General features: G+C 72.8%; 56 protein-coding genes, 1 other RNA gene and 1 pseudogene (2 of these 58 running past the window's edge). 29 read left to right on the top strand and 29 right to left on the bottom strand.

Annotation, left to right across the window (positions count from 1 at the left end; genetic code table 11):
* Together ACWZEH_RS09140 and ACWZEH_RS09135 are read right to left on the bottom strand one after the other, a co-directional pair.
* Positions 1-601: the 5' portion of a class I SAM-dependent methyltransferase gene (locus ACWZEH_RS09140; RefSeq protein ID WP_456197279.1), read on the bottom strand. 62 nt of this gene lie to the left of the window's left edge; only the first 601 of its 663 coding nucleotides appear in the window; the start codon lies at positions 599-601; its stop codon lies off the left edge, out of view.
* Positions 602-753: 152 nt separating this feature from the next.
* Positions 754-2,244 (bottom strand): MFS transporter, encoded by a 1,491-nt coding sequence (locus ACWZEH_RS09135; RefSeq protein WP_456197276.1) that lies wholly within the window; start codon positions 2,242-2,244, stop codon positions 754-756.
* Positions 2,245-2,427: 183 nt separating this feature from the next.
* Here ACWZEH_RS09135 and ACWZEH_RS09130 point away from each other — a divergent pair, with 183 nt between their 5' ends.
* The gene (locus ACWZEH_RS09130) at positions 2,428-3,864 is read left to right on the top strand and encodes an MFS transporter (RefSeq protein ID WP_456197274.1); all 1,437 of its coding nucleotides are present in this window, start codon (positions 2,428-2,430) and stop codon (positions 3,862-3,864) included.
* Between the two features lie 128 nt (positions 3,865-3,992).
* Here ACWZEH_RS09130 and ACWZEH_RS09125 read toward each other — a convergent pair whose 3' ends face one another.
* Positions 3,993-4,160, bottom strand: coding sequence for a hypothetical protein (locus ACWZEH_RS09125; protein WP_456197272.1), 168 nt, complete (start codon positions 4,158-4,160; stop codon positions 3,993-3,995).
* 97 nt (positions 4,161-4,257) lie between these two features.
* Positions 4,258-5,472, bottom strand: coding sequence for a hypothetical protein (locus ACWZEH_RS09120; protein ID WP_456197270.1), 1,215 nt, complete (start codon positions 5,470-5,472; stop codon positions 4,258-4,260).
* Between the two features lie 195 nt (positions 5,473-5,667).
* On the opposite strand from ACWZEH_RS09120, the gene ACWZEH_RS09115 reads away from it, so the two are divergent.
* Genes ACWZEH_RS09115 through ACWZEH_RS09105 form a run of 3 tightly spaced genes read left to right on the top strand, consistent with a single transcriptional unit; the run spans position 5,668 to position 8,647 of the window.
* The gene (locus ACWZEH_RS09115) at positions 5,668-6,537 is read left to right on the top strand and encodes a Nif3-like dinuclear metal center hexameric protein (RefSeq protein WP_456197269.1); all 870 of its coding nucleotides are present in this window, start codon (positions 5,668-5,670) and stop codon (positions 6,535-6,537) included.
* Positions 6,534-7,277 carry a zinc ribbon domain-containing protein gene (locus ACWZEH_RS09110; protein ID WP_456199514.1) on the top strand — a complete coding sequence of 248 codons (744 nt, stop codon included), beginning with the start codon at positions 6,534-6,536 and terminating at the stop codon, positions 7,275-7,277. Before ACWZEH_RS09115 ends, ACWZEH_RS09110 begins: the two co-directional genes overlap by 4 nt.
* Positions 7,278-7,330: 53 nt before the next feature.
* Positions 7,331-8,647, top strand: a complete 1,317-nt coding sequence (locus tag ACWZEH_RS09105) for a bifunctional RNase H/acid phosphatase (RefSeq protein ID WP_456197267.1) — start codon at positions 7,331-7,333, stop codon at positions 8,645-8,647.
* On the opposite strand, the gene eda is transcribed toward ACWZEH_RS09105, so the two are convergent.
* The 4 genes from eda to ACWZEH_RS09085 form a co-directional block, all read right to left on the bottom strand.
* Positions 8,622-9,296 carry a bifunctional 4-hydroxy-2-oxoglutarate aldolase/2-dehydro-3-deoxy-phosphogluconate aldolase gene (gene eda / locus ACWZEH_RS09100; protein WP_456197265.1) on the bottom strand — a complete coding sequence of 225 codons (675 nt, stop codon included), beginning with the start codon at positions 9,294-9,296 and terminating at the stop codon, positions 8,622-8,624. The genes ACWZEH_RS09105 and eda overlap by 26 nt on opposite strands.
* Before the next feature lie 78 nt (positions 9,297-9,374).
* The gene (yaaA, locus tag ACWZEH_RS09095; protein ID WP_456197263.1) at positions 9,375-10,157 is read right to left on the bottom strand and encodes a peroxide stress protein YaaA; all 783 of its coding nucleotides are present in this window, start codon (positions 10,155-10,157) and stop codon (positions 9,375-9,377) included.
* A 22-nt stretch (positions 10,158-10,179) separates the two neighbouring features.
* Complete coding sequence (locus ACWZEH_RS09090; protein WP_456197261.1) at positions 10,180-10,809, bottom strand: hypothetical protein; 630 nt, start codon at positions 10,807-10,809, stop codon at positions 10,180-10,182.
* Complete coding sequence (locus tag ACWZEH_RS09085; protein WP_456197260.1) at positions 10,806-11,603, bottom strand: MerR family transcriptional regulator; 798 nt, start codon at positions 11,601-11,603, stop codon at positions 10,806-10,808. Before ACWZEH_RS09085 ends, ACWZEH_RS09090 begins: the two co-directional genes overlap by 4 nt.
* Before the next feature lie 164 nt (positions 11,604-11,767).
* Between ACWZEH_RS09085 and ACWZEH_RS09080 the strand changes: the two genes are divergently transcribed.
* Positions 11,768-12,358 (top strand): Uma2 family endonuclease, encoded by a 591-nt coding sequence (locus ACWZEH_RS09080; protein ID WP_456197259.1) that lies wholly within the window; start codon positions 11,768-11,770, stop codon positions 12,356-12,358.
* 429 nt (positions 12,359-12,787) lie between these two features.
* An RNA gene (gene rnpB, locus ACWZEH_RS09075) (RNase P RNA component class A) lies at positions 12,788-13,189 on the top strand.
* Positions 13,190-13,333: 144 nt separating this feature from the next.
* Here the strand turns inward: rnpB and ACWZEH_RS09070 are convergent.
* The 4 genes and pseudogenes from ACWZEH_RS09070 to ACWZEH_RS09055 all read right to left on the bottom strand — a co-directional run.
* A pseudogene (locus tag ACWZEH_RS09070) lies at positions 13,334-14,504 on the bottom strand (BREX-2 system ATPase PglY); the annotation flags it as partial.
* A 275-nt stretch (positions 14,505-14,779) separates the two neighbouring features.
* Positions 14,780-15,337, bottom strand: a complete 558-nt coding sequence (locus tag ACWZEH_RS09065; RefSeq protein WP_456197257.1) for a PIN domain-containing protein — start codon at positions 15,335-15,337, stop codon at positions 14,780-14,782.
* Positions 15,334-16,434: a helix-turn-helix domain-containing protein gene (locus ACWZEH_RS09060; RefSeq protein WP_456197256.1), complete on the bottom strand. Its 1,101-nt coding sequence runs from the start codon at positions 16,432-16,434 to the stop codon at positions 15,334-15,336. The genes ACWZEH_RS09065 and ACWZEH_RS09060 overlap by 4 nt, the downstream gene beginning before the upstream one ends.
* A 124-nt stretch (positions 16,435-16,558) precedes the next feature.
* Positions 16,559-16,780 (bottom strand): DUF397 domain-containing protein, encoded by a 222-nt coding sequence (locus ACWZEH_RS09055; RefSeq protein WP_456197254.1) that lies wholly within the window; start codon positions 16,778-16,780, stop codon positions 16,559-16,561.
* A gap of 219 nt (positions 16,781-16,999) precedes the next feature.
* On the opposite strand from ACWZEH_RS09055, the gene ACWZEH_RS09050 reads away from it, so the two are divergent.
* A complete protein-coding gene (locus ACWZEH_RS09050; RefSeq protein ID WP_456197252.1) occupies positions 17,000-18,739 on the top strand; it encodes a serine/threonine-protein kinase in 1,740 nt (579 codons plus the stop codon).
* 152 nt (positions 18,740-18,891) lie between these two features.
* Here the strand turns inward: ACWZEH_RS09050 and ACWZEH_RS09045 are convergent, their stop codons facing one another.
* The 4 genes from ACWZEH_RS09045 to ACWZEH_RS09030 all read right to left on the bottom strand — a co-directional run bounded on the left by ACWZEH_RS09045 (position 18,892) and on the right by ACWZEH_RS09030 (position 22,151).
* Complete coding sequence (locus ACWZEH_RS09045) at positions 18,892-19,449, bottom strand: TetR/AcrR family transcriptional regulator (RefSeq protein WP_456199512.1); 558 nt, start codon at positions 19,447-19,449, stop codon at positions 18,892-18,894.
* Between the two features lie 5 nt (positions 19,450-19,454).
* On the bottom strand, positions 19,455-19,817 hold the full coding sequence (locus ACWZEH_RS09040; protein WP_384016738.1) for a DUF1304 domain-containing protein: 363 nt from the start codon (positions 19,815-19,817) through the stop codon (positions 19,455-19,457).
* 465 nt (positions 19,818-20,282) lie between these two features.
* Positions 20,283-20,969 (bottom strand): response regulator transcription factor, encoded by a 687-nt coding sequence (locus ACWZEH_RS09035; RefSeq protein ID WP_456197250.1) that lies wholly within the window; start codon positions 20,967-20,969, stop codon positions 20,283-20,285.
* Positions 20,970-22,151 (bottom strand): sensor histidine kinase, encoded by a 1,182-nt coding sequence (locus ACWZEH_RS09030; RefSeq protein WP_456197248.1) that lies wholly within the window; start codon positions 22,149-22,151, stop codon positions 20,970-20,972.
* Positions 22,152-22,340: 189 nt separating this feature from the next.
* Between ACWZEH_RS09030 and ACWZEH_RS09025 the strand changes: the two genes are divergently transcribed.
* The 3 genes from ACWZEH_RS09025 to ACWZEH_RS09015 all read left to right on the top strand — a co-directional run bounded on the left by ACWZEH_RS09025 (position 22,341) and on the right by ACWZEH_RS09015 (position 23,778).
* Positions 22,341-22,616, top strand: a complete 276-nt coding sequence (locus ACWZEH_RS09025; RefSeq protein ID WP_456197246.1) for a hypothetical protein — start codon at positions 22,341-22,343, stop codon at positions 22,614-22,616.
* 226 nt (positions 22,617-22,842) lie between these two features.
* Complete coding sequence (locus tag ACWZEH_RS09020) at positions 22,843-23,112, top strand: hypothetical protein (RefSeq protein ID WP_456197244.1); 270 nt, start codon at positions 22,843-22,845, stop codon at positions 23,110-23,112.
* A gap of 12 nt (positions 23,113-23,124) precedes the next feature.
* Positions 23,125-23,778 (top strand): hypothetical protein, encoded by a 654-nt coding sequence (locus ACWZEH_RS09015; RefSeq protein ID WP_456197242.1) that lies wholly within the window; start codon positions 23,125-23,127, stop codon positions 23,776-23,778.
* 142 nt (positions 23,779-23,920) lie between these two features.
* On the opposite strand, the gene ACWZEH_RS09010 is transcribed toward ACWZEH_RS09015, so the two are convergent.
* The gene (locus ACWZEH_RS09010; RefSeq protein WP_456197240.1) at positions 23,921-24,064 is read right to left on the bottom strand and encodes a hypothetical protein; all 144 of its coding nucleotides are present in this window, start codon (positions 24,062-24,064) and stop codon (positions 23,921-23,923) included.
* A 489-nt stretch (positions 24,065-24,553) separates the two neighbouring features.
* On the opposite strand from ACWZEH_RS09010, the gene ACWZEH_RS09005 reads away from it, so the two are divergent.
* The 6 genes from ACWZEH_RS09005 to ACWZEH_RS08980 all read left to right on the top strand — a co-directional run bounded on the left by ACWZEH_RS09005 (position 24,554) and on the right by ACWZEH_RS08980 (position 32,818).
* The gene (locus ACWZEH_RS09005) at positions 24,554-25,285 is read left to right on the top strand and encodes a DUF7873 family protein (protein ID WP_456197239.1); all 732 of its coding nucleotides are present in this window, start codon (positions 24,554-24,556) and stop codon (positions 25,283-25,285) included.
* A gap of 949 nt (positions 25,286-26,234) precedes the next feature.
* Positions 26,235-26,717, top strand: a complete 483-nt coding sequence (locus tag ACWZEH_RS09000) for a GNAT family N-acetyltransferase (RefSeq protein WP_456197237.1) — start codon at positions 26,235-26,237, stop codon at positions 26,715-26,717.
* Positions 26,718-27,214: 497 nt separating this feature from the next.
* On the top strand, positions 27,215-28,051 hold the full coding sequence (locus ACWZEH_RS08995; protein ID WP_456197235.1) for an ABC transporter ATP-binding protein: 837 nt from the start codon (positions 27,215-27,217) through the stop codon (positions 28,049-28,051).
* Between the two features lie 3 nt (positions 28,052-28,054).
* Positions 28,055-30,592 carry an FtsX-like permease family protein gene (locus tag ACWZEH_RS08990; protein WP_456197233.1) on the top strand — a complete coding sequence of 846 codons (2,538 nt, stop codon included), beginning with the start codon at positions 28,055-28,057 and terminating at the stop codon, positions 30,590-30,592.
* A 253-nt stretch (positions 30,593-30,845) separates the two neighbouring features.
* Positions 30,846-32,168, top strand: coding sequence for a sensor histidine kinase (locus tag ACWZEH_RS08985; RefSeq protein ID WP_456197231.1), 1,323 nt, complete (start codon positions 30,846-30,848; stop codon positions 32,166-32,168).
* Positions 32,156-32,818 carry a response regulator gene (locus ACWZEH_RS08980; protein WP_456197229.1) on the top strand — a complete coding sequence of 221 codons (663 nt, stop codon included), beginning with the start codon at positions 32,156-32,158 and terminating at the stop codon, positions 32,816-32,818. The genes ACWZEH_RS08985 and ACWZEH_RS08980 overlap by 13 nt, the downstream gene beginning before the upstream one ends.
* Here the strand turns inward: ACWZEH_RS08980 and ACWZEH_RS08975 are convergent.
* From ACWZEH_RS08975 to ACWZEH_RS08965, 3 genes are all read right to left on the bottom strand, one after another.
* Positions 32,785-33,240 carry a MazG-like family protein gene (locus ACWZEH_RS08975; RefSeq protein WP_456199510.1) on the bottom strand — a complete coding sequence of 152 codons (456 nt, stop codon included), beginning with the start codon at positions 33,238-33,240 and terminating at the stop codon, positions 32,785-32,787. The genes ACWZEH_RS08980 and ACWZEH_RS08975 overlap by 34 nt on opposite strands.
* A 128-nt stretch (positions 33,241-33,368) precedes the next feature.
* Entirely contained in the window at positions 33,369-33,911 is a 543-nt protein-coding gene (locus ACWZEH_RS08970) for a DoxX family protein (protein ID WP_456197228.1), read from the bottom strand.
* A 411-nt stretch (positions 33,912-34,322) separates the two neighbouring features.
* A complete protein-coding gene (locus ACWZEH_RS08965) occupies positions 34,323-35,324 on the bottom strand; it encodes a Gfo/Idh/MocA family protein (protein ID WP_456197226.1) in 1,002 nt (333 codons plus the stop codon).
* Positions 35,325-35,508: 184 nt separating this feature from the next.
* Here ACWZEH_RS08965 and ACWZEH_RS08960 point away from each other — a divergent pair, with 184 nt between their 5' ends.
* From ACWZEH_RS08960 to ACWZEH_RS08950, 3 genes are all read left to right on the top strand, one after another.
* Positions 35,509-36,951, top strand: a complete 1,443-nt coding sequence (locus tag ACWZEH_RS08960) for a multidrug effflux MFS transporter (RefSeq protein WP_456197225.1) — start codon at positions 35,509-35,511, stop codon at positions 36,949-36,951.
* Positions 36,952-36,962: 11 nt separating this feature from the next.
* Positions 36,963-38,081, top strand: a complete 1,119-nt coding sequence (locus ACWZEH_RS08955) for a serine hydrolase domain-containing protein (protein ID WP_456199509.1) — start codon at positions 36,963-36,965, stop codon at positions 38,079-38,081.
* A 238-nt stretch (positions 38,082-38,319) separates the two neighbouring features.
* A complete protein-coding gene (locus tag ACWZEH_RS08950) occupies positions 38,320-39,336 on the top strand; it encodes a small ribosomal subunit Rsm22 family protein (protein ID WP_456197223.1) in 1,017 nt (338 codons plus the stop codon).
* Positions 39,337-39,507: 171 nt separating this feature from the next.
* Here ACWZEH_RS08950 and ACWZEH_RS08945 read toward each other — a convergent pair whose 3' ends face one another.
* Positions 39,508-39,738 carry a DUF6243 family protein gene (locus ACWZEH_RS08945; protein WP_456197221.1) on the bottom strand — a complete coding sequence of 77 codons (231 nt, stop codon included), beginning with the start codon at positions 39,736-39,738 and terminating at the stop codon, positions 39,508-39,510.
* A 105-nt stretch (positions 39,739-39,843) separates the two neighbouring features.
* On the opposite strand from ACWZEH_RS08945, the gene ACWZEH_RS08940 reads away from it, so the two are divergent.
* Positions 39,844-40,500 carry a TetR/AcrR family transcriptional regulator gene (locus ACWZEH_RS08940; RefSeq protein WP_456197219.1) on the top strand — a complete coding sequence of 219 codons (657 nt, stop codon included), beginning with the start codon at positions 39,844-39,846 and terminating at the stop codon, positions 40,498-40,500.
* Positions 40,501-40,684: 184 nt separating this feature from the next.
* Complete coding sequence (locus ACWZEH_RS08935; protein ID WP_456197217.1) at positions 40,685-41,422, top strand: bifunctional DNA primase/polymerase; 738 nt, start codon at positions 40,685-40,687, stop codon at positions 41,420-41,422.
* A gap of 65 nt (positions 41,423-41,487) precedes the next feature.
* Here the strand turns inward: ACWZEH_RS08935 and ACWZEH_RS08930 are convergent, their stop codons facing one another.
* Both ACWZEH_RS08930 and ACWZEH_RS08925 read right to left on the bottom strand, forming a co-directional pair.
* Complete coding sequence (locus tag ACWZEH_RS08930) at positions 41,488-42,534, bottom strand: SCO2278 family lipoprotein (protein WP_456197215.1); 1,047 nt, start codon at positions 42,532-42,534, stop codon at positions 41,488-41,490.
* Positions 42,535-42,734: 200 nt separating this feature from the next.
* Complete coding sequence (locus ACWZEH_RS08925) at positions 42,735-43,904, bottom strand: serine hydrolase domain-containing protein (RefSeq protein WP_456197214.1); 1,170 nt, start codon at positions 43,902-43,904, stop codon at positions 42,735-42,737.
* 213 nt (positions 43,905-44,117) lie between these two features.
* Between ACWZEH_RS08925 and ACWZEH_RS08920 the strand changes: the two genes are divergently transcribed.
* Positions 44,118-44,579, top strand: coding sequence for a DNA-binding protein (locus tag ACWZEH_RS08920; protein WP_456197212.1), 462 nt, complete (start codon positions 44,118-44,120; stop codon positions 44,577-44,579).
* A 67-nt stretch (positions 44,580-44,646) separates the two neighbouring features.
* Here the strand turns inward: ACWZEH_RS08920 and ACWZEH_RS08915 are convergent, their stop codons facing one another.
* Together ACWZEH_RS08915 and ACWZEH_RS08910 are read right to left on the bottom strand one after the other, a co-directional pair.
* On the bottom strand, positions 44,647-45,069 hold the full coding sequence (locus ACWZEH_RS08915; protein ID WP_456197210.1) for a hypothetical protein: 423 nt from the start codon (positions 45,067-45,069) through the stop codon (positions 44,647-44,649).
* Positions 45,070-45,153: 84 nt separating this feature from the next.
* Positions 45,154-45,906 carry an SCO4225 family membrane protein gene (locus tag ACWZEH_RS08910; protein ID WP_456197208.1) on the bottom strand — a complete coding sequence of 251 codons (753 nt, stop codon included), beginning with the start codon at positions 45,904-45,906 and terminating at the stop codon, positions 45,154-45,156.
* Between the two features lie 156 nt (positions 45,907-46,062).
* Here ACWZEH_RS08910 and ACWZEH_RS08905 point away from each other — a divergent pair, with 156 nt between their 5' ends.
* From ACWZEH_RS08905 to ACWZEH_RS08895, 3 genes are all read left to right on the top strand, one after another.
* The gene (locus ACWZEH_RS08905; protein ID WP_456197207.1) at positions 46,063-46,326 is read left to right on the top strand and encodes a hypothetical protein; all 264 of its coding nucleotides are present in this window, start codon (positions 46,063-46,065) and stop codon (positions 46,324-46,326) included.
* A gap of 642 nt (positions 46,327-46,968) precedes the next feature.
* Complete coding sequence (locus tag ACWZEH_RS08900; RefSeq protein ID WP_456197205.1) at positions 46,969-47,613, top strand: PhzF family phenazine biosynthesis protein; 645 nt, start codon at positions 46,969-46,971, stop codon at positions 47,611-47,613.
* 289 nt (positions 47,614-47,902) lie between these two features.
* Positions 47,903-48,271, top strand: coding sequence for a hypothetical protein (locus tag ACWZEH_RS08895; RefSeq protein WP_456197203.1), 369 nt, complete (start codon positions 47,903-47,905; stop codon positions 48,269-48,271).
* 15 nt (positions 48,272-48,286) lie between these two features.
* On the opposite strand, the gene ACWZEH_RS08890 is transcribed toward ACWZEH_RS08895, so the two are convergent.
* Together ACWZEH_RS08890 and map are read right to left on the bottom strand one after the other, a co-directional pair.
* Positions 48,287-48,934 (bottom strand): biliverdin-producing heme oxygenase, encoded by a 648-nt coding sequence (locus ACWZEH_RS08890; RefSeq protein ID WP_456197201.1) that lies wholly within the window; start codon positions 48,932-48,934, stop codon positions 48,287-48,289.
* A gap of 153 nt (positions 48,935-49,087) precedes the next feature.
* On the bottom strand, positions 49,088-49,945 hold the full coding sequence (gene map / locus ACWZEH_RS08885; RefSeq protein WP_456197199.1) for a type I methionyl aminopeptidase: 858 nt from the start codon (positions 49,943-49,945) through the stop codon (positions 49,088-49,090).
* Positions 49,946-50,005: 60 nt separating this feature from the next.
* Between map and ACWZEH_RS08880 the strand changes: the two genes are divergently transcribed.
* Positions 50,006-50,242, top strand: coding sequence for a hypothetical protein (locus ACWZEH_RS08880; RefSeq protein ID WP_257849387.1), 237 nt, complete (start codon positions 50,006-50,008; stop codon positions 50,240-50,242).
* Positions 50,243-50,273: 31 nt separating this feature from the next.
* On the opposite strand, the gene ACWZEH_RS08875 is transcribed toward ACWZEH_RS08880, so the two are convergent.
* Positions 50,274-50,876: a hypothetical protein gene (locus ACWZEH_RS08875; RefSeq protein ID WP_456197197.1), complete on the bottom strand. Its 603-nt coding sequence runs from the start codon at positions 50,874-50,876 to the stop codon at positions 50,274-50,276.
* Between the two features lie 147 nt (positions 50,877-51,023).
* Here ACWZEH_RS08875 and npdG point away from each other — a divergent pair, with 147 nt between their 5' ends.
* Together npdG and ACWZEH_RS08865 are read left to right on the top strand one after the other, a co-directional pair.
* Positions 51,024-51,758: an NADPH-dependent F420 reductase gene (npdG, locus tag ACWZEH_RS08870; protein ID WP_456197195.1), complete on the top strand. Its 735-nt coding sequence runs from the start codon at positions 51,024-51,026 to the stop codon at positions 51,756-51,758.
* 56 nt (positions 51,759-51,814) lie between these two features.
* Complete coding sequence (locus tag ACWZEH_RS08865) at positions 51,815-52,033, top strand: hypothetical protein (RefSeq protein WP_456197193.1); 219 nt, start codon at positions 51,815-51,817, stop codon at positions 52,031-52,033.
* 24 nt (positions 52,034-52,057) lie between these two features.
* Here ACWZEH_RS08865 and ACWZEH_RS08860 read toward each other — a convergent pair whose 3' ends face one another.
* The gene (locus ACWZEH_RS08860) at positions 52,058-52,858 is read right to left on the bottom strand and encodes a site-2 protease family protein (RefSeq protein WP_456197191.1); all 801 of its coding nucleotides are present in this window, start codon (positions 52,856-52,858) and stop codon (positions 52,058-52,060) included.
* A gap of 256 nt (positions 52,859-53,114) precedes the next feature.
* Between ACWZEH_RS08860 and ACWZEH_RS08855 the strand changes: the two genes are divergently transcribed.
* Positions 53,115-54,875 carry the 5' portion of an ATP-binding protein gene (locus ACWZEH_RS08855; RefSeq protein ID WP_456197189.1) on the top strand. It continues 1,623 nt past the right edge of the window, so 1,761 of the gene's 3,384 nt are visible here — the first part of the coding sequence; it begins with the start codon at positions 53,115-53,117; its stop codon lies beyond the right edge, outside the window.

Here is a 54,875-nt window from a genome sequence, read left to right as displayed (position 1 = left end):
AGGCGCCGGAGGCCAGGGCACGCAGGTAGACGCGGTACGGGGCCTGGCCGGTGAACTCGTCGGCCGGGTCGGGGAAGACGTCGTGGACGAGGAGGAGACCGCCCTCGGCGACGTGCGGGGCCCAGCCCTCGTAGTCGGCCGTGGCGTGCTCGTCCGTGTGGCCGCCGTCGATGAAGACCAGGGCGAGGGGGGAGTTCCACAGGGCCGCGACCCTGGGGGAGCGGCCGACCAGGGCGACCACGTGGTCCTCCAGGCCCGCCCGGTGGAGCGTGCGGCGGAAGGCGGGGAGGGTGTCCATCACGCCCAGCTCGGGGTCGACCGTCTCCGGGTCGTGGTACTCCCAGCCCGGCTGCTGCTCCTCGCTGCCCCGGTGGTGGTCCACGGTGAGCGCGGTGACCCCGGCCTCGCGGGCGGCACCGGCGAGCAGGACCGTGGAGCGGCCGCAGTAGGTGCCGACCTCCAGCAGGGGGAGACCCAGCCGTCCCGCGTCGGCCGCCGCCGCGTACAGGGCCAGACCCTCGCCGACGGGCATGAAGCCCTTCGCCGCCTGGAACGCGGCCAGGACCTCGGGCTCGGGGGCCGGGGAGTTCGGCGTCGGCATCGGTTCCGGCGTCCTCTCGGTCGAACGCGCCTCGGGGACACGTGTCGGGTGTCCATGGTGCCGTACCCCCTGCCGTGCGGCCCGGCAGGGGGTACGGCAGAGGGGGCGGCGGCCACCGCGGAGTGACCCCGGCCCCGGCACCGGCCCGGTGGTCAGGCCGTGACCGGTCCGCGCAGAGTCCGCTCCGCGCGCTCCGGGCCCGCGTCCTTCTCGCCGCTCGCGCGCAGCCGCAGGGTGCTCGACGGGCGCCGGCCGGGGATGAGCAGGGCCAGGACCAGGCCCACGGTCACCGCCGCCGTCGCGATCAGGAAGGAGAGGCGGAAGCCGTGCATGCTCGGGATCTCCGTCCCGCCCACCGTGTTGGCCGTACTGGCCAGCACCATCCCGACGACCGCGCTCGAGACCGACGTACCGATCGAGCGCATCAGGGTGTTGAGGCCGTTGGCCGCGCCCGTCTCCGAGGCCGGGACCGCTCCGACGATCAGCGCGGGCAGGGAGGAGTAGGCGAGCCCGATGCCCGCGCCGACGACGACCGAGATGACCACGGGCCCCCAGACCGCGTGCAGCAGTCCCAGGCCGCCGGCGTAACCGGCGCCGATGATCAGCAGGCCCAGGACGAGGGTGACCTTGGGACCGTAGCGGGCGGACAGACGGGCGTAGACGGGCGCCGTGAACATCATCGTCACGCCCAGCGGTGCCACGCACAGTCCCGCCACCACCATCGACTGGCCGAGGCCGTACCCGGTGGAGGCGGGGAGCTGGAGCAGCTGGGGCAGCACCAGGGAGATGACGAAGAAGGAGACGCCGATCATGATCGACGCGAGGTTGGTGAGGAGGACCTCGCGGCGGGCGGTGGTGCGCAGGTCCACCAGGGGCGCGGGCACCCGCAGTTCCATCAGGCCCCAGAGCAGGAGCACCACGACCGCCGCCCCGAGCAGGCCGAGCGTGGTCCCGGACGTCCAGCCCCAGTCGCTGCCCTTGGTGAGGGGCAGGAGGAAGAGGAGGAGACCGGCGGACAGGCCCAGCGCGCCCGGCAGGTCGAAGGTGCCGGGCGCGCGGGCCGGGGACTCCGGTACGAGGGTCAGGGTGAGGGTGACGGCGAGGACGCCGAGGCCGGCGGCGCCGAAGTAGAGGGCGTGCCAGTCGGAGTTCTGGGCCACCAGCGCGGCGGCGGGCAGCGCGAGACCGCCGCCGACGCCTATCGAGGAACTCATCAGCGCCATCGCGGAGCCCAGCCGCTCCGGCGGCAGCATGTCGCGCATCAGCCCGATGCCCAGGGGGATCGCGCCCATCGCGACGCCCTGGAGCGTACGGCCGGCGATCATCAGCAGCAGGTCGCTGGTGAGCGCGCTGACGAGCGCGCCGGCCACCATGACCGAGAGGCTGACGACCAGCATGCGCCGCTTGCCGTAGAGGTCGCCGAGGCGGCCCATGATGGGGGTGGCGACGGCACCGGACAGCAGCGTCGAGGTCAGGACCCACGTGGCGTCGCCGGGTGTGGTGTCCAGCAGGCGCGGCAGATCCTTGATCACCGGGACGAGCAGGGTCTGCATCACCGCGACCACGATGCCCGCGAAGGCGAGCACCGGGACCACGGCCCTCCCCGCTCCGCCCGCGGGGCGGCCGTTCGTCGACTGCGTCATGTGAAGGGGCCTCCAGGCCGGGAACGTGAGGCCGGCACGGGACAGGGCGTGCCGGATACGTGGGTACGAAACCTGTGTGCCGGGGCAACTATTCCGATGCTTTGGCATACTAACGATTTCTTGACCAACCCTTGGGTCCGCCCGGCGAAACCCCGGTGCGAGAGGTGCCGGGTGATTGAGACCATGACACGCATGCTCAGAGTTCCGGACGCCGCCACCGCCCGCGCGCCCCGCCGCCGTACGCCGCCCCCGTGGCTGGCGGTGGCGCTCGCGTGCGTCGGGCAGTTCCTCGTCGTGCTCGACATCTCCGTGGTCAATGTCGCGCTGCCGTCGATGCGGGCCGGCCTCGGGCTCGGCGAGCAGGGCCTGCAGTGGGTGGTGAACGCGTACACCATCGCCTTCGCCGGGTTCATGCTGCTCGGCGGACGCGCCGGTGACCTCTACGGGCGCAAGCGGATGTTCCTCGTCGGCCTCGGCCTGTTCACGCTGGCCAGCCTGGCGGGCGGGCTGGCCCAGGACGACTGGCAGCTGCTGCTGGCGCGGGCCGTGCAGGGGCTCGGGGCCGCGGTCCTGGCGCCGTCCACCCTCACCCTCGTGACCTCGGCGGTCCCGGAGGGCCCCGCGCGGGCCCGCGCCATCGCGACCTGGACCGCCGTCGGCGCAGGCGGCGGCGCGGCCGGCGGTTTCGTCGGCGGGGTCCTCGTGGACACCCTGTCGTGGCGGTGGGTGCTGCTGATCAACGTGCCGATCGGGGTGCTGGTGCTGGCCGGTGCCGCCTGGTGGCTGGCGGAGAGCCGGGCCGGTGACGGACGGCGGCTCGACCTGCCCGGCGCGCTGCTCGTGACGGCCGGCCTCGCCACCCTGGCCTTCGGCATCTCCCAGACCGAGGCCGAGGGATGGACGGCGCCGCCCACCCTGGTGCCGCTCGGCGCCGGACTCGCCCTCATCGCCCTGTTCCTCCTCGCCGAGACGCGGGCCAGGGCCCCGCTGATGCCGCTGGGACTGTTCCGGGTGCGGTCGGTGTCGTCGGCGAACGTGGCGATGTTCCTGAGCGGCGCCGCCATGTTCTGCATGTGGTTCTTCATGACCCTCTACGCCCAGAACGTCCTCGGCTACACCCCGCTCGAGGCAGGCTTCGCCCTGGTGCCCAGCTCGCTCGCGGTGATCGTCGGTTCCAAGACCGCGCCGCGGCTGATGCGTGCCGCCGGGGCACGGGCCGTGGCCGTGCTCGGCACGCTCGTCGCTCTGTCCGGCTTCGCCTGGCAGTCGACGATGACGGCCGACGGCGCGTATCCGACGGCGATCCTGTTCCCCGGCATCCTGATGATGCTGGGCGCGGGCCTCGCCGGGACCCCGCTCGCCGCGCTCGCGACCTCCGGCGCCGCGCCGGAGGAGGCCGGCCTGGTCTCCGGCCTGATCAACACCTCGCGCACGATGGGCGGTTCGCTCGGCCTCGCGGTCCTCTCGACGATCGCGGCGGCCCGTACGGGAGACAGCGCCACCCCTCAGGCCCTGACCGAGGGCTACGCCCTCGCCTTCCGCACCGGAACGGCGATCCTGGCGGTCGGCGTGGTCCTGATGTGGCTGTGGCTGCCCCGGAAGGCCGCGGCGGTCCACTGAGTTCGCCGGCGGAGGTGCCGGGACCCGGAGGCGCGTGGGGCACGGACAGGTGAGCGGCCCCGCTCGTCACACGACGAGCGGGGCCGCTCACCTGTCCGCCGGCGCCCGTGGAGCTTTCTGACGTGACGTCAGAAAGCTGCCTCCACAGGCTCGTTCTCCTTGGCCGGCCTGCGGTGGCGGCCGCGAGGGGCCGCCATGGCGTCCTGCTGGGACACCGGTCCGCGGTGCCTGCCGTGCCCGGTGGCGGTCTGCCCGCCCTCGGCGGACTGCGGCCGGTTCGTGCTCGCGTCGTTCATCGGAAGGAACTCACCCCGTAAACATGATCTTTCCTGCAGCCGGGCGATCTTAACCGGCGGGCCGGGGGGTGGATCCAGGCGGCCGCGCGGACCGCCGCTACTTCGTTACAAGCCGTCCCAGGGGCGCCTGTTGAAGGGGTACGGGGCGGTGTGCGGCCGGTGCGGCCGGTGCGGCCGGAGGCAGGGGCTCCCCTTCCGGGAAGGGCTGTTCAGGCTTCGCGGAGAACCCCTCTCCGGTCTCCCTCCGCGCTTGCTCCGACCGCCGTCGCGGCCCGGGCGGGTGCAGCACGGCCACCGCGCAGGGCATGGCCGGGGTGGCGCACGGCAGGCGCAGTTCCCCGTCCGCCGTCCACCGTCCGGTCCCGGCCAGCCACCCTTCGGGCGCCGGGAGGTGATCGATCCGCCGCCGGGCGGGCCGCCACACCCCGACCCAGCTGCCGAGCGCCCCGTCGACGCGCAGCGCCACCGCGCAGCCCTCCGGCGTCAGCGCCTGACCGGGCTGGATCGCGAACGGCGTGACCGCGCAGTCCGGCAGCCGCAGGCACTGGGGGAAGCGCACCGGCAGCGTGCTGCCCAGCACGCCCCAGCCCAGCCGGCCCTGCCCCGGCGAGGGCGCGTCCGAGCGGATCAGCAGCAGGCCGCTGTCCGGGTCGGCGAGCAGGACCCTGTCGTCGCTCTCCTCGGTGATCTGCAGCAGTGGCGACACCTCGCCCCCGCGCCCCAGGTCCACGACGACCGCCTTGGTGCGTCCGCCGGCCTCCCGGTCCAGGGCGAGCATCCGGCCGGTGCGGTCCAGCCACGCCCCGCCCGAGCAGCGGCCCGGGATCTCGGCGACGCGCCCGGGCCCCGAGGCGCCGCCCGCCACCAGCCACAGGGCCGTCGACCGCGGGCCCACGGCGACGGCGTACGCCCGCCGCCCGCACGGCGCGGGCGGCAGGAGCCGCAGCCGGGTCTCCTCGTCCGGGCAGGCGACCGCGCCGAGTGCCACCTCGCCGGTGCCGGGACCCGTCGGGTACAGCAGGGAGAACACGTGCCTCCCGCCCGCCACCCGCCGGTGCACGAGGACCCGCCCGTCGCCCATGGGCTGCACCGCGGTCCCGGGCTCCTCGGGCCGGCCGCCGGGCAGCGGCACCGCGTAGGGCTCGGGCCCGTCCAGGGTCCAGCGCTCCGGGAACAGGCGGTCGCCGACGCGGGCGAGGCGCGCGCCGTAGGAACCGTCGGCACTGAGGACGCAGCCCGGCGGCGCCGTCACCCCCTCCTCGTGCCCGGCGCCCCCGTGCTCCGTCGATGGCTCGATCGCACACACCGTCATCGTTCGGTCACCTCCGGCGACGAACGTAGTTTTCGTACGCGCGGCCGGGAGACCCACCGGCACCCGCTTCACACATAAGGGTGTCCCAGGAACGATTCGCCTGAGGAAACGGAGGCGTATGTGCTGGCCGGGGCGGGCGCCGTTCCCCCACCCGCACCGGTACTCCTGCGGCATAGGGGCAGGTAGCCTTGCGTTGTGCCCCGTCTGTCTGAAGTCATCACCGCGCTGGAGAACCTGTGGCCCCCCGAGCGGGCCGAGTCCTGGGACGCGGTCGGCACCGTCACGGGCGACCCCGACCAAGAGGTCGGCCGGGTCCTGTTCGCGGTGGACCCCGTCCGGGAGATCGTCGACGAGGCGGTGAGGCTGGGCGCCGACCTGCTCGTCACCCACCACCCGCTCTACCTGCGCGGCACGACCACCGTCGCGGCCTCCACCGCCAAGGGCCGCGTGGTGCACAGGCTCATCAAGAACGACATCGCGCTGCACGTCGCCCACACCAACGCCGACACGGCCGACCCCGGCGTGAGCGACGCCCTGGCCGGCGCCCTGGACCTGCGCGTCGTACGGCCCCTGGTGCCGGACACCACGGACCCCGAGGGCCGCCGCGGGCTCGGCCGCGTCTGCGAACTGGACCACCCGCTGACCGTCCGCGAGCTCGCCGCCCGCGCCGCCGAGCGCCTGCCCCGCACCGCGCAGGGCATCCGCGTCGCCGGCGACCCCGAGGCGCTCGTGCGGAGGGTCGCCGTCAGCGGCGGTTCCGGCGACAGCCTCTTCGCCCACGTCCGGTCGGCCGGCGTGGACGCCTACCTCACCGCGGACCTGCGCCACCACCCGGCGTCGGAGTTCGCGGCGGAGCACGCGGCAGGCCGTTCGCCCGCGCTGCTCGACGCGGCGCACTGGGCCACCGAGTGGCCCTGGTGCGAGCTGGCCGCGGCCCAGCTCGACGCGATCTCCGACCGTCACGGATGGGGCCTGCGGGTCCATGTCTCCGCCACGGTCACCGACCCCTGGACCGCCCATGCGGCGGCGTCCTTCGAACCCGATACATCTGGAGCCCCCAACTGAACGCCGAGCCCGCCGACCAGATCAGACTCCTCGACGTCCAGGACTTCGACGTCCGCCTCCAGCAGCTCGCGCACAAGCGGAGGTCGCTCCCCGAGCACGCCGAGATCGAGTCGCTGACCCGGGACCTCGCCCAGCTGCGCGACCTGCACGTGGCCGCGCAGACCGAGGAGAGCGACTGCGCCCGCGAGCAGACCAAGGCCGAACAGGACGTGGACCAGGTGCGCCAGCGCGCCGCCCGCGACCAGAAGCGCCTCGACTCCGGCTCCGTCTCCTCGTCCAAGGACCTGGAGAACCTCCAGCGCGAGATCGTCTCCCTCGCCAAGCGCCAGGGCAACCTCGAGGACGTCGTCCTGGAGATCATGGAGCGCCGCGAGTCCGCGCAGGAGCGGGCCGGTGAACTGTCCGAGCGGGTCACCTCCGTCCAGTCGCGGATCGACGACGCGACCGCCCGCCGGGACGCGGCCTGCGCGGAGATCGACGGCGAGGCCGCCACGGTCACCAAGGAGCGCGCGGTCGTCGCCGGGTCGGTCCCCGCGGACCTGCTCAAGCTGTACGAGAAGCTGCGCGAGCAGCAGGGCGGCGTCGGCGCGGCGAAGCTGTACGCCCGCAGCTGCCAGGGCTGCCGCCAGGAACTCGCCATCACCGAGCTGAGCGAGATCCGCCAGGCCGCGCCCGACACCGTGGTGCGCTGCGAGAACTGCCGCCGCATCCTGGTCCGCACGTCGGAGTCGGGCCTGTAGGGGGATCCGAGGAGATCTGAGAAGACCCGAGGAGACCTGAGGAGATTTTCCCGGTGCGGGAGTTCATCGTCGAGGCGGACGGCGGATCGCGGGGCAACCCGGGACCCGCCGGCTACGGGGCCGTGGTCAGCGACGCGGCGACGGGGGAGACGCTGGCGGAGGCGGCCGAGTACCTCGGCGCCACCACGAACAACGTCGCCGAGTACTCGGGCCTGCTGGCCGGCCTGCGGGCCGCGCGTGAGCTGGACCCGAAGGCCGTGGTCCACGTCCGGATGGACTCCAAGCTCGTCGTCGAGCAGATGTCGGGCCGCTGGAAGATCAGACACCCCGCCATGAAGCCGCTGGCGGCCGAGGCGGCCCGCGTCTTCCCGCCGGGCCGGGTCACGTACGAGTGGATCCCGCGTGAGCGGAACAAACACGCGGACCGCCTGGCGAACGAGGCGATGGACGCGGGGCAGCGGGGCGAGCCGTGGAACGCGTCGGCCTCGCGGGCCGCGCTGGACACACCGACCGCGCGACCGGCCACACCCGAGCCGCCCGCGCCGTCCGGATCGCCCGGGGAGGCCGGAGCCCGGGGGGCGGATGCCGCCGGTGGGGAGGAGAGCGGTGCCCCTGCCGGAAGGGCCGCCGCTGACGTGCGGGCCGCGCAGGCCGTGGCCGCCCCCGGTACGGAGCCGGACACCGCCCGCGGTACCGGGCCGGCAACGGCTGCCACTCCCTCCTCGGGGTGGGCGCCCGCGGACATGGGGCCGCCGGCCACCTTCGTGCTCCTGCGGCACGGCGAGACCCCGCTCACCCCCCGGAAACGGTTCTCCGGCAGTGGCGGCAGCGACCCCTCCCTCTCCGACGTCGGCCGAGAGCAGGCCGAGCGGACCGCCGCGGCGCTCGCCCGGCGCGGCACGATCCAGGCGGTCGTCGCCTCCCCCCTCGCCCGCACCCGCGAGACCGCGGGCGTCGTCGCCGCCCGCCTGGGGCTCGAGGTCGCCGTCGACGACGGGCTGCGCGAGACCGACTTCGGTGCGTGGGAGGGCCTGACCTTCGCCGAGGTGCGCGAGCGCCACCCCGACGACCTGAACGCCTGGCTCTCCTCCCCGGACGCCGAACCCACCGGCGGCGGCGAGAGCTTCGCGGCCACCGCGACCCGGATCACGGCCGCCCGGGACCGGCTGGTCGCCGCGTACGCGGGCCGCACGGTCCTGCTCGTCACCCACGTGACCCCGATCAAGACCCTGATCCGGCTCGCCCTGGGCGCCCCGCCCGAGGCCCTGTTCCGGATGGAACTGTCGGCGGCCTCGCTCTCGACGGTGGCGTACTACGCCGACGGCAACGCCAGCGTCCGCCTCTTCAACGAGACGTCCCACCTGCGGTGAGGTCCGCCGCCGCGCGGGCCAGCCGCTCGACCCGGGACCAGTCGCGCGCCGCCACCGCGTCCGCCGGGAGCATCCAACTCCCTCCGACACAGGCGACGTTGGGCAGCGCGAGATAGTCCGGCGCGGAGTCAGGACCGATCCCTCCGGTCGGGCAGAAACGGGCCTGCGGAAGCGGCCCGGCGATCGCCTTCAGATACGCCGTGCCGCCCGCGGCCCGCGCCGGGAAGAACTTCATCTCCCGCACCCCGCGCTCCAGCAGTGCCACGACCTCCGACACCGTCGACACCCCCGGCAGGAACGGCACCCCGGACGCCCGCATCGACTCCAGCAGGACGTCCGTCCAGCCCGGACTGACCAGGAACCGCGCCCCGGCCGCCACCATCTCGCGCACCTGCCCCGGCGTGATCACCGTGCCGGCCCCGACCACCGCGTCCGGCACCTCGGCGGCGATCGCGCGGACGGCGTCCAGGGCGGCGGGTGTCCGCAGGGTCACCTCGATCGCGGGCAGCCCGCCGGCGACCAGCGCCCGCGCCAGCGGTACGGCGTCGGCGGCGTCCTCGACCACGACGACCGGCACGACGGGCGCGAGATCCAGTACGGAGGCGGTGACGGCGGGAGCGGGAGCCGGCGGGGGCAGGGGTGAGCTCATGGCGTCATCCTGCCCGCGGCGAAGCATTATGCGCAAAGGGCGTTGCGCATAATGCAACACCCGGGGTTCTGGTGGTCGTCAGTGCACCTCGTCCACCAGCACGTCCAGCGCCCACGGCGTCCCCGCACGGCCCGGCGCCCGCGCCTCCACCACGTACCCGAGGTCCCGCAACGCCTCGACCAGCCCGGCGGGATCCTTCGGCGCGGCCCCGTCCGTCAGAAGAGCGCGCACGATCCGCCCCTTGGTCGCCTTGTTGAAATGGCTGACCACCTTCCGGGTCGGCGCGTGCAGCACCCGCACGGTCGCCGTCCGGGCGGCCACCTCGCCCTTCGGCTTCCACGCCGTCGCGTACGCCGCCGACCGCAGGTCCAGCACCAGGCCGCCGCCGGCCGCCTTTGGCAGCACCGAGGCCATCGGCGTACGCCAGTACGCGCCCAGCGCCCCGAGCCCCGGCAGCCGTACGCCCATCGAGCAACGGTAGGAGGGAATCCGGTCGGTGACCCGGACCGCACCCCACAGCCCCGAGAACACCAGCAGCGAGCGGGCGGCCCCGCGCCTGGCGGCCGCGTCGAGGGAGGCCAGGTCCAGGGCGTCGTAGAGCACCCCGGTGTAGATCTCCCCGGCGGGCCGGGCCCCGGCGGTCCGCAGCTCCAGGTTCTTCGCGACCTCGCCCCGCAGCCCCTCGCTCAGCCCCAGCACCTCGCGCGCCTTGTCCTCGTCGGCGGCGCACAGCTCCACCAGCTCGGCGAGGACGGCCTCCCGGGCGCCGGCCAGCCCCGGCAGCGACAGGGACTCGGGCTTCAGCGGGGCGCCGCGGCCGGAAGGGGCCTTGCCTTCGGACGGCGGCAGCAGGACAAGCACGCGGTACTCCTCACGGTAGAGCTCAGCCGCCAGGGTACGGGGCCGGGTCCTGCGCCCGATCGGCCCACCGCCCCGTGGCCAGCGCCCGGACCAGCACGTCGGACGCGTCGGCGTGGAACCGCACGAGGCGCACGTCCCGGCGCCGCCCGAGGAAGGTGACGTGGGTGACCGGCTCCGTGAGTTCCAGCGTGACCGTGGTCTGCGAGCCGACCTCGAGGTTCAGTTCCCCGTCGGCCCGCTCATGGCTCATCCGCAGCTCACGCCGTACGGAGGCGATCCGCTCCAGAGGTATCCGCAGGTCGACGTGGACGGCCCGGCGGATCCGCAGCGTGCCGGAGTCCGGGTCCAGCACGTGGGGCCGTACGACGTTCGCGGCGTGCAGCGCGACGACGAACACGACGGTGTACACGTCCAGGAACAGCACCACCGCGTGGACGGCCGGCCAGTCGAGCAGCAGTACCGACAACGCCACCGTCTCGACGACGCACACGAACGCGAACCCGAACATGACCGCGCCCTGCCCCCGCGCGTACCCGAAGGCCGTCCCGCCCCCGACGCCATGCGTCCGCCGCGCCAGCCACAGCGCGAGGCTCACCATCAACCGCAGCTCATGCCGGACAAGGGCCCGGCCCACCCGCACGCCGCCGGTCATGTCGTCAGCTCCGTCCGTTCCGTCAGCTCCGTCCGTTCCGTCCGCTCCTCCGTGATGATCCGCAGGGTCCGGCGGATCGCCTCCGCCTGGGCCGGGGGAAAGTCCGCGTACATGGCGCGCAGGAAACCGTTGTCCTGGTCGAGCGAGGGTGCCCCCTCCGGGAGCAGGCCGGCGGGCAGGCACTCGGCGAGGACGCGGGCCGCCTCGTCCACGCGGGGGTCGTCCGGTTCGGCGTCGGCGAGTTCGTCGAGCAGCGCGTAGGCGGCGAGCACGCGCTCCACCCCGCCCGGCACCTTCATGAACCCGGTGAGCAGGCCCATCAGCCGCTCCCGCTGCTCCGGGGGTGCCGCGGTCTCGACGAGGGCGAGCATCTCGCGGTCCCTGGCGGCCATGGGGGAGTCGGACAGACCCGCCACCTCCCGGAACAGCGCGGCCAGCTCGGGGGAGACGGGCCCCTCGGTGGTCGGCCCGCCCTTGGTCTCCAGCAACGCCCGCAGCCGCGCCCGGCGGTCCCGGATCGCCGCCTCCTGCCGTGCCAGGTCCTCGTCCAGCTCGGTCAGGACCTCGACGAGGTCCTTGCCGGCGTCGTCCGCGAGCACGTCCCGCACCTCGGCCAGCCCGAGCCCCAGCTCGGTCAGCCGTCTGATCCGCGCCAGCACGACGGCGTGCCGCAGCGTGTAGTCCCGGTACCCGTTGGCCCGCCGCTCCGGCTCCGGCAGCAGCCCCAGATGGTGGTAGTGCCGCACGGCCCGCGTGGTGACACCGACGGCCGCGGCGAGTTCTCCGATCCGCATGTCCCCAGTAGAGACGTTGACGTCGCGGCAGGGTCAAGCCGGCGGCCGTGGCATCTGACGAGGGCCGTGATCCTGTGCCACGATCGAGTGGACGATTCCCGATATCACGGACAGGTGATCAGCCGATGTCCCAGTCTGACGGGCGACAGAAGGAGGGGCGTGACATGACTGCCATGGCCCACGAGCCGCTCACGCAGGAAGACGTCCTGCTGGAGGGCTTTCTCGCCCTGGACACCCCGGAAGGTTTCCGGGCGGAGCTGATCGAGGGAGAGATCGTTGTGACGCCGCCGCCGGACGGGGATCACGAGGATTACATCGGACTGATCGTGGAGCAGGTGCTCGAGCGTTCCCGGATCAGGATGCAGTTCTCCGGGAACAAGGGGCTGAAGCTGCGGAGCGGTGGTGGCTGCCCGAAGGACCGCCTGATCCCGGACGGCACTTTCGCCCCAAGGGAGCTACGGCTCTACCGGGGAGCCGATTCCTGGATGCCCTGTGACGGGGTCGCCCTGGTCCTTGAGGTGACCTCCTCCAAGCCGAAGGCCGACCGCGAGACCAAACGCCGCTGCTACGCACGGGGCGGCATCCCCCTCTACCTCCTCGTCGACCGCGAAGCCTCCTCGATCACCCTGTTCAGCGCCCCGGAACGCGACGACTACCGCGATGACTACCGGGAGGTCTGCACCCGCCCTCTGGGGAAGACCCTGTCCCTCCCCGCCCCCTTCGCATTCGACCTGGACACCGCCGACTTCCTCTGATCCCCTGCGGCCGGGCGTGGTGCGCAGGGTGACCGCGGTGGTCCTGGCCGCGGCGCCGAGAGCCTGTCCGCCCGGCGGCCGAAGGCCGTGACGAGGGCCCGTTCGTACTGGCCGGCGGTGAAGGGGGAACCGATCGCGTCGTGGGCCATCCCGACGAACAGCCGGTGCTCGTCCCTGGTGGCCCCCGTCATCAGCGGGACGCGGGGGAAGCGGCCTGCCCTCAGCGCCTTCTCCGGCAGTTCCGGCAGCACGTCGGTGCCGAAGGCGAACGTCTGGAGGGCGTTCATGATGTGCGGGCGAGCCCCTGACGGCGACGGGTGCCGGCCGCGTTCGCCCTGATCCTCACCGGCCCGGTCCCGGTCCCGGTCCCGGCCACGGCCGCCGCGCCGAAGCCCCGCCCGCGCCCGGTACCATGGTCGGCACGGCAGACGAGCCGGGCGGACGGCCGCGTGGAGTCCCTTGCGGGACTTCCCGAGGAACGTCCGGGCTCCACAGGGCAGGGTGATGGCTAACGGCCACCCGGGGTGACCCGCGGGACAGTGCCACAGAAAACAGACCGCCGAGGGCTCCGGCCCCCGGTAAGGGTGAAACGGTGGTGTAAGAGACCACCAGCGCCTGAGGCGACTCAGGCGGCTAGGTAAACCCCACCCGGAGCAAGGTCAAAAGGAAACACCCCGGTGTTTCTGCGCGGATGTTCGAGGGCTGCCCGCCCGAGTCCGCGGGTGGACCGCACGAGGCCGGCGGCAACGCCGGCCCTAGATGGATGGCCGTCTCCCCGGCCGCCGCGAGGCGACCGGGCGACAGAACCCGGCGTACAGCCCGACTCGTCTGCCATCGGGGCCCCGACCTGCTTTTGTTGCCTGGTCGGGGCCTCTTTGCGGGCCTGGACACGCCAGGCTTCCACCTGCGAGTTCGCGGGAGCTGCCCGCGGAGGGGCGCAGTCGTTGCGCACTGCGGCACGGAGGGCCGGGCGGCGGCCTCCGCGTCCTTGGGCCTCAGGAGACGGGCGTGGGCGAGCTGCGGGAGGTTGCGGTCCTCCAGCGTGATCTTGTCGAAGCGCCCGGAAGCCAGGTTCAGACTGTCCTGGATGGCGGTCTCGGCGGCCCCCGGAGACCTCCTGGCCGACCAGTTCCCGCAGATCCCGCTGCCGTGCGATGAACGACACGATCGGGACGGCTCGGCGCGAGTCGGCACCCTCGATGAAGTTGGTGATCCTGTCGGCTTCGCGGGAGACGAACTTCTGGTCGTGGATGTGGTTGGCGAGCCAGAGGATCAGCTCGTCCATGAAGAGGATCAGCCCGTCGTACCCCAGCGACTTCGCGTGCTCGGCGATGACGGCGAGGCCGGCGTCGAGCGAGATGAAGCCGTGCTCGTCCTTGGCGGCGTTCTGCGCGAAGCCGGGGAACCAGCCGGTGCTCGCGTCGTGCACCAGCTTGGCCCGCAGCTCGGCCGGGGTGGTCGGGTTGACCAGGTTCAGGCCGGCCTCGGCGCCGTCCAGTTCCTCGGCGGCGAGGGCGGTGTCGAGGAGCGCCGGGGTCCAGGCGAAGGAGTCACCCCACTCGTCGTCGGCGTCGACGGCGTCCCCGCCGGACGCGGCTCCGGCGAGCCCTTCGACGAACTGCTCGTCGCCCATGCGGTCCCGCAGCGCGCGGATGTCCGCGAAGAGGGAGTCGGTCCGGTAGACCTGCGGAGTGGGCGCCTTGACGTGGCTGACGTACCCACCGAGCACCCGCTGCTCCAGGTACTTGGCCCCGAGCATGTGGTACGGCACGAGCAGGAACTACTTCGCGTCGGTGCTCAGCCACTCGTGCTTGGCCAGCACCGGATCGAAGTCGGTCCGGGCGCGTGCGGCCTCGTCGCCCCGGAGCAGGGCGTGCAGCACGGCCATGAAGTGCGACTTACCGGAACCGAACGAGCCGTGCAGGTACGCGGCCTTCGATGTCCGCCCGTCCAGCGCGGTCCTGATCAGACTCAGCGCCTCGTCGAAGTTCTCGAGGAGGCGTTCGGTGACGACGTAGTCCCGCAGCGCCCGCTCGGCGCCCTCCTTCGTGACGGCCTCGGCCGGCTTCAGGACGAAGTCGGACGTGGAGACGGACGTCTTGATGTCGATGACATCGCGGAGGAGGGGGCTGTGGCGGCGGTGGATGCCATCTGTGTCTCGCGCGTCTCCTGCTTTTCGTGTACTGCGTCTACGTCCACCGGGCAGCGCGGCGCGTCCCCCGTCGACCGGGAGGGCGGGCGATGACCGGCACCGCACGCTGCCCGGAAGCACCGTCCGCCACTGTGCACACGTGGGAACGGCCTTCGCCCGTATCGGGCGGGTCCGGCACGGGTCATGTGCGTGCAGAGGACGAGGGAGGGGAACGGTCCGGCCTCCGGATACTCAAGTGAGTCATAGTAAGAAGAATGTGAGTAAGAGGCTCACAGCAATCCGTTCTTCCTTGCCCACTCGAGGAAACCGCCGTGAGTGCACGGGTAGCGTGCACCTGACGCGAGCAGCGCGTCGACCAGGGTGGACGCCACGTATTCCGTTGCGCGGCCGTCCCGCACCCCCTCCGCGATCACCCGGAGCACACCCCACGCGGTGAGGCCCCCGGCGCGCGCCGCCTTGCGCGCGTCCAGGTCGTCGACCACCGGGACCGCGCCGTGCACGTCGGCCCAGGCGAGCACGGTTGCCTCACCGTGGTTGGACTTCTGCCCGGAGACGCGTTCCATCCACCGCACCAGTGCGGTGAGCTCGGCGAGACCGTCCACGTGCTGGACCTCGAGCCAGCCCAGGCCCGAGATGTCCAGGTCGTAGTGGCGCAGTTCCTCGATGACCGCGGTCGTGGTGACATTGCGGCGGGGTAACCCCCGGCATCCGGCGGCGAGGTCCGTCAAGGTGTCCATGCGTCCGGCTTTGATGGCGTGGTGCAGCGGCGACGTGTCCCATACGAGGAGCTGTCCGGCCGTACTCGTTCCCTCCCCCTGCACGCTCACGGCCCGACGTCCTCCAGGTTCTGCTCCGGCAACTCGTTTTCCCGCAGGGCGCCGTACAGCAACTCGACCGTGCGCGCCGCCGACACCGCCCCGGCCTTCCAGGCGGCCAGGACCGCCTGTCGCCAAGCCGTTCCGGTGGCGCCCGTTTCGAGATCCGGGACGGGCTCGGCACCACGGACTGCCAGGAAGTCGCCGCGTACCGGCGTATCGGCCTTGAGATGGCGAGCGTCGCGCGTGCCCACCAGCCCGAGCCCCCGTGCCCTCGCCACGGTGGCCGACCAGGAGATCCGGTAATCGGCGGCGATACCGATCAGGGTTTCCCTGGGGGACACACCCAGGCTGACTGCTTGCTTGTAGACGGAGTCGAATTCGTCCTCGGGTAGCAGGAACTCCCCGGCGAAGTCGTCGATGGCCTGTTCCCGCTCGTCCCGGCTCGCGGACACCTCCGCATCGCTGTGGTATTCGTCCCGCAGGAGATGGTGGCCGAGCTCGTGGGCGGCGGTCCAGCGTCGGCGGCCCGGGGCTGAGTGGCCGCTGATCACGCTGACCCCGTAGGTGTCCAGCAGGAGCGAAGCGCCCTCGGCGGGTACCGGAGCGACGGTCAGATAGAGGCCGAAGCGTTCGGCCACTGAGGCCATCGGCCCCAGTGGCCCTGGAGGAATGCCGGCCACTCGTCGCGCTTCACATGCCAGCGCGGTCGGATCGGCCTCGGTGCAGCCGAGCAGATCGTCCAGGTGGGGCGGGATGAGGAAACCCTCCGCCACCAGCCACTTCGCGTTGCGTGCGTGTTCCTCCAGCCGGATGTCCAGCCGATAGCCGGCACGTGTGGCCGCGTCGGCGGGGGAGTCGAGCGTCTTACGGCGGGAGACGAGCGCTGCGGGTGGCTGGGTGAGGAAGTGTGCGGGCGGTGCGTCCAGAGTTTCGGCGATCCGGAAGAGCTCGAGCGCGGACACCTTGCGCTCGCCCTGTTCCATGCGCACCACCGCAGTGCGGTCGACCCCTATGCGTGAGGCCAGCTCGCCCTGGCTCAACCCGGCGGACTCCCGGGTCTGGGCGATACGGCTGCCGATCTCTGCCCAGCTCTGCACGGTCTCCATGTGTGCAATTTTCGCACATCTGGGGGTCGTGTCGAGCCGGCTGTGGCCGACTGGGCACGAAGGAGTGAAGGAGGAGGGCGTCGGTAGGGCCGCCAGTGGGGCGCGCGCTGCGGTGGTGGCCTGCTCAGCCGAGGTGGGTGACGAACGCATACCAGGCGTGGGGGGTGAAGGTGATCACGGGTCCGGTGGGGCGCTTGCTGTCGCGGACGGGGATGAGGGTGGGGATGCCGTCGGCGATCTCGACGCAGTTGCCCTGCCCGCCGCTGTAGCTGCTGGCGCGCCATGCCCGTCCTCGTTCCGGGCAGCCGCACCGGGGCAGCCGGCGGACGTGGTGGTGATCGTCCACGCCGAACCCGGCGGACTCGGACCCGTGCCGCGTTTGTCCAGCACCAAGGGCCTTGACGCTGTGGGTTGTTGGGGAATGGATTCGAGTAGGGTGTCGGTGATGTTGACATCGCCTCTCTTTCTGCCCGGATCTGGCGCGGGCCTGTCCGTTTGTGGCGCTATGGAGGCCGCGACGGTCGTCAAGGGCCGGGCGTAGTAGCGAAGGGGATGTGAGGGACCGGTGCTGTCCGGTATTCCTGATCGGCGGGCGGACCAGGGCTCCGGACGTCTGATCGCCGGCCGTTATCTGCTGCACGACATGCTCGGCAGGGGCGGCATGGGCACCGTCTGGCGGGCGCACGACCAGCTGCTGGACCGTCAGGTCGCCGCCAAGGAGCTGCACATCGCCGCCGACGGCGACGAGGAGTACCGGGTGCGCATGCGCCGCGCGGTCCGTGAGGCGCGTGCCGTCGCCCGGGTGCCGCACCCCCATGTGATCGGTGTCCACGACCTGGTCGAGTACGAGGACCGGCTCTGGATCGTCATGGAGCTCGTGCAGGGGCCCTCGCTCGCCGACCACGTCGCCGGGTCCGGGCCCCTCACCCCGCAGTACACCGCGGCCCTCGGCCTCCAGCTGCTCGACGCGCTCGGGGCCGTTCACGTCGCAGGGACACTGCACCGTGACGTCAAGCCGGGCAACGTGCTGCTCCGTCCGGACGGCGGTGCCGTGCTCACCGACTTCGGCATCGCCGCCCTGGACGACGGCGAGTTCCTCACCTCGACCGGCCAACTCGTCGGCTCCATCGAGTACATGGCTCCGGAGCGGGCGCTGGCGCAGGAGTCCGGGCCCGAGTCCGACCTGTGGTCGCTGGGCGCGACCCTGGTCACGGTCTGCGGCGGGCAGTCCCCCTTCCGCCGGCCCGCGTACCCCGCGACGCTGCACGCGGTCGTGTACGACGAGCCCGTGCTCCCCGAGCGGCTCGGCCCGCTCCGCCCCGTCGTCGAGGCACTGCTGCGCAAGGCGCCGGGCGCGCGTCCTGCCGCCGGGGACGTGGCGGCCGCCCTGAGGCGGGTCGCGGCGGGGGAGACGGACATCGGTCCGCTGCCCGCGGCCGATCCCGGTGCGGCCCAATCCACGGTGGGATCCATCGGCACGGCCGGGTCCGCGGGCGGTGCCGTGAACGGCGCGGACACCGTCCCCAGCCCGCACCGGCAGCCCGTCCGGGCGGGAGACACCCTGCTCGTGCCCGCGGGCGGAGCCGGGGACGGAGCCGGGGACGGGGCCGGGAGCACCGCGGTCCACACCGCCATGCCGGTGTCCGCGCGGCGCCGGCTGGGGCGCCGTCGGCCGGGGCGCCGCCGGAAGTGGCTGGGACCGGTACTCGCCGGTGCCGCCGTGCTCGTCGTGGGGGTGGGCGGCGGGCTGTTCCTCGTGGGCGCGCCGCCGTTCCAGGACAAGGAGCAGGGGCGGGAGGAGAAGGCGGTCGCCCAGGGGCAGGAGAAGGCGAACGACCAGGCGAACGCCCGGGAGCAGGAGCAGGACAAGGAGCAGGAGAAGGGCGCGAAACTTCCCGCGGTGACCTCCGCCGAGCAGGTCGTGGGGGCCGACGTGGGCTGGCAGCCGGTGAAGGCGGCGGTGGTCCGGGAGGGCGACAGCGTCACCGTGCGGTTCCGGGAGGGCGAGTGGACGGTCGACAGCAACTCCATGCCCATGACCGGGCCCACCGGCTACGACGCGGAGAACGACCGGAAGCTGGAGTTCGCGGAGCACTGCAAGGTCGACCCCGAGGCGCCGTTCGGCACCCTGCTGACGCGCCTGTCCGGTGCCCAGGACGCGCAGGTCCGTCCCGTCGGGGACGCCGTCACCTTCCAGGCGGCCGGCGACGGCATGGTCGAACTGCGCGTCAACGACGACGAAGGCTGCCTCCAGGACAACCAGGGCGAGCTGACCGTGTCCGTGGAGGTCACCCGCACCCCGTGACGGGGCCCCGCCGTCCGCTCCCGTCCGTCAGCCCCGCGCCCGGGGGCCGGTCACCCGAAGGGAGTGCGCGGCACGTGCGACCCCTGCGGCCGACCGGTCGCGCGTGCCGCGACCTCAGGGCAGCACGACAGCAGCACGCACGTCATGTCCGATCAGGGCAGGGGAGTGCGGTGCAGGTTGATGAGCAGACGCCAGACCCGCTGCGCGATCTCGGTGGGCGTGGCCTCGATGGAGCCGTGCAGCCAGTCGGCGAGAACTCCGGCGAAGGTCGCGGCCACGGCCGAGGCGACCAGGTCCGGCTCCGGCGCACCGGCCAGGGCGCGCTCGGTGCGGCTACGGGCGCGCAGATCCTGGTGGAGTACACGGCCGAGGGGGCCGCTGCCGCCCGGGCGCAGCAGCTCCCGGTAGAGCCCGGCGTGCGGGGCGAGACGGTCGAAGAAGGCAAGCAGGGCGGGCGGAGGGCTCTCGGGATCGGGTGTGCCGCGCCACGCGTGCAGGGCGTCCACGGCTTCGCGGACGATATCGGCGCACACGTCGACGGCGAGCGCCTCCAGGTCGGCGTAGTGGAGGTAGAAGGTGGCGCGGCCGACTCCCGCCCGGCGCACCAGGGCGGCGACGCTGACCTCCGCCAACGGCCGGTGGGCGCACTCCTCGAGCAGTGCCCGGCCCAGCTTGGCCCGCGTCCGTGCCGTACGGGGGTCCGCTTGCACGTCAGTCACCGGGCGAGCAGAACGGCGGCGAGCGCCAGGGCCCCGGGCACTGCCTGGGCCATGAGGATCCGCCGGTTGGTGGTCAGGCCGCCGTACAGTCCGGCGACGAGCACGCAGACGAGGAAGAAGACCTGGACCCGGAACCCGGTCGGATCCTCCGCGATCAGAGCCCAGATCAGCCCGGCGGCCAGGAACCCGTTGTAGAGGCCCTGGTTCGCGGCGAGCGGGGCAGTGGCACGGGCCATGGCCGCGTCGAAGCCGGAGAGCTTGCGGCCCGGCCCCCTCTCCCACAGGAACATCTCCAGAACCAGGAAGTACGCGTGCAGCGCGGCCACCAGCCCCACCAACACGTTCGCGGTCGTCTCCATCGGGTATCCCCATCTCCAGGCATCATGGACAGGTGTCCACCATACATGGACATCTGTCCATGAAATCTGGATGGGACCGCGGCCGCGGCCGAAGCCGCAGCCGTGTCCGTTGTGTCGAACGTGGATACGAACACGCTCGTCCGTCGCCAGTTGTCGCCGGCCGCACGAACCTGCCCCACCCCAGGGCGGCCCCGTTCTCCCGGGCGGGCGTCCGCGCGGGGCGGCGTAGCGCGAAGCCGTACCAGGAGCATGGGTACGGGCAGCCCAAGGAGGCCTGGAGGCGACTGAGTTCGCCGGAAGCCTTCCCGGAGGAGCGCAAGGTGCCGGACGGCTGTATGAGCTCACCTCTTTTGGCGAGTCGCCGGGAGCGGACGAGGGGCGGGCGATGCCGGTGAGGGCCGGGAAGTGGCCGGCTTCGCGTTCATGGCGGTGGTGCAGGCGCCGGCGCCCTCTGCGCCGGGCCGGTCATTCCTCCGCGTCGCGGACCAGGAGTGCGATCTGCACCCGGTTCTCGACCGCCAGCTTGGCGAACAGGTTGCCTGTGTGCGCTTTGACGGTCGCGACGCCGATGTGCAGCCGCTCGGCGATCTCCGGGTTGCCCAGCCCGTCCGCGATGGCCCGAGCGGTATCGAGTTCTCGTTCGGTCAGTGTGGACAGCTGCTTCCGCGCGGCTTCGCGGGACGAGCTGCGGACGTGAGAGGAGCGCGGGCCGGTGGCAGCGGCGATCACCCGTGCCGTGGCCGCCGGGGACAGTACGGGGTTGCCGTCCGCGACCGACCGCACCGCGTCGAGGATCCGCGACGGCTGGGTGTCCTTGAGGACGAACCCGAGTGCTCCGGCGCGCAGTGCGCCGAGCACCAGATCGTCGGAGTCGAACGTGGTCAGCATGAGCACCCGGGGCGGCGCCGGACGGGTGAGGAGCTCCCGGGTCGCACTGAGACCGTCACGGCCGGGCATCCGCACGTCCATCAGCACGACGTCCGGCCGCTGCTCGTCCACCACGGTGATCGCGGCGTCCCCGTCGGCCGCCTCCGCGACGACGGTCAGGTCCGGTTCGCCGTCGACGACGAGCCGCAGCGCCATGCGCACCAGCTGTTCGTCGTCGACGATGACGACACGCACCGGCTCCACCGGCTCCCGCTCGCTGTCCACTCAGGTTCTCTTTTCGTGGGTGGGATTCGGCCAGGGTAGTTGCGCGGTGAGGACGTACCCGTTGCCGGGTGTGGGGTGGTGGTCGAGTTTTCCGCCGGCGAGGTCGACCCGTTCGGTGAGGCCGAGCAGGCCGAATCCCGATGCCGGTGGTCGCGCGGTTCTCGTGGTGGCCGGGGAATTGTGGACGCTGACGTGGAGTCCGCCGCCCGTTGTCCCCTCGAGGACGACGTGTACGCGTGCGCCCGGTGCGTGTTTGGCGGCGTTGGTCAGTCCTTCCTGGACGATCCGGTAGCAGGTCCGTCCGACGGCGTCGGGCGGTGTTCCCGTCACGGTGGTGGTGAGCGTGATGTCCACTCCGGATGTGCGGGCGTCGGCCACCAGGTCGGGGATGTGATCGAGGGAGGGTTGTGGTGGTTCCGGGCGGCCCGGGTCGGCCCGGAGTACACCGAGGACATCCCGTAGTTCTTCCAGGGCCTGGTGGGAGCCCTCGGCAATGCCGCGGACCAGCATGCGGTTCTCCTCGGCTCTGAGGTCGCTGCGGTGATCCAGCACTCCGGCCTGCATGGCGACCAGGGAGATCCGGTGCGCGAGCACGTCGTGCATCTCGCGGGCGATCCGGTTGCGTTCCAGGGCCCGTGCCTGCGCCGCTCGTGCGGTCTGTTCACGTTCCGCGCTCTCCGCCCGGTCCCGCAAGGACCGCACTTCGACGCGCCGTGCCCCGATGGCCATGCCCATGGCCACCGCGATGCCCGCGATCAGTGCCGGGAACGCGAGCTGGTACCACAACAGGCCGGGCGAGCTCTGGACCGGGTAGAATCCGCCGGCGAACTGCGACGCGGTCACGAAGGCCAGAGCGACGACCCCGATCTCCACCGGACGACGACGCGTGGAGATCGAAACCAGCGCCAGGAACGCGGCGCCGGAAGCGAGTGCTGACGCGGTCGAGGCGATCACGACCGTCATGGCGACGGCGAGCGGGAACCGCCGCCGCCACAGAAGCGCCGTCAGGCAGCCGAGAGCCACCAGCGGATCACCGATGACGAACCACGAACCCGCTTCGTCCGTCCGCCCCCGCAGCAACACACCGATGGACAGCCAGAGCGGTATCCCCACTGCCGCGGCCGCACCCAGCCGCCATGTCTGCTGCCACCACCCGAGCCGAGGCGCTGCGTCCGTGTTCACCCGGCCATTGTCGCGAAGCCGTGCGGCCGGTGAGTCGGACCGCGGGATGATGCGCCCCCGACCAGAGTCGGATCACCGCCCCGCCTTTAGTCGAAGGCGTTGCGAGCCGCCGGGCTGATGTGTCTGCCGCACCGCACGGACAGACTCGTTCACGTGCCGAGACAAGCGAACACCAGACGGAGAAACGCGATGCGCAAGGGCGGCTATACGGCCCTTGAGGCGGTCGGCATGGTGATCACAGCCCTGGCCGCCCAAGGGATGATCCGCGCTCTGCTCAACCAGGGCTCCGAGCCGCTGTGGGGCATCCTCAACCGGGTCCCCGGCGGCCCCACCGGCCGGATGGTCCTCCTCGGATTCATCGCGCTCGTCGCACTGGTGTCCGGTGGCTGGGCACACACCCGCCGGGCACCGGACACCGAGCGGGCCGGTGGTTCCGGGGGAATCCGCAGCCGGGAAACGGCCTGACGCCATCCGGGACGACGGCCTCGCTCCTACGACACCACCGGAAGAACGCCGAGAGACAGCCACGGGCAAGGGCGGACGGCCCCTGACGCACGGTCTGGGACCGGTCGTCATGGCGGGACGCGGCCAGACGGTGGTGGTGGCCTGTCCGACCACGGCACGCAACCAGCGGTGGGCGTTTCGAACCCGCGTTCCGGTGCCCCCGTGCGCCCTTTCAGGAGGACACCAGATGCACACGTCCCTGTCCCCCGCTCTCGCCGCCACCGCACTGGCGGCGACCATGATTCCGGGCGTGCCGGTGGCGACGGCGCCGGACACCGTGCGGTGGGGCCCGTGCCCGGAGGAGGTCGCCTCGCCCCGTCCGGAGTGCTCGACGCTGGAGGTCCCATTGGACTACCGGGATCCGGACGGCAGGCAGAACGACGCGGTGACGGAATTCCTGACCACCGGGCAGTGCCCGGCGCAGGACCTCGCCCGCGCGACGGAACCGAGCGAGTAGGGGAGCGGAGTCATGTTCAAGGAGTGGCGGCGGCGTCGGGCCGTGCAGCGGGTCAGGTCCGGGGACGGGCGAGCGCTGAAGCGTTTCCGCTGGTGGCAGTCGACTTTCCGCGCACTGTTCTACCTTCGGCTGACGAACGACGACGGCCGGCAGACGGTCTACGCCGTCGACGTCCGGCATGGGCAGAACCAGTCGTCCGGCGGGGTCAAAGCCCACCTGTACCTCGACGGCAGGCAACACGCCCAGTCCAGACTGCCTGCCGTCTTCCCCGTCCAAGGCGGCATCGTCGAAGTAAGGATGAGCGCCTTCGGGCTCAAGCGCTGCCACTACGTCACCGCCCAGGGAACCGAGCACCAACTCGTCCCGGACCCCCACTCCGCCGAAGGGCGCCGCGCGCACCTCGACCGCGCGCACCCCGCACTGAGCCGCTGGATCGGTTCCCTCTCGGCGATCGTGCTCGTCATCTCCCTGGCACTCCTCGTCTCACAGCTCATCGAACCGGTCACCCAGGTGCCGCCCGTCGCCGAGCGCATCGGGACGTTCACCTCGCCCATTGATCTGCCGGCATGGCTCAACGTCACGATCGGGGCCGGTGCTGCGGTGGCCAGCATGGAGCGGGCGCTGCGGCTGCGCCACAGCCGGCTGCTCGACGGCGGGGCGGGCTGAGTGACCGCGGGGAATTCCGGCTCGGTGGAGCTGGACGACGGGTGTGGGCGTTCTCCTACGGGGCGGAGCCGGTTCCGGCGGCGCGAGGCCGGAAGGACCGCGGCCCGCCGCCCCCCGCTCGGAAGATCCTCCCGCAAGGAGTTCATCCGCCACCGCTGCCGTCCCCGTCGCCGTTCTCCCCTCCGTTTCCGGGACTCACGACCGCTGTCGTGGTCGCCGCCCCGTCATCGCCGCCGGGGGCCGCCCTCGTCCCCGGCGTGCCGTCCGCACCCGTGCGTTCCGTCATGGATCACCGCCTCCTCCGCGACAACGCCCGCCCGGGGGCATCGTCACGCAGCGCGCTTGGTACTCGTGGAGGCACCGCGCGTACAGACGGTTCGCGTCGGTGCGTCACCGCTGGTCATGCTGCGTCACCAAAGGTGTCATGACCTGTATGAATGGAAATCCCCTCGGCCCCATCGGCATGGCCCGACTCACCACCCGCACACCTCGCTCGACCACCCCTCAGCACACGACCCCGCTCACGGACCGACCCTTCGCGACGCGCTTCACCTCCACACCGCGCGGAGCCCATCCCGCCCCGCCCCCACGGACCCATGGGCGAAGCCCACGGCGCTCAGGTCCTCGACAGCGGCTCCGTGACCGCCGGGGCCGTGTCCTGGCCCCGCCCTCGTTTCCCCGGGTTCCCGGGGGACCGCCGTCCGGGTCGCCGGAAAATGCGGCGACGGGAGCGGGGAGGACCGGCTAGGTTCCTGAGTGTTCTCAGGGGGATCACATGACCAGGCTGAACCAGATCATCGCCGTCGAAAAAGGCGTCAAGAGCAAGGCCGTCCAGGACGTCAACGGGGCGCACCAGAAGGTGCAGAAGCCGGCGCTGCTCGCCGGGATCTCGCGTACGTACCAGCCCAAGGACGAGGAGGGCGAGCAGTTGCCGCCCGAGTCCACGCGGGTGCAGGTGCAGGGTGAGGACGTGCTGCGCGAGATGGCGGCCTCGCTGACCCGGCTGTTCGACGTGACGGCGACCAAGGACTGGGCGAACTGCGCGGCCCGCGCGGACGTCACCGTCGAGGGGCGGACCGTCCTCGCCGAAGTCCCGGTCGGCTACCTCCTCTTCCTGGAGAAGCAGCTCACCGAGCTGCACGCCTTCGTCCGGAAGCTCCCGACACTCGACGCGGCCGAGTCCTGGTCCCACGACCCGTCCACGGACTGGTGGAAGACGGACCCGGTCCGCACGATCCGTACGAAGAAGGTCCCCCGCAACCACGTCAAGGCCGAGGCGACCGAGAAGCACCCGGCGCAGGTCGAGGTGTACTACGAGGACGTGCCCATCGGGTACTGGACGACCGTGAAGTTCTCCGGGGCGCTTCCGGCGCGGCGGGTGAACGAGCTGGTGGAGCGGGTCGAGAAGCTCCAGCAGGCGGTCAAGTTCGCCCGCGAGGAGGCCAACGCCACCGAGGTCACCGACCAGCGGGCCGGCGACGCGGTGTTCGGCTACCTGTTCGGCTGACGCCGGGCCTGTGTAGCCTCCATGATCGCCCCCGCGTGCGAGCGCGGGGGTGCGCGACGGCGCGGGCCGGACTTGAGGACCGGTTCGCGCGACGAGCGCAAGCTGAAACTGACGTTCAGCCTGAAGAAGCGGCTCTCCGACGCGAAGGCGTGGAGGCCGCGGTCAATCTCAGACTCTCGCTCCAGTCTCAGCATCGCCGCCGATCGCCGGAACGACCGAGGAAGGACGACTGCCGTCGGATGCGAGTTCAATTCTCGCCTGCACCTCTTGCCCGGTGCGGTAGTTCAAAGGCAGAACACGACGGCCTGATGACTGATCCTCCCTCTTAAACGCGCCGGCGTGCGCACTCAGGTGGCATCCCCAGGAGCCCGGGAGCTGGATACGACTCCCGGGCTCCGTCACGTCCGGGGCCGGGGCGGAGCCGAACCCTGCCTGATCGGCGAACAGGCCTTCACCGTTCTGCGCTTTCACCCTGGCCCGGCTCGCCGGCCAGGTCTCCTCACGCCGGACACGGACTGCTTCCGTGCCCTGCTCGGCGGACCGCTTGTCCGGACGCCGGAGGGCCGGCCCCCAGCGCTTGAGGTACGTGCCCACCCCGAGTCCGGCCCTCTACGGCACAGCCGAGGCAATGACCCGGTACCGGATGCACCCACGGATCACCCACCGGGGCCCCTGGCTGGAGCAACCGACCGAGGACCGAACTCAAACGGCCCCGCAGATCGGTTCGCGCCTCCCAACGCGTAATGTGCCTTAACCGTTGGCACCTATTACCCGTGGAGGGCATATGGATACCGGGATCGTGCGGGCCTGGGTCGAAGGCTGGGCCACTTCGCGCGGGGCCGCCCCTCCGGTGGAAGAGCCCTGGGGATTCACAGTCGACGTCGGACTCCCCAGGCAGGTGACCCGACACGTCTTACCCAACGCCGACGAGACGCTCGTCCGCGGGCTCATGGAGACGACCACGGCGTCCGGCACCTGGCTCAAGGTACTCGCAGCCCCGGAGACCGTGTCCCCCTGGCTCACACCCGCATGGACTTTTGACGCCCCCGGCTTCCTGATGTCGACCACCCTGCACCCCTCCGCGACGCACCTCCCCGCCGGCTACCAACTGCGCACCTGGAGCCGAGGTGATGTCACCCGCGCCCTCATCCGCGACCTGGACGGGGCCTATGCCGCCCACGGCCAGGTCGCCGGCCCTTCCCGCGCCGGCTCCGTCGTGTTCGACCAGATAGAGACCGCGCCTGCTCACCGTCGCCAAGGCCTGGGACGGGCGGTCATGCACACCCTGGCCAACGCGGCGATCACGGCGGGCGCCCGGACCGGGGTGCTCGCCGCAACGATTGAGGGGCAGGGCCTTTACAAGTCGCTCGGCTGGGTCGCACACGCACCACTCACCGGCGTCTTCCTCGCGTCAGCCGACGCCGGGCGATGAACGACAGGCCAAGGCCTCGCCGATTGTCAAGGTGCTGTTTTCGGGGCTGGGGCCCGTCGATGTCGTATGCGCATCCCGGCTGGGACTCGTGACCGGCTTGCTGTGAAGGCGGTGCCCAGACGGCGGAGACGGGCCTGTGGAGAGTCGCGGGGCTGTCCGCGGATCCGGTGTGGTGGCCCTGTCGGATTCCTCGCCGTGGGGCGTCGGCCTGTTCGGCACACAGGTATGAGGTTCCTGCACTTCCGTCATGGCGCTCCCGGGTTCGTTCCCGGGCCTGCGCTTCACGGAGGGACGGTCCATGAGATCAAGCTCACGCGCAGGTCCGATGACGCCGGTTCCGGGTCTTCCGTCTCCCGGGCCGCTTGTGGAAGGGGGTCCGGTCCGGTGGTGGTGCCTGCGCCACCACCGGACGGGTCACTGGCGGGATGGGTTGGCGCGGGCGTGGGTTCTAGCGTCGTGGTGTTCCGCTTCGTGCCCTGCCCGGAAGGCGTTTCACCATGTCAGTGACCTCGGCCGACTTCGCCGTCAGCCTCGACCGTGTACGGAAGACGTACGGCGGTGATCAGCCGGTGGTGGCGTTGGACGACGTCGACGTCCGCTTCGCCCGGGGCACGGCGACCGCGGTGATGGGGCCGTCCGGCTCCGGGAAGAGCACGCTGCTGCACTGCGCGGCCGGGCTGGACCGGCCCGACGCGGGGACGGTCCGGATCGGGGCCACCGATCTCGCGTCGATGTCGGAGAAGCGGCTGACCGAACTGCGCCGCAGCCGGATCGGCTTCGTGTTCCAGGCGTTCAACCTCGTCGGCGCCCTGAACGTGGAGCAGAACATCCTGCTGCCCTCGCGGCTGTCCGGGCAGCGGCCGGACCCGGCGTGGGTCGCCGAGGTCGTCGCCCGGGTCGGCCTCGGCGACCGGCTGCGGCACCGGCCCTCGCAACTGTCCGGCGGCCAGCAGCAGCGGGTCGCGATCGCGCGGGCGCTGGTCACCCGCCCCGAGGTGATCTTCTGCGACGAGCCCACCGGCGCCCTCGACACCCGTACCGCGGCCGAAGTCCTGTCGCTGCTGCGGTCGGTGGTCGACCAGACCGGGCAGACCGTCGTCATGGTGACCCACGACCCGGTCGCCGCGTCCTACGCGGACCGGGTCGTCGTTCTCGCCGACGGGCGGGTCGTGCGGGACATGCCGCAGCCCGGAGCCGAGCGGATCGCCGAGCAACTGGCCCACCTCGGCCGCCCCCAGTCCGCCGCGTCGTCCGTCGTGCCGTCTGCCGAGCCGTTCGCCGCGCAGGCCTTCGCGCAGGCCGCCGCCCGGCCCGCCGTGCGCCGGGAGGGCTGACCCGTGCTCACTCTGGCCGCGCAGATGCTGCGCCACCGCAAGGGAAGCTTCGTGGCGACGTTCGTCGCCCTCGCCGCCGGCGTCGCCGTCCTCATGGCGTGCGCGCTGCTCGTGGAGTCCGGCCGGCGCTACCACGGCCAGCCGCAGCGGTACGCGGGGACGGTCGCCGTCGTCGCCGACCGGGACCTGACCGTGTCCGCCGAGATGTTCGGCGAGACCGAGTACACCACCGTCACGCTGCCCGAACGCGGCAGCGTACCCGCGTCGTTGGCCGACAGGATCGCCGCCGTGCCCGGCGTGGACCGCGCCGTCGGCGACCGCTTTCTCGCCGTCACCGCCGTGAGCGCCCCAAACGTGCCGGCCACCGGCCACGGCTGGGCGAGCGCAGCCCTCGCCCCGTACCGGACGGTCGAGGGAAGCCCGCCCCGCTCCGACGGGGAGATCGCCGTCGACGCCCGCCTCCTCGCCGGCACCGGGCTCGGCCCCGGCGACTCCACGCGGATCATCACCGGGGGAGCGAGCCGTGCGTACCGGATCAGCGGGATCGTGGAGGCGGAGGGTGATCCGGACGCCACGGGCAGCGCGGCGCTCTTCTTCACCGACGCGCACGCCGCCCGTCTCGACCCGCACCCCGAACGCTTCGACGCCGTCGGAGTCCTCGCCGCACCCGGCGCCGACCGCGACGCCCTCCTCGCCGGCGTCCGCGAGGTGACCGCCGAGGCCGGGGCGACGACCTACACCGGCGACGACCGGGGCCTGGCCGAACAGCCCGACGCCAGGGCCGCGCGGGACTTCACCCTGCAGGCCGGCGGTGCCTTCGGCGGCTACGCCGCGATGATCATCGGCTTCGTCGTCGCCGGCACCGTCGGCCTCTCCGTACGGCACCGCCGCCGCGACCTCGCCCTGCTCCGCGCCGTCGCCGCGACCCCCGGCCAGGTACGGCGGATGATCCTCGGCGAGGTCGGCCTGCTCGCGATCCTCGCCGCGGTCGTCGGCGTTCCCCTCGGGCTCGTCGCCACCGGACGGATCCGCGACGAACTCGTCGCCCGCGCCTTCGTCCCCGACGGCTTCACCGTGCAGGGCGGCCTGCTGTCCGGCGCGGCGGTCACCGTCGCCGTCGCCGCCGTGGCACTGGCCTCCGCCTGGATCGCCGCACTGCGCACCACCCGCATCCGGCCCACCGAAGCGCTCGGCGAGGCCGCCGTCGAAGCCGGCCCCGGCAGCAGGGCACGGGTGGTCACCGGCCTGGTGTTCCTCGCCGGGGCCGTGTCCCTGATCGGCTTCACCGGCGCCACCGACGGCCAGACCGCCCTCACCGCAGCGGTCGGCATGCTCTACACGTTCGTCCTGGCCATCGCCCTGCTGGCCCCCTGGATCAACCAGGCCGCCGCCCGGCTCCTCGGCCCCGTACTGCGGGTCGTCTGGGGCAACAGCGGCTACCTCGCCGCCGCGAACCTGCGCGCCAACGCCCGGGGCACGGTCGCCGTCCTCACCGCGCTCGTGCTCTCCGTCGGCTTCGGCGGCTCCGTCTGGTTCCTCCAGGACAACCTCCAGCGCCAGACCGTCGTCCAGAGCCGCGACGGCACCCTCGCCCAGCACGCGCTGGTCGCCGGCACCGGCCTGCCCGCGTCCGCCACCGCGAAGGCCCGCCGCATCCCCGGCGTGGTCGCCGCGACGGGCGTGCGCCGTACCTCGGTCGTCGTGCCGAACGACCTGGGAGCCCAGGCCGTCGTCGCGCAGGGCATCGACCCGCGGGGCGCCGAACGCACCCTGGACCTGAGGGTACGGTCGGGCAGCCTCGCCGGCCTCGCGAAGGACACCGTCGCGGTGTCCACCGCCCAGGCGGACGCGGCCGGCTGGGAACTCGGCACCGCGGCCCGGCTGTGGCTCGGCGACGGCACCCCCGTCACCCTGGAGGTCGTCGCCCTGTACGAGCGCGGCTGGGGCTTCGGCGACGTCACCCTCCACACCCGGACCCTCACCGGGCACACCGTCACCGGACTCGACGACCAGGTCCTCGTCCGCACCGCCCCACACGCCGGCGCCGACACCCGCGAGGCCCTGGCCGACCTCGCCGGCCGCCACCCGGCCGCCTCCGTCGTCGGCACGGACACCCTCACCGGCGAACTCGCCCAGGACCTGGCCGTCAGCGGCTGGCTCAACAAACTGCTCATCGCCGTCCTCGTCGGCTACGCGGCGCTCGCCGCCGCCAACACCCTGATCATGGCGGCCCTCGCCCGGGCCAGGGAACTGTCCCTGCTGCGCCTGGTCGGCGTCACCCGCGGCCAGGTCAAGCGGATGGTCCACGCCGAACAGGCCGGCCTGCTCGGCGTGGCGCTCCTCATCGGCGGGACGATCGCCGCCGTCACCCTCACCTCGGTCGTCAACGCCGTCGCCGGACAGCGCATCCCGTACGTCCCGGCCGGCGGCTGGATCGCCGTCGTCGGCGGCACCGTCGCGCTCGCGCTGATCGCCACGATGCTGCCCGTCGGCCGGCTCCTGCGCACCCCGCCGGTCCAGGGCATCGGCATCCGCGAGTGAGGACGGGGAGGGAGGGGACGGCAGGCACGGCAGGTTGAGCCGGAACCCGTGACCGGGCTCCGTCGCAGGAGCGGCGGGGCCCGGTCACGGGTTCCGTACCGCCGCGCAGCACCGTGTCCCCGCGCACCGGTCGCGGCATCCCCGCGTCCGACCGCCGGAGCGGTGCGCACGGGACCGCCCGCGCCCTCTATCCTCACTGCCCTGGAAGCTGTGCGCAGCGCAGGGCGGGGCAGGGCAAGGGCAGGCGGTACACATGAGGACGCACGACCGGTCGGCGAAGACGACCGACGTCCCGGCGCGCCCGACGCCCGCCCCCACGCCGTCGTCCACCTCCGTCTCCACCTCCACCTCCGTCTCCGTCTCCGTCCGCACCCGCGTCGCCCTGGACGCCCTCGAACACCTGGTCAGCGGATTCGGTACCGGCATCCTCGCCCTGGTCGTCCTGCTGTGGCTGGCCGTGACCGCCGTCTCCTGCCTCGTCGGGGTGGGCCTGGTGCTGCTGCCCTCCGCGCTGCACGCGGTGCGCGCCGTCGCCGACCGGGAGCGGGCCCGGCTGTCCCGCTGGGGCCCGGAGATCATCGGTCCGGCGCCGCTCCCGTCCGGGCTGCGCGCCGCCGTCACCGACCGCACGGTCCGGCGTGAGGTGTGCTGGGTGGCCACGCACGGCGTCCTCGGCATGTTCCTCGGCGCGGTCGGGCTGACGCTGCCGCTGAACGCGGCCCGTGACATCAGCTTCCCGCTGTGGTGGCACCTCGTACCGGAGAGCGCGGCCACCGCCGCCGCGGGCTGGTGGACCGTACGCGACTGGCCCGGCGCCTTCTTCGTCCTGCTGATCGGTGTCCTGTGGCTCGCCGTCATCCTGCTGTGGATGCCCGCCCTCGCCCGGCTCCAGGCGTGGCCCGGCCGCCGGCTGCTGCGCCCCGACGGCGACACCGACCTGGTCCTGCGGGTCGCCGAACTCACCGCCACCCGCGCCGCGGCCCTCGACGCCCACGCCGTCGAACTGCGGCGCATCGAACGCTCGTTGCACGACGGCACGCAGAACCGTCTGGTCGCCGTCACCGTCCTGATCGGCGCGGCCCGCCGGGCCCTGACCCGTAACCCCGCCGACGCCGAGGCCGCCCTCGACCGCGCCCAGGACGCCGCCGAGCAGGCGCTCGCCGAACTCCGCGCGGTGGTGCGCAGCATCCTCCCGCCGGTGCTGGCCGACCGCAGCCTGCCCGACGCGCTCACCGCGCTCGCCGCCGACTGCCCCGTCCCCTGCGCCATCGACGCGGACGTGCCCGGCCGGTGCGCCGCGTCGGTGGAGGCGACCGCGTACTTCGTGGTCGCCGAGGCCCTCACCAACATCGCCAAGCACAGCGGCGCGAGCCGGGCCACCGTCACCGTCCGGCGCCGCGACGACCGGCTCTGCCTGACGGTCCACGACGACGGCCGCGGCGGCGCGGAGGAGAGCGGCGGATCCGGCCTCACCGGCATCCGGCGGCGCACCGAAGCACACGACGGAACCATGGAGTTGGCCAGCCCCACCGGCGGCCCCACCACCCTGGAAGTGACCCTGCCATGCGGATTGTGATCGCCGAGGACGACCCCCTGCTGCGCGAAGGGCTCGCGCTGCTGCTGCGCGCGGAGTCCCTGGACGTCGTGGCCACGGCGGGGGACCCCGAGGCCTTCCTCGAGGCCGTGGACGCCGAACGGCCCGACGTGGCCATCGTCGACGTCCGGATGCCGCCCACCCACACCGACGAGGGCATCGTCGCCGCCGTGGAGGCCCGGCGGCGCCGCCCCGACCTGGCCGTCCTGGTCCTGTCCGCCTACGTCGAGCAGGCCTTCGCCACCAGCCTCCTGGTCCGGGGCAGCGCCCGGCTCGGCTATCTGCTGAAGGAACGCGTCGGCCGCGTCGAGGAGTTCCTCGGCGCCCTGCACCGGGTGGCGGAGGGGGGCACCGCCATCGACCCCGAGGTGGTCGCCCAACTCCTCACCCGCAGCCGCCCCGACGAGCGGCTGCAACGGCTCACCCCCCGGGAACGCGAGGTCCTGGCCCTGATGGCCGAAGGGCTCGGCAACGCCGCTGTCGCCGAACGGCTCGTCGTCTCCGACGGCGCCGTCCACAAGCACATCCGCAGCATCTTCGCCAAGCTCGACCTGGCCCCCACCGACCGCACCGACCGCAGGGTCGCCGCCGTCCTCCACTACCTGGAGGGCGGCGCCGCCCGGCGCTCCTGACCAGCGGCAGGGGCGTCCTGGCCGAGCGAGCGTGCGGCGACCTGCGCCACATGCCGGGTGAACACCCCACCGGCGTCGGGGGTGAGGGAGCGCAGGGCGACGAGCGCCGTGAGGGCGACGTCGCACAACTCCGAACCGACGTCGTCCCAGGAGTGCGTGACGCCCTTGCGCGGGTTCTGCCCGGTCGTGCCGATCACCGCCTCGGCGACCTCGCCGACCTCCTCGGACAGCTTCAGCACACGCAGCAGCAGCGCCTCCCGGCCGTCGACCGGGCGGTGGGCGTCCAGCCAGGCGTGCAGGCCGTCGACGAAATCCCAGAGACCGTCCGGCGACGGGGAAGAGGCGGGGGACGGGGAGGAGGCCGCCGAGGGGGAGAAGGGGAAGGAAGGGGAGGGGGAGGGGGACACGGGCGGGCTGGGCATCGGGATCGGATTCGGGTCGCTCATACGGCAGACCCTGGCACAGGGCGCCGACCACACCCGGCCAACCACCCGACCCGCGGGTCGCCGGCCGCCGGCCACCTGACGGCCGGCCGACAGGTGGCCGGCCGTCAGGCGAACAGAACCTCCTGCTCGCCCTCCCGCGCCCTGCGCAGGCGCCGGCTGCGTGCGCCCACGACCACCGCCGTGGCCGCCGCGGTCGCGGCGAAGGCCACGACGACCATCCAGTCCCGGTCGGCCGAGTGACCGAGGGCGTGGTCCAGCGAGAGGCGGCCCGGACCGGTGACGGCGAGGCCGGCCGCCGTCAGCCCCAGGGTCGCGGCATGCTCGTAGCCGCCCTCCTGGTTGAAGAAGCCGTTGGGCGCGTGCACGGCGGCCGCGCCCGCCATCGCCCCGGCCGCCGCCGCACCCGCCGCCGGAGTGGCGAGACCGAGCGCGAGCAACGCGCCGCCGCCCGCCTCCGCGAGGCCCGCCGTCGTCGCGCTGATCCTGCCCGGTGAGTAGCCGATGGTCTCCATGAACTGGCCGGTTCCCTCGATCCCGCCCCCGCCGAACCAGCCGAACAGCTTCTGCGCGCCGTGTGCCGCCAGGGCGCCGCCCGTCCCCACCCGGAGCAGCAGCAGGCCCAGATCACGTCGGTCGTAACAGGTCACGTCGTCTCCCGGTCCCGAGCAGTCCCAGTGGCAGCCGCAGCCGAAGTCGCAGTCGCCTGGCGTGACCACCGTCGCACTCCGGCACCCGGTCCGGCCTGCGGCCGTCCGCCGTTCGGGTGGCGCGGCCGGCGCCGTGGGGCGGCCGCGCGGCAGCCCGACGCGGCAGCCGTTCCACCCACCGGCGCGTACCCCGCGGTCCCACGCGGGTCCGCCCCCTGCCGGTGCGGTGGAACGACTGCCGCGTCCTCCCCCTCGATGTGGTCTGCGCAGCCCGCGGAAGCCATCGGCCTCACATGTGAAGCTCTGGTGCGGGAGGGATGAGCATATGACCGTCACCGGCCGCAATGCTGCGGACTGTCGCATTCCGTTTGTGCAGCTTGTGAAGTCCGGAGGTTTTGGCTCCGGATCGGCTCAGCCGGCTTCCCCGGGGTAGCGGACGCCGATGCGCTCCCGGATCGCGTCGAGCGTCCGCATCACCGAGAGCGTGCCGTCCAGCGGGACGAGCGGGGACTCGGTCTCACCGGCCCGCAGGGCGCGCATCGCCTCGGCCGCCTCGTGCTTGAGGGTGTTGCGGGACCCGTCCGCCGGGTCCGCGGTGAACTCCTCGGCGTCCCGGCCCTCCCGGTGCAGCACGAACCGGTCCGGGAAGAAGAAGCCGTACGGGATGTCGATCCGGCCCTCGGAACCGGTGACCGAAGCGGAGGTCGCGGTACCGCCGACGATGGAGCAGTGCACCGACGCGACGGCCCCGTTCTCCCAGGAGAGCAGTGCGCCCGTCTGGAGGTCGACCTTCTCCTCCGAGAGCGTGGCCTTCGCCACGACGTCCGCCGGCTCCCCGAGCAGCAGCTGCGTGAACGACACCGGATACACGCCGAGGTCCAGGAGCGCGCCGCCGCCCAGTGCCGGGTCCCGCAGCCGGTGCGACGCGGGGACGTTCGCCGCCAGCCCGAAGTCGGCCTGCACCGTGCGCACTTCACCGATCGCGCCGTCGTCGATCAGCGCCTTCAGCCGCCGCACCATGGGGTGGCAGTACATCCACATGGCCTCCATCAGGAAGCGCCCCCGGTCGCGTGCCAGGCCGACCAGTTCCGTCGCCTCGCGCGCGTTGAGGGTGAACGGCTTCTCGCACAGCACGTTCCGCCCCGCCTCCAGGCACAGCCCGGCCGCGGCCCGGTGCGCCGAGTGCGGGGTGGCGACGTAGACGATGTCGATCTCCTCGTCCCGCGCGAGCGACTCCCAGTCGCCGTACGCCCGCGGTATCCCGAACCGCTCGGCGAACGCCTTCGCCGGCTCGGGCGACCGCGAGGCCACCGCCACGATCTCCGCGTCCGGCATGTCCACCAGATCCGCCGTGAACGTCGCGGCCATGCCGCCCGTCGCCAGAATTCCCCAGCGCACGTTCTGCCCTGTCATCCGTTCCGCCCTTGCTCGTTCGTGGTTCGTGGTTCGCTCGTTGCCCGTGATCCCGGTCACTCTTCCGTGGAAGCGCTCCCATGACATCCTCGCGAACATCTTCACCCGAGACCGCCGCTCCGGGCGAGCACCCCGTACGGGCTGAGAGCATAGGGAGCCTACGTATCAAAAAGGGAGGGGCCACATGCCCGAGGGCGGGGCGTCCACATCCACCACGACATCGAGGACGGCGCCGGGCACGGCCACTTCGACAGCCACCGCGGGCAAGGGGAGCCGCCGCGGGAGTCCGGGGACCCCGGTACGGGTGACCGGGGCGACCCGGGCGACCCTCCTGCTCACGCTCATCCTGGGCAGCCTGACCGCCACCGCCCCGCTGGCGATGGACATGTACCTCCCCGCGCTCCCCGAGGTCACCCGGTCGCTGGGGTCGACCGCGTCCACCGTCCAGCTCACCCTCACCGCCTGCCTGGCCGGTATGGCGCTCGGGCAGCTGGTGGTGGGGCCGATGAGCGACCGGTGGGGGCGCCGTCGGCCGCTGCTCGTCGGTCTCGCCGCCTACGTCGTCGCCACCGCGCTGTGCGCGATCGCGCCCAGCGTGGAACTCCTCATCGCCTTCCGGCTGGCCCAGGGCCTCTCGGGCGCGGCCGGCATCGTCATCGCGCGGGCGGTGGCCCGTGACCTGTACGACGGCGTGGCCATGGCCCGCTTCTTCTCCACCCTGATGCTGGTCTCCGGCGTCGCCCCGATCGTCGCCCCGCTGATCGGCGGGCAGGTGCTGCGGGTGACGGACTGGCGGGGCGTCTTCGTCGTCCTCACCGCCCTCGGCGTCCTGATGGCGGCCGTGGTGTGGGTGAAGCTGCCGGAGACGCTGGAGCCCGCAGACCGTCACCGCGGCGGGATCGGCGAGACGCTGGGCTCGATGCGCAGGCTGCTCGCCGACCGGGCCTTCACCGGCTACGTCCTCACCGGCGGCTTCGCCTTCGCCTGCCTCTTCGCCTATGTCGCCGCCTCCCCGTTCGTCGTCCAGGAGATCTACGGGGCCTCCCCGCAGACGTTCAGCCTGCTGTTCGGGATCAACTCGGTGGGCCTGGTGATCATGGGCCAGATCAACGGCAAGGTGCTGGTCGGCAGGGTCCGGCTGAACCGGGTGCTCGGCCTCGGCCTGGCCGTCGTCGTGGCCGCCTCGACCGCGGTGCTGCTGATGGCGCTGGGCGTGTTCGGGGACGTCGGGCTGGCGCCGATGGCCGTCGCGCTGTTCGTGCTGATGTCCGCCATGGGCATCACCATGCCCAACACCCAGGCGCTCGCCCTGATGCGGATCAAGCACTCCGCCGGCTCCGCGTCCGCCCTGCTCGGCACGTCGTCCTTCCTCATCGGCGCCATCGCCTCCCCGCTGGTCGGGATCGCGGGCGAGGACACCGCCGTTCCGATGGGCGTCGTCCAGCTGACCGCCGCCCTGGCGGCATCGGCCTGCTTCCTGGGAATGTGCCGCCCCGGGCGCGGGCGCGCGGCCACGGACGACGGGATCACCCTGCGGCCCCGCGCGGCCGGCGGGCCCGCCGGAAGCGGTACAGCCGGCAAAACCAACGGAACCGGCGGCACCGGGAGAGCGGAGGCGGACAGCTGAGCGCACCGAGACTGCGCCGTGGCACACCGGAACGGGCCGGGCTCGACCCCCGCGAACTCGCCGCCCTCGTCCAGGAGGTCCGCGCCCGCACCGACGGGGAACACCCCTGGGCCGCGGGCGCCGTCGTGGTCGCCGGCCGCGGCCCGGTGCTCGCCGTGCAGGAGGCGGCGGGCTGGGCCGTACGGTACGCGGGATGCGACGAGCGGACCGGGGCCGCGGTGGAGCTGCCGTCCGGCGACCGCGTGCCGATGACCGTGGACACCCCCTTCGACCTGGCGTCCCTGACCAAACTGTTCACCTCGGTGGCCGCCGTGCAGCAGATCGAGCGCGGCACCCTGGGCGCCGACGCCCGCGTGGGCTCGTACCTGCCGGACTTCCCGGCGGCCGTACGGTACGGCATCACCGTCCGTCATCTGCTCACCCACACCTCCGGGCTGCGCCCCGAACTCCCGCTGTACGACTGCGCCGACGACGCGGAGCGCCTGGCCCGGCTCCGCGCGGAGCGGCCGGTCGCGGTGCCCGGCACGTACCGCTACTCCGACCTGAACATGCTGCTGCTCCAGCACCTCCTGGAGCGCCTCACCGGCCGCACCCTCGACACGCTCGTCCGTGACGGCATCACCCGGCCGCTCGGCATGACCGCGACCGGCTTCGGCCCGTGTCCGGGCGCGGCGGCCACCGAGGACCAGCGGCGGCCCTGGGCCAGGGCGGACCGGGGCATGCTGCGCGGCGAGGTGCACGACGAGAACGCCTGGGCGCTCGGCGGTGTCGCGGGCCACGCCGGTCTCTTCTCCACCGGCCCCGACCTGGCGGTCTTCTGCCGCACCCTGCTGGCGGGCGGCTCGTACGGCCCCGCCCGCATCCTCGGCCCCGACCTCGTGGACCTGCTCCTCGCCCCGCCGGGCCTGGGCTTCGCCGTGGACCAGCCGTGGTTCATGGGGGAGCTGGCCGGGCGGGGCGCGGCCGGCCACACCGGCTTCACCGGCACCTCCCTGGTCCTGGACCGTGCCACCGACACCTACCTCGTCCTCCTCGCCAACACCGTCCACCCCCGCCGCCCGCCGGCCCCGTCCAACGGCCCCCGCGCGATGGCGGCCACGCGTGTGGCCCGCGCGGTCCGGGGGAAGTGAGGGGCACCCCATGGACGGGCGGCGCTTGCCGGGGCGGGCCGGGGCGGCCGGCGCGGCGGGCGGCACCGTCGCGCCGGAACCGCCGGCGCGCTCGAGTCCGGTCCCGGAGTGGGCCCCGTCCTTCCGCGGGCGTCGCTCCCGCTCCTGGGACTCTTCCCGACGACGGCCGCCGCGGTGGAGCGGGCGCGGCGTCGCGGCCGGTGACGGGGGCCGTCCGCCCGCGCCGTAGAATCGCGAGGTGAACGCCCCCGCTCCCGCCTCGCCCGGCTCTCCCGCCGACACCCTGCGCGGCGCGCTCGCCGGGCTGCTCGACGGGCTTCCGCCGCGGCAGGCGGCACAGGCCGTCGAGCGGCTGATCGCCACCTACCGGGGCGCCACCCCGACCGCGGCGCCCATCCTGCGCGACCGCGCGGACGTCGCCGCGTACGCCGCGTACCGGATGCCCGCCACCTTCGGGGCCGTACGGTCCGCGCTGACGGCGTTCGCCGACGCGGTGCCCGGCTGGACGCCCGGCGACCACCTCGACATCGGCGGCGGGACCGGCGCCGCGGTCTGGGCGGCGAGCGCCACCTGGGAAGGGAAGCGACCGGTGACCGTCCTCGACTGGGCCGAGCCCGCCCTCGCCCTCGGCCGGGAACTCGCCGCCGCCCACCCCGCCCTCGCGGAGACCCGCTGGCAGCGCTCCCGGATCGGCAGCGCGCTCGCCCTCGAGCCCGCCGACCTCGTCACCGTCTCCTACGTCCTCAACGAACTGACCGACGCCGACCGCGCCGCCCTCGTCGACGCCGCCGCCGGTGCGGCCCGGGCCGTCGTGATCGTCGAACCGGGCACCCCCGACGGCTACGCCCGCGTCATCGAGGCCCGCGACCGGCTGGTCCGGGCCGGTTTCCGGGTGGCCGCCCCCTGCCCGCACAGCGCCGACTGCCCGATCGTCCCCGGCACGGACTGGTGCCACTTCTCGGCGCGGGTCAGCCGTTCCTCGCTGCACCGCCAGGTCAAGGGCGGCTCCCTCGCCTACGAGGACGAGAAGTTCAGCTACGTCGCCGCCACCCGCCTCCCGGTGAGCCCCGCCCCCGCCCGCGTCGTCCGCAAGCCGCAGATCCGCAAGGGCCAGGTCCTCCTCGACCTCTGCGAGACGGACCCGGCCCTGCGCCGCACCACCGTCACCAAACGCCACGGAGACCTGTACCGGGCGGCCCGGGACACCGACTGGGGCGACCCCTGGCCGCCGCCGGCCGATGACGAGGGGCAGTAGGGCCTGTCGCGAGAGTGACGCCTGCCGCGCGGCGCCCGGCACGCGCTCTCGTCGCACCGCCCGAGAGCCCGGGTACGCCCGGTACGAGGGCTTTTGGACGGCACGCCGAGAGCACGCACCGGACGCCGCGCGGCCGCCCTTCGGGCGACGACGCCACTTTCGCGACAGGCCCTACCAGGCCCGGTTCCCGGGCTCTCCTTCGCTTCCTTCCCGCTGCTGTACTCGCTGGTGTTCCTGCTCGCGTCGCTCCTGGAGCCCGCGCAGCAGTTCGCGCTTCCGGGCCCGGGCGTCGCGTCCGCCGCCGACGCGGCCGTCGCGTCCGCCGCCGCGCAGGGCCTCGCGGCCGAGGTGCTGTCGGGTGCCGCCGACGCCCAGCATGTTTCCGGATCCGCCTCGGGACATGGTGACCTCCATTTCTCCGACCCGTGACGAGACGTATCGTCTCGTTCAATTCCTCACCACTCTCAGGCGAGACGTACCGTCTTGTCAACCTGGTAAATTCAAGCCATGGCCTCGAACAGCTCCTCGTCCCCCGACTCCACCCGCCGCAGCGAGCGCTCCCGCCGCTCCATCTACGACGCGGCCATCGCCCTGGTCGTGGAGATCGGCTACCCGAAGACCACGATCGAGGGCATCGCCGCCCGTGCCGGCGTCGGCAAGCAGACGATCTACCGGTGGTGGCCGTCGAAGGCGGACGTCCTGCTGGAGGCCTTCCTCGACCTCGGCGAGCAGGCCGCCCGTACCGCCGCGGAGGAGTACGGGACCGTCGACGACGGGCGAGGGGGGCCACAGGGCAGGGGCATCCCCGACACCGGGGACCTCGCAGCCGACCTCAAGCTCGTCCTGCGCGCCACGGTCGACGAGCTGCGCGACCCGGCGTTCGAGGCGCCCACCCGCGCCCTGGCCGCCGAGGGCGTCGTCAACGAGGAACTCGGCCGGAGGTTCGTCGCCAAGCTGCTGGAACCCTCGCTCCAGCTCTACGTCGACCGGCTGCGCTCCGCGCAGGAGGCGGGAGACGTCCGCCCCGAGATCGACCCGCGCATCGCCCTGGAACTGTTCGTCTCGCCACTCGCCCAGCGCTGGCTGCAGTACACCGGGCCGATCTCCCACGAGTACACCGACACCCTCGTCGACTACGCCCTGGGCGGCATCGCACCCCGCTGACCAGGTCCAAAACCCTGGGGCGGGCGAACCCCGCGCGCATACCCTTCGCCCCGTGGGGCACCCATCGTCACGTCCGGGCCCCGCTTGTCCCGGCTGCGCCGATTGTGGGCTCCGGCCCCCCGAGGCGCAGGATGGTGGGACCATGGGGCATGCTGTGGAGCACGACGGCGAGGCGAGGAGCTAGATGAGCGCGGAGTTCGGCGGTAGGACCGGCAGGCAGGGCAAACTCTCCCGGTGGCTGCGCGGACGCCGCCCGGAACCAGCCGTCGACGAAGGCGGCCGTGAGGCTCTGCTGCTCGCCGCCGCCGGTGCGGGACTCCCGCTCTCGCCCGCCGCCCACCCGGCCGGATACGGCTGTTCCTGCGACCGCGTCGGCTGTCCCACTCCCGCCCGGCACCCCGTCTCGTTCGCCTGGCAGACGCAGTCCACCACCGACCGCGCCCAGATCGAGCGCTGGGCCCGCCACCAGCCCCAGGCCAACTTCATCACCGCGACCGGCATGGTGCACGACGTACTCGACGTGCCCCTCGAAGCCGGCCACGAGGCGTGGGAGCGCCTGCAGGAGGCGGGGGTCGAGGTCGGTCCCGTCGCGCAGAGCGACGACGGCCGCATGCTGTTCTTCACCCTCACCCGGGGCACCCCCGAGGACGAGGACGAATGGTGGCCGTGCGAGCTGGACTGCCATCCCGAGACGATGGACGAGCATCCGGGCCTGCGCTGGCACTGCCGCGGTTCGTACGTCCTGGTGCCGCCCGCGCGGCTGCCCGGCGAGGACAACCGGTCGGTGCACTGGCTCCGCGGCCCCGAGCACCCGCTGCCCGACCCGCTGAGCCTGCTGGAATACCTCACCGACGCCTGCGCCCGCCACGCCGGCGAGCACCCCGACCAGGCGGCCGCCGCGGCCTGGCCCTCGCGCCGCTGACCCGCCGCGGAACCCGGCCCCATGCGGTCCGGTCCCGCCGCAGGGCGGCGACGACGGCGGACGCGCTAATCGCCCTTGGCCGACGTCAGCCCCTGGATCCGGCCCAGGATCTTCACCTCGCCGTCGCCACCGCCGTCGGCGCCCGGGTCCAGAGCCACCTCGTTGGACACGAACTCCATCGTCAGGTTCTGCTGTATCTCGCCGGTGGTCAGCGCCAGTACGTCCTTGTTCGGCGTCGGTACGGACGTCCCGGCGGCGGCCGTCTGCTTCTCGAAGTGGCGCGTGGTGAAGAAGACCAGCGCCCCGCCGTCCTCGGTACGCAGCGCCAGCGGCGCGTAGTCGCCGTTCGTCATCGGCTCGTCGATGTACTGCGTGGCCAGACCCGGCCGGGCCGACTGCTTCGTCCGCAGCGCCCGCCACGCGCTGGTGTGCGGCCCCTCGGCGAAGGCGGCGTCGCCACCGTCCTCGCCGTTCTTCAGGTACGACGCGTACGTCGCGCTCAACTCGCCGGGCGGTACGGCCAGACCGGTCGCGTTCGCGGGCACCGCCTCGGCCCAGCCGTCCTTGTCCACCGCGAACCCGGGCATGACGTCCGGGGCGACCAGCGTCAGATACGCAGCCTCCCAGGTCTCGTCCAGGCCGCCGCGCGTGAACACCAGCAGCCAGCGGGAGTCGCCGCCCTTGTTGCCGGCCGCGTCCGCGAGGAACCAGCGGGGCCAGCCGGCCTTCTTGGGGATGGTGAACTTCGCGTCGGTCAGCCTCAGCGGCGCGTGCCGGGGGTTGCCGTCCGGGTTGTTGGCCTTCCCGGCCGTCAGCCGCGCCGCGTCGATGTCGGCGAGCGCGCCGGTGGTGTGGTCGGCGTCCAGGGAACGGTCGTACGCCTTGTCGGCCTTGTTGTAGGCGGCCGTGAACTCCTGGAGCGCCGTGGCCGCTTCGGCGCGGGTGGTGGCCGGAAGCACCTCCCGCTCACCGTGCACGACTACGCAGCCGCTCGCCGTCAGCGACAGAGCGGTCACCGAGGCGGCCGCGATCAGCACGCTCCGGTCGAACCCGCGGAACCCGTGGGGCCCGTGGAACCCGCGGAGCCTTCGAAGGCCGAGATACCTGCTCATCCGGATCCTTCACCTTCCCCTTCCCGGAGCCGAACCCTACCGGGGCGGGGTGCGGCGCGAACGCCGGGACCGGATACAGCGGCCACACCGTGACCCGGCGCGGAACCCGCCCGGGTGAGGGGGCCGGAGGGAGGGGCATGACGGCGTGATCAGGAAGGGCGACCCTCGGCGGAGGAGGTGTCCTTCCCGGTCCTCACGTCCTACCGGTTGAAGGCGGGCAGGGCGAACCGGGCGACGAGCGGGAAGCCGTCCTCCCGGGCGCTCTTGGCGTTCACCGAGTACACCACCGTCCGGGACAGGTCCCGGGTCGCGGCCAGCACCGTGTGGTAGCCGGGCCGGGACCCCGTCTTGCCCCAGAGCTCCGTCCCGTTGTGGACGAAGCGCTGAAGCGCCATGCCGTAGGACGCGCCCTCGACGTCGGGGACGACGAACATCTGGTCCAGGAGCGGCTGCGGCACCACCCGGCCCCGGAACAGGGCCACCAGGAGCCGTTCCAGGTCGGCGGTGGTGGAGATCATGTTGCCGACCGCCCAGCGGTCGGACATGTTCCACTCCGTGACGTCGGTGGTCCGGCCGCCGATGTCCGTGTAGGCCCGGTGGTGCGGGCCGTGGACGCGCGGGTCGGGTCCGGCGGGGAAGCCGGTGTGCCGCATGCCCAGCGGACGGAAGATCCGTACGTCGGCGCGGTGTTCGTAACGGTCGCCCGTCACCCTCTCGATCAGCAGGCCGAGCACGGTGTAGTCGATGTTCTGGTAGACCTGCCGCTCCCCGGGCGCGAAGGCCGGCCCCTTCGCGACCGCCGTGGCCACCACCCGCTCGGCGCTGAGGGTCCAAAACCGGTGGGGGTACATCTCCTCGGTGGTCGAGCCGAGGTTCGCACCGGGCCGCAGACCGCTGGTGTAGGTGAGCAGATGCCGTACGGTCGGCGGCTCGGTGAAGGAGCCCGGCAGCAGGCCGGGCAGATAGCGGGTGAGGGGCGCGTCGAGCTCGACCCGCCCCTCCGCGACCAGCTGAAGCACCAGCGCCGCGGTGACCACCTTGGTCGTCGACCCGGCCCGGAACCGCGCGTTCTCCAGAGCAGGGGCCCCGGTCCGCAGATCCCGCACCCCGGCGGCCCCCGCCCAGCTCCCCTCGCCCCCGACCCGGACGAGAGCGGCCGAGATGTCCCCGTCGGGGAGTCCGGTGAGGGCCTGTTCCAGGGCGGCGACGTCAGGACCGTCGGGGTCAGGGGCGACTCCGACGGGCGACACGGCCGCCGCGGAAGTGGTTCCGGGGGGATGGGCGGCGGCCACTTTGGCCAGGGGGCCGAGAGCCGCCCCGGCCAACAAGGCGGAGGCAACGGCGATACGGACATGGCGATGGGCATTCATGTACGGGTTCTCCTGCTTCCCAGGGGGCAGCGCTTCGGACGGACTCCATCCTGGTGATCGCGCACGCCACCGTGATCCTGCGCGAAGAGGAGCCCGACCCCGCATGTCCGGGGCTCAGTTCTCGGGGTGACCCCTAGGTCGCACAGGCGGCTTGAACGGATTGTTTAAAGCAATCCATTGACAAGCATCTGTGCGACGTCTCACCCTTGTCCCATGCCGTCGACTCCCGAACAGTGCCCCGAGTCCGACCCCGACCCCTTCACGCCCCCGCATCCGGAGCAGGCGCGGGCGCAGCGCGTCCACGCGTCCCTCTTCCGCATCGCCGAGCGGCACGCGTCCACCGACGAGCAGCGCCGCCGACAGGTCCACCCCTCGGTCCTCGGCCCGCACGAAGCCGTCAGGCTCGTGTCGTTCCTGCTCAGCGGAGCCGCGCAGTCGGACGACGGTGAACCGGAGGTGGACCGGGCCGACGTCACGGCCGCGCTGAGCCTCGTGCCACTGGCCCGTGGGGAGCTGGACGAACTGGAAACCGGCCTCCTCCAGATGGCCCGGGGCCGCGGCATGACCTGGCAGGACATCGCCTTCGGTCTCGGCCTCGGCACCCCCCAGGCAGCCAGACAGCGTTACGAACGCCTGGCCGGCCGGACGGCGGCCACCGAGGAAGGCCCCGAGTAGGAGGGCCCGCCCCACGCCTTTGCGCACCTCGCGCTTCAAGGAACTCGATCAGGCGGTCGTCGTGGACTCAGCACCACTGCGACTCCGCGTGATCCGCGACGATCTCCACGTGGAGAACGTCTTTCTCCGGGCTCTCCACACCCAGGTATGCGGTCGTCCCGTCCACCGACTTGGTGAAGCAGCCGGGCACGGTCTCGCCGCCGTCCGTGGTCCGGGGCCGCCAGTTGTCGGCCCGGGCAGCCTCCCGGTAGTGCCGCAGGGCCGTCTTCGGCGAACCGTCGTACCGGTACCGCGTCCCGACGACCACGAAACGATCGTCGTCATCGCACTCCCGGTAGCGGCTCGCCCGGTCCGCCCCGTCCGGCGATGTGCCCAGTACCGTCTCGTGGGCCATCGCCTCGGCGAGCCGGTCCTCTTCCTCGCCGCAGCCGTAGGCGGTCAGGAAGTACACCGCGGGCAGGCCCACCAGCAGCAGCCCCGAAGCGGCCACGGCGGCAGTCAGTTTGGATCCCGCCCCCATTTTCCCCATGCCGAAGGACGTTAGCGCACCACCGCGAAGGCAGGAGCGGAGGTATCAGGCGACCGGGCGCGCTTCCCGTGTCCGCAGCGTGCGTGCGAGCCGACCGAGCAGCACGGCGTTGAACAGTCCGGACAGAGCCGCACCGACGGAGAAGAGCAACGGGCCCAGCCAGGCGAGCGAGGAGCTCCACTCAGCGGGGGACGCCACCAGGAGGGCGACGATGCTGAGCGGTGCCGTGGTCATGAGCGGCCAGATCCCGGCGAACCCCGGGTCCGGCAGCAGGTACGCGGCGACGAGGAAGAACCCCAGCGACGACGCGACCACGACGAGATACCCGCGCGCGAGCCAGTTGTCCATCGCGGGGGCCAGCAGGGCCCGAGTCCTGCGCACACCAGGGCTTGCACGGCGAGCAGTGTCCGTTCCCTCCCGCTCCGAGGGGCCCGAGACACGCGGGTGGGGCTCACGCGAGCCGGGTGACACGGCGGTCGCGGATCCCGCGAGGAGAGCGCCGAGCACGGCGGCGTTCACGAAGGCACACAGAAGGAGCCATGCGACCCAGAAGGTGATGGCCAGCGCCTCGACCGCCTCGCCACCCTCCGTGCCCGGACCGAAGGGCAGAACCGCGGCCAGGAGGGAAAGAGGCGCCGTGAGCAGCAGAGGGATCGAGGCGAAGCCGCTCTCCGGGAAGAGGAACACGGCCGGGACGGAGAGAGCGAGGGCAGCCAGGTAGCTCCTGGCAAGCCAGTTGCCCGTGGCAAGCGCAAGGAGCCGGTGCGGGAGGCTGCGCGGGCGGGAGTCGTTCGGCATCGCGGGTTCCTTCAGGTCGGCCCAAGCTTGGCGCTCTCAACGATGGACCGGAACTCCCGTGCGGGGATGAGTACACGTACTCATCCCCGCACGGGAGTTCCGGAAAGTGCTCCACCCCCGTCCATGGCGGTCGTTTCCGGGTGGCATTCTGGGGCCATGCGACCCCGGACACTCTCCACCGAGAGCGATCTTCGGCACCTGCTCAACGAATGGGATCCGATCGGCGTCGCCGACCTCGTCCAGGGCGAGTACGACTGCGTGCTGGCCCCCTTGCTCCAGCGGCTTTGTGGCGGTGCGAGCCGGACGGAGATCGGTGAGTTCCTGCGGCGCGAACCGGAGGATCACTTCGGGCTTGATCCCCTGGGTCCGCGGCCCGAAGCATCGGCGCCCTCCGGCGGCTGGAAATGCCACGCGTCGTAAGAGACCAGGAGTTTCCCGGATCGCACATGCGCGATCCGGGTCGTGCTGTCGAGGAGTGCCCGGATCGCGACAACCTCGGTGCTCATGGACAGGTGGGTGAGCACCGGGGTCTGCAGCAGTCCGCCGTGCGCGGCAACGTCCAGGAGGAAGGTCCATTCCCCGCTGCGGCACACCCCACACCCGCGCCGCAGGCGTCTCGTGGCCGCTCCGCCCGAAACGCCGCAACGCCTCGTCGGGCGTGCACAGCGGGTACGGCGCCTGGTTGGAGACACCCAGGCGGGACAGCACCTCGTCGGACGAAAGCCCTCGCACACATGCGATGCCGAAGTGGTCCCGGGGCGCACAGCCGGCCGGTGCGGATTCCGTCACCACCGCTCGTTCTTCGGCTCGGCAGTCGTTGTACGTGCCACGACCCCGTGCACGGTTGTCCGTGTCGGGCCGGCAGCTTGTCCGCGTATGTCTTAGTCACCGTAGCGCCGGCGCCTCACCGGAAGGGGGACAGTCGTTCCTCCTCGTTGCCGGAGTCCTCCGATCGTCCACGTGGGCGCGGCTGCTCACGTTCTCCCGGGAGTGGTCGGCTCCACACCGGCGCCACCGTGAGCTGGGGCGACCTCGGCCGCTGCGCGATGCTTCAATGCCCCCGTGAGTGACTACGACGTGGTGCGCGTCTTCTGCGGCCCCCGGGGCGGGTACGGCAACGAACTCGGTGTCGTCCGCGAGGGTTCCGTCATGCCCGGGCGGAGCGAGCGGCAGCTGTTCGCGGAGAAGCTCGGCTTCAGCGAGACCGTGTTCGTCGACGACCCCGAGCGCGGGGTGATCGACATCTACACCCCCACCCTGCGCCTGCCCTTCGCCGGCCACCCCTGCGTCGGTGCGGCCTGGCTGCTCGACGTGCCCGAGCTGGTCACGCACGCCGGGGTGGTGGGCGCCCGGCAGGACGGGGAGTTCTGCTGGATCGAGGCGCGCGCGGAGTGGGTGCCGCCACGCACCCTGCGCCAGTACGCCACCGCCGCCGAGGTCGACGACCTGGCCGTGCCGCCGAAAGGGGAGTGGACCTACGCCTGGGCCTGGGAGGACGAGCCCGCCGGACGGGTCCGCGCCCGCGCCTTCCCCGGCCGCGACGACGGCATCGACGAGGACGAGGCGACCGGCGCCGCCGCCCTCCTCCTCACCGACCGGCTCGGACGCGCCCTCAACATCACCCAGGGCACGGGCTCCCAGATCCTCACGGCACCCCAGCCGTACGGATGGACCGAGATCGGGGGGCGGGTGTTCCTGGAACGCTGAGGTCGGCTCAGGCTTGCGAGGAGAGCACGCCAGGCGTCGCACCCGAACATGATCACCGGGCCGGCCGGGTCCCTCCCAGGTGCACAGGCCAAGGCGCCGCCCCGGACTGACCTCCGTTTCGGAGGCAATGCCGGCCTCTGTCAGGCGATCTTCTCCGTAGCCTCCCGCCCACGACTGGCGCGAGCACCGAGGGAGCGAGTGACCAGTGGTTCCTCGTTCCACTCATCGACCGGCGGATCACCGGACCCGCCCCTGAAGCGCCGATCTGCTCCGCCACTACGACATTGTGATGATCCACCACGACCACAGCGAGCGGGGCAAGGCGGATGCCGTCCGTGACCGTTCTTCCGACGGCGCGCACCGGATTGTGGCCCTGGTGCCCGTACGGGAGACCGAGGCGTGGATGCCGGCAGACCCCGCGGCCCCGAAAGAAGCGGCCCCCACGCGTGGCGCCGCGTGGGAGGTGCCGCACGACGTGGAGAAGGCCGCAGACCCGAAGGCCGTGCCGAAGGCGGCTCTCGGCGGCCGGCGCGATGCGGAGCGGGACTTCGGACGGCTGGGGCAGACGGTCGCGCTCGATGCCCTGCGCAAGGTTCCCGCGTACCGGGCCTGGAGCGAGGAGTCGCGCAGGGCGATGGAACGGCTGCGGTTTCTGTGAGCCGCGGAGCGGGCGTCACGCCGACAGCGGGAACTCCTCGCCCAGGGCGCGGAAGACGGCGGTGTTCAGGGCGAAGGCCCGCTTGCACTCGGTGATGACGCGCTGCTTCTCCAGGTCGTCCGCCCGGACGCCGTCGAGCAGTTCGCGGTACTCGCGCTTGAACGCGGCCGGGTTGGATATCCCCTCGAAGACGTAGAAGCGGACGCCGTCGCCCTTCTTCGGGAAGCCCCAGGTGCGCTCCGCCCTGTCGCGGATGATCTGGCCGCCGGAGAGGTCGCCGAGGTAGCGGGTGTAGTGGTGGGCGATGTAGCCGGCCGGCCACTCGGCCGCGCAGTGCGCGACGCGCTCCGCGTACGCCCGCGTGGCGGACAGCGCCGTCAGCGTCGCGCGCCAGTCGGGGCCGCGCAGGTGGGCCAGGTCCCGCTCCAGGGAGGGCAGGCGCAGCAACTCCGGGCGGACGAACGGGCCGGCCACCGGGTCCGACGCCAGTCGCCGCGTGCTGGACTCCAGCGCCTCGTAGACGAACCACAGCTGCTCGGTGTAGCGCGCGTACGCGTCCATGCCCAGCCGGCCGCCGAGCAGGTCGCTCATGAACGTCGAGGTCTCCGCCTCCACGTGCTGCTCGTGCGAGGCGGTGCGGATGAGGGTCGAGAAGGAGTCCATGAGTCCAGATCTTTTACGGTTAGGCTTGCCTAAGTCAATACCTTGCCGACGGCTCGTCGGTATCCCGTCGGTGACTCCCTACCCCGTTGTGGAACGACGAAAGCCCGCCCTCCGAAAGAGGGCGGGCCCAAGGGGGAGGGGCTTCGGGTCCGGCTACGGCAGGGTCAGGATGTCCGCGCCGGTGTCCGTCACCACCAGGGTGTGCTCGAACTGGGCCGTCCGCCTGCGGTCCTTCGTCACGACCGTCCAGCCGTCGTCCCACATGTCGTACTCGTGCGTGCCCAGCGTCAGCATCGGCTCGATCGTGAACGTCATGCCCGGCTGGATGACCGTCGTCGCGTGCGGACTGTCGTAGTGCGGGACGATCAGCCCGGAGTGGAACGCGGTGCTGATGCCGTGCCCGGTGAAGTCCCGGACCACGCCGTAGCCGAAGCGCTTGGCGTACGACTCGATGACCCGGCCGATGATGTTGATCTGCCGGCCCGGCCTGACGGCCCTGATCGCCCGGTTCAGCGACTCCCGGGTGCGTTCCACCAGGAGCCGGCTCTCCTCGTCCACGTCGCCCACCAGGTACGTGGCGTTGTTGTCGCCGTGCACCCCGCCGATGTACGCCGTCACGTCCAGGTTGACGATGTCGCCGTCGCGCAGCACCGTCGAGTCCGGGATGCCGTGGCAGATCACCTCGTTGACCGACGTGCACAGCGACTTGGGGAAGCCGCGGTAACCGAGCGTCGACGGGTACGCGCCGTGGTCGCACATGTACGCGTGCGCCACCCGGTCCAGCTCGTCGGTGGTCACGCCGGGTGCGATGAGCTTGGCGGCCTCCGCCATCGCCCGCGCCGCGATCCGCCCGGCGGTCCGCATCGCCTCCACGGTCTCGGGGGTCTGCACCTCCGGCCCGGTGTACGGCGTGGGAGCGGGCTTCCCGACGTACTCGGGTCGGCGGATGTTTCCGGGTACGGAACGGGTGGGAGACAGTTCCCCTGGGATGAGCAGCGACTGGCCAGACATGGCGGCGAGTCTAATTCAGTGTCCACGGGGCACCGTCTTCCGTGGCGAGAGGAGCCGGTCATGCCCCTGTTCAAGAAGCGGACGGTCGGAAAGCCGGGCGAGTGGTACTACTGCCTGGAACACCAGAAGGTCGAGGAGGGTCCGGACTGTCCCAACAAGGACCGCTTCGGGCCCTACACGAGCCGCACCGAGGCCGAGCACGCCATGGCGACGGCCCGCGAGCGCAACCTCCAGTGGGAGAACGACCCCAAGTGGCACGACGCCGCCGAGGGGGACGGCGGACGCGGCGACGCCTGACCGGCCGACCCCGCGGGCGGGCCCGCTTTGGCTACCAGCGGGCCGGGGGCGGGGCCGTCAGGAGGTCGGCCAGGCGTGACACGCGGTCCCGGAAGGGGCGGCGGCCCCGCGACGGCGGCAGGGTGTTCTCCCCGGCCGCCGCGCCGACCAGGTGCTGCACGGTGTCCAGGTCCAGCTCGGCGCCGTCCGGGACGGCCAGCGTCTCGTGGGCCAGCGCGGGCAGGTCGCCGTCGCCGGGGCCCAGGGACAGCAGCGTCGCGCCGGCCCGGCGGGCGTCCGACACCCGCTCCAGCAGCGGGGCCGCGGGCTCCCCGGGCGCCACCACCAGCAGCGTCTCGCCCCGTCGCGCCGCCTCCAGCCGTCCGAGCCCCACCGCCAGGTGCGCGGGATCCGAAGGGCGCGCGTCGTGCCGTACGAGCGTCGGGGCCAGCTCCGGTGTGCCCGACCAGGCGGCCTCGTCCACCAGATGTGCCGCCAGGTGCCACGGCTCGTACTCCCGCGTGCCCACGAGCAGCAGCCCGCCCCCGTGCGACACCACCGATCCCCGCAGCGCCCCCGCGAACCGCCGGGTGGCCCCCAGCCACTCGGTCCCGGCGAGCACGTCCCGCAGCAGCGCGACCCGTACGGCATCCATGGGCCCCACCCTGCCCCGGCCGGGCCCCGGGCATCCGGTGTTCGCCTCCGGATCACCCGACCGAGGGGATGGCGGGCGGTGCGGTGACGGGACCCACGTGGACCCGCCGAGCCGGAAACTGCTTCCCCGCGCCCGTAGAGTCGGGCCATGACCTCCAGTACTCCCAGCGACAGCGCACAGCAGCCCCGGAACGCCCCCGCGAAGGCGCCCGCCAAGGACCCCTGGGACCTGCCCGACGTCTCCGGGCTCGTCGTCGGCGTGCTCGGCGGCACCGGACCGCAGGGCAAGGGCCTCGCCTTCCGGCTCGCCAGGGCCGGCCAGAAGGTGATCATCGGCTCGCGCGCCGCCGAACGCGCGCAGGCCGCCGCCGAGGAGCTCGGCCACGGCGTCGAGGGCGCCGACAACGCCGGGACCGCCCGCCGCAGCGACATCGTGATCGTCGCCGTGCCCTGGGACGGCCACGGCAAGACGCTCGAAAGCCTGCGCGAGGAACTGGCCGGCAAGCTCGTCGTCGACTGCGTCAACCCGCTCGGCTTCGACAAGCAGGGCGCCTACGCGCTCAAGCCCGAGGAGGGCAGCGCCGCCCAGCAGGCCGCCGCCCTCCTTCCGGACTCCCGGGTCACCGCCGCCTTCCACCACCTGTCCGCGGTCCTGCTCCAGGACCCGGAGACCGACATGATCGACACCGACGTGATGGTGCTCGGCGAGGTCCGCGCCGACGTGGAGATCGTGCAGGCCCTCGCCGGACGCATTCCGGGCATGCGCGGCATCTTCGCCGGGCGGCTGCGCAACGCCCACCAGGTGGAGTCCCTGGTCGCCAACCTGATCTCCGTCAACCGCCGCTACAAGGCACACGCAGGGCTCCGCGTCACGGACGTGTGACCCCATGGGGGACACTGGTCGGCGAAGCAGTGTCCCCCGACAGGAGCCCAGCCGCCATGCCCCGCCTCGCTCTCTACGCCCTCACCGTCTGCCTCCTCGCCGTCGCCGCGGCCGTCGTCTCCTTCGTGCAGGGCAGTTGGCTGGGCGTCGTCTGGATCCTGCTCGTGGGGCTGTCGTCCAACATGACCTGGTACTACGTGCGGCGGGGGAAGATCGAGCGGGAGGCCGAGAGGGCGGCGCGGGCACCTCGGGCCGACGGCCCCGCCACGGGCTGAGTCACACGTCGCCGTCCGGCCCCGTCACGCGGCGACCGCGCAGAACTCGTTCTCCCCCTGCCAGAAGCGGAACAGCTCCAGGCCGCAGTACGTCTCCACCTCGTGGATGCCCAGGGCCGACAGGACCGAGTCGACCACCTCGAAGAACACGCCGTTGACCGCCGGCACCCAGAGCAGGGCGAACACGAACAGCAGGCCGAACGGCGCGAACGGCTCCACCTGCCGCCGCAGGCCCGGGGACAGCCAGGGCTCGAGCACGCCGTAGCCGTCCAGGCCGGGCACCGGCAGGAAGTTCAGGATCGCCGCCGTCACCTGGAGCAGCGCCAGGAACGCCAGAGCGAACCGGAAGTGGACCGGCACCCCGTCCAGCGCGCCCAGCCAGAACGGTGCCGTGCACACGAGCGCGAACAGGACGTTCGTCAGCGGGCCCGCCGCCGAGATCAGGCTGTGCCGCCAGCGCCCCCGGATCCGGTGCCGCTCGATGAACACCGCCCCGCCCGGGAGGCCGATCCCGCCCATGATGACGAACAGCACCGGGAGCACGATGCTGAGCAGGGCGTGGGTGTACTTCGCGGGATTCAGCGTGAGGTAGCCCTTCGCGCCGATCGAGATGTCGCCGCTGTGCAGCGCCGTGCGGGCGTGCGCGTACTCGTGCAGGCACAGCGAGACGATCCAGGCGGCCGTCACGAACAGGAACACGGCCACACCGGGCTGGTTCGCGAACCCGGTCCAGGTGGCCCATCCCGTGACCGCCGTGACGGCCAGGATGCCCAGGAACACCGGGCTGATCCGCCGGTCGCCGGCGCGGGTGGTGGCGGTGGTCATGGGGCTCCCTGGGCTGACTGTCGGGCCACGGCCCGTCGGGCACACGCCCGCCGGGCACGAGGCGAAACGAGCGGCACGCCCGGTACGGACTGCCCGACAGTACCGGGCGCACCCGGAAAACGTCTCGCGCCGGCCACCGGTTCCGGAGAGGGTGGGGGGCCATGGGGCACGGGGAGGAGTGGGGCGGCGGACGAACGGGGCCGCCGGCCCGCCCGCCCGACCCCGACTCGTGACCGCCCCCGGACCACCGGAGACAATGGACCCCGTGCGCTATCGCATCCTCGGCACCACCCAGGTACTCCGCCCCGACGGCACCGCCGTCCCCCTCGGCGGGGCGCGGCTGCGTGCGCTGCTCACCGTGCTCGCGCTGCGGGCCGGCCGTACGGTGCCGGTGCGTCACCTCGTCGACGAGGTGTGGGACGGCGAACCGCCGGCCGACGCGACGGGCGCGCTGCAGGCGCTGGTGGGGCGGCTGCGCCGGGCGCTCGGCGCGGACGCGGTGGCCTCCGAGGACGGCGGCTACCGTCTCACCGCCACGCCCGACGACGTCGACCTGCACCGGTTCGAGCGGCTGGCCGGCGAGGGCCTGCGCGCCCTGGCCGACGGGGACCCGGCCAAGGCGTGCCTCGTGCTGGACGACGCCCTCGCCCTGTGGCGCGGCCCCGCCCTCGCCGATCTGCCCGACCGCACCGGTGGGGCGGCCCGGGCCGGCGCCCGGCGCCTGGACGCCCTGCGCGCCCGGCACGGCGCGGCCCTGGCCCTCGGCGAGGGCGAGCGGTCGCTGCCCGAGCTGACCGCCCTGTGCGACAGCCACCCCCTCGACGAGCCCCTCCAGGTGCTGCGGCTGCGCGCCCTGCGGGACGCCGGCCGCACCGCCGAGGCACTGGCCGCCTACGAGGACGTGCGCCGACTGCTCGCCGACCGGCTCGGCTCCGACCCCGGTACCGAACTGCGTTGTCTGCACGCAGAGTTGCTGAGACCGAAAGAGATGCCGACGGCCGCATCGGCGCCACCGCCACCGCCACCGCCCCCGCGCAGGCCCGGCAGCCTGCGGGCCCGGCTGACCTCCTTCGTCGGCCGGGAGGCCGACATCGAGGCCATCCGGGACGATCTCGCCTCGGCCCGGCTGGTCACCCTGCTCGGGCCCGGCGGTGCCGGGAAGACCCGGCTGTCGCAGGAGGTCGCCGACGCCCTCCTGCGGGCGTCCGCCGCGCACGACGCGGCGCCCGCCGAGCACGACGGCACAGGGGAGGGCGCGGCCCGGGGCGGGCTCCTGGACCGCGTACGGGACGGCGTCCGGGTCGCCGAACTCGCTCCGGTCGACGACCCCGCCGGTGTCCCCGAAGCGGTCGTCACCGCCGTCGGCGCCCGCGAGACCGTGCTGTACGGCGCCGGCGCCGAGGGCATGCGGGCCGCCACCGAACGCGGCGACGACCCCGTGGACCGGCTCGCCGAACACTGCGGCAGGCGCCGCATGCTGCTCGTCCTGGACAACTGCGAGCACGTCGTGGATGCCGCCGCCCGGCTGGTCGAGACGCTCCTCGAACGCTGCCCCGGACTCACCGTGCTCGCCACCAGCCGTGAACCCCTCGGTGTCCCGGGGGAGTTGCTGCGTCCGGTGGAACCGCTGCCGGAACCGGTCGCGCTGCGGCTGCTCGCCGACCGCGGGGCCGCCGCCCGCCCCGGCTTCCGCGTCGACGACGACCCGAAGGCGTGTGCGGAGATCTGCCGCCGGCTCGACGGGCTGCCCCTGGCCATCGAACTCGCCGCAGCCCGGCTGCGGATGCTGACCCCGCGCCAGATCGCCGACCGGCTCGACGACCGCTTCCGGCTGCTCACCTCCGGCAGCCGCACCGTCCGGCCCCGCCAGCAGACCCTGCGGGCCGTCGTCGACTGGTCCTGGGACCTGCTCGACGCCGGTGAACGGGACGTCCTGCGGCGGCTGTCCGTCTTCGCGGGCGGCTGCGACCTGGCCGCCGCCGAGGCCGTGTGCGGGCCCGCCGTACTGGACGTGCTC

Source organism: Streptomyces yamdrokensis (assembly GCF_053890455.1).
The sequence above is the reverse complement of the archived record's forward strand: the minus strand, read 5'-3'. Positions and strand labels throughout refer to the sequence as shown.

Coding starts and splice junctions, on each gene's coding strand:
- ACWZEH_RS09135 (WP_456197276.1), bottom strand. CDS start 2,244: ATGACGCAGTCGACGAACGGCCGCCCCGCGGGCGGAGCGGGGAGGGCC.
- ACWZEH_RS09130 (WP_456197274.1), top strand. CDS start 2,428: ATGACACGCATGCTCAGAGTTCCGGACGCCGCCACCGCCCGCGCGCCC.
- ACWZEH_RS09125 (WP_456197272.1), bottom strand. CDS start 4,160: ATGAACGACGCGAGCACGAACCGGCCGCAGTCCGCCGAGGGCGGGCAG.
- ACWZEH_RS09120 (WP_456197270.1), bottom strand. CDS start 5,472: ATGACGGTGTGTGCGATCGAGCCATCGACGGAGCACGGGGGCGCCGGG.
- eda (WP_456197265.1), bottom strand. CDS start 9,296: ATGAGCTCACCCCTGCCCCCGCCGGCTCCCGCTCCCGCCGTCACCGCC.
- ACWZEH_RS09090 (WP_456197261.1), bottom strand. CDS start 10,809: ATGACCGGCGGCGTGCGGGTGGGCCGGGCCCTTGTCCGGCATGAGCTG.
- ACWZEH_RS09085 (WP_456197260.1), bottom strand. CDS start 11,603: ATGCGGATCGGAGAACTCGCCGCGGCCGTCGGTGTCACCACGCGGGCC.
- ACWZEH_RS09080 (WP_456197259.1), top strand. CDS start 11,768: ATGACTGCCATGGCCCACGAGCCGCTCACGCAGGAAGACGTCCTGCTG.
- ACWZEH_RS09060 (WP_456197256.1), bottom strand. CDS start 16,434: ATGGAGACCGTGCAGAGCTGGGCAGAGATCGGCAGCCGTATCGCCCAG.
- ACWZEH_RS09040 (WP_384016738.1), bottom strand. CDS start 19,817: ATGGAGACGACCGCGAACGTGTTGGTGGGGCTGGTGGCCGCGCTGCAC.
- ACWZEH_RS09025 (WP_456197246.1), top strand. CDS start 22,341: ATGCGCAAGGGCGGCTATACGGCCCTTGAGGCGGTCGGCATGGTGATC.
- ACWZEH_RS09020 (WP_456197244.1), top strand. CDS start 22,843: ATGCACACGTCCCTGTCCCCCGCTCTCGCCGCCACCGCACTGGCGGCG.
- ACWZEH_RS09015 (WP_456197242.1), top strand. CDS start 23,125: ATGTTCAAGGAGTGGCGGCGGCGTCGGGCCGTGCAGCGGGTCAGGTCC.
- ACWZEH_RS09010 (WP_456197240.1), bottom strand. CDS start 24,064: ATGACGGAACGCACGGGTGCGGACGGCACGCCGGGGACGAGGGCGGCC.
- ACWZEH_RS09005 (WP_456197239.1), top strand. CDS start 24,554: ATGACCAGGCTGAACCAGATCATCGCCGTCGAAAAAGGCGTCAAGAGC.
- ACWZEH_RS09000 (WP_456197237.1), top strand. CDS start 26,235: ATGGAGACGACCACGGCGTCCGGCACCTGGCTCAAGGTACTCGCAGCC.
- ACWZEH_RS08995 (WP_456197235.1), top strand. CDS start 27,215: ATGTCAGTGACCTCGGCCGACTTCGCCGTCAGCCTCGACCGTGTACGG.
- ACWZEH_RS08985 (WP_456197231.1), top strand. CDS start 30,846: ATGAGGACGCACGACCGGTCGGCGAAGACGACCGACGTCCCGGCGCGC.
- ACWZEH_RS08980 (WP_456197229.1), top strand. CDS start 32,156: ATGCGGATTGTGATCGCCGAGGACGACCCCCTGCTGCGCGAAGGGCTC.
- ACWZEH_RS08975 (WP_456199510.1), bottom strand. CDS start 33,240: ATGCCCAGCCCGCCCGTGTCCCCCTCCCCCTCCCCTTCCTTCCCCTTC.
- ACWZEH_RS08965 (WP_456197226.1), bottom strand. CDS start 35,324: ATGACAGGGCAGAACGTGCGCTGGGGAATTCTGGCGACGGGCGGCATG.
- ACWZEH_RS08960 (WP_456197225.1), top strand. CDS start 35,509: ATGCCCGAGGGCGGGGCGTCCACATCCACCACGACATCGAGGACGGCG.
- ACWZEH_RS08945 (WP_456197221.1), bottom strand. CDS start 39,738: ATGTCCCGAGGCGGATCCGGAAACATGCTGGGCGTCGGCGGCACCCGA.
- ACWZEH_RS08940 (WP_456197219.1), top strand. CDS start 39,844: ATGGCCTCGAACAGCTCCTCGTCCCCCGACTCCACCCGCCGCAGCGAG.
- ACWZEH_RS08935 (WP_456197217.1), top strand. CDS start 40,685: ATGAGCGCGGAGTTCGGCGGTAGGACCGGCAGGCAGGGCAAACTCTCC.
- ACWZEH_RS08930 (WP_456197215.1), bottom strand. CDS start 42,534: ATGAGCAGGTATCTCGGCCTTCGAAGGCTCCGCGGGTTCCACGGGCCC.
- ACWZEH_RS08925 (WP_456197214.1), bottom strand. CDS start 43,904: ATGAATGCCCATCGCCATGTCCGTATCGCCGTTGCCTCCGCCTTGTTG.
- ACWZEH_RS08920 (WP_456197212.1), top strand. CDS start 44,118: ATGCCGTCGACTCCCGAACAGTGCCCCGAGTCCGACCCCGACCCCTTC.
- ACWZEH_RS08910 (WP_456197208.1), bottom strand. CDS start 45,906: ATGCCGAACGACTCCCGCCCGCGCAGCCTCCCGCACCGGCTCCTTGCG.
- ACWZEH_RS08905 (WP_456197207.1), top strand. CDS start 46,063: ATGCGACCCCGGACACTCTCCACCGAGAGCGATCTTCGGCACCTGCTC.
- ACWZEH_RS08895 (WP_456197203.1), top strand. CDS start 47,903: ATGATCCACCACGACCACAGCGAGCGGGGCAAGGCGGATGCCGTCCGT.
- ACWZEH_RS08890 (WP_456197201.1), bottom strand. CDS start 48,934: ATGGACTCCTTCTCGACCCTCATCCGCACCGCCTCGCACGAGCAGCAC.
- map (WP_456197199.1), bottom strand. CDS start 49,945: ATGTCTGGCCAGTCGCTGCTCATCCCAGGGGAACTGTCTCCCACCCGT.
- ACWZEH_RS08880 (WP_257849387.1), top strand. CDS start 50,006: ATGCCCCTGTTCAAGAAGCGGACGGTCGGAAAGCCGGGCGAGTGGTAC.
- ACWZEH_RS08875 (WP_456197197.1), bottom strand. CDS start 50,876: ATGGATGCCGTACGGGTCGCGCTGCTGCGGGACGTGCTCGCCGGGACC.
- npdG (WP_456197195.1), top strand. CDS start 51,024: ATGACCTCCAGTACTCCCAGCGACAGCGCACAGCAGCCCCGGAACGCC.
- ACWZEH_RS08865 (WP_456197193.1), top strand. CDS start 51,815: ATGCCCCGCCTCGCTCTCTACGCCCTCACCGTCTGCCTCCTCGCCGTC.
- ACWZEH_RS08860 (WP_456197191.1), bottom strand. CDS start 52,858: ATGACCACCGCCACCACCCGCGCCGGCGACCGGCGGATCAGCCCGGTG.